Source organism: Falsiroseomonas tokyonensis (assembly GCF_019024325.1).
GTDB classification, from domain to species: domain Bacteria; phylum Pseudomonadota; class Alphaproteobacteria; order Acetobacterales; family Acetobacteraceae; genus Falsiroseomonas; species Falsiroseomonas tokyonensis.
In genome coordinates this window covers 1-56037 of the sequence record NZ_JAFNJS010000012.1, presented here as the reverse complement: position 1 = coordinate 56037, position 56037 = coordinate 1, and the positions used below count along the sequence as shown (strand labels likewise).

55 protein-coding genes, 1 tRNA gene and 1 pseudogene (1 of these 57 only partly in view) are annotated in these 56037 nt (G+C 68.9%); 19 read left to right on the top strand and 38 right to left on the bottom strand.

Translation table 11 applies throughout. The annotated features are described in order from the left end of the window. Positions 1–78, top strand: partial view of a GNAT family N-acetyltransferase gene (locus J3S20_RS31205; protein WP_216840005.1) — the final stretch only. The gene continues 582 nt to the left of window position 1, outside the view; only the last 78 of its 660 coding nucleotides appear in the window; its start codon lies off the left edge, out of view; the stop codon is at positions 76–78. A 51-nt stretch (positions 79–129) separates the two neighbouring features. Next, positions 130–1143, top strand: coding sequence for a GNAT family N-acetyltransferase (locus J3S20_RS26805; RefSeq protein WP_216840004.1), 1014 nt, complete (start codon positions 130–132; stop codon positions 1141–1143). Between the two features lie 3 nt (positions 1144–1146). Here J3S20_RS26805 and J3S20_RS31390 read toward each other — a convergent pair whose 3' ends face one another. The 3 genes and pseudogenes from J3S20_RS31390 to J3S20_RS26790 all read right to left on the bottom strand — a co-directional run bounded on the left by J3S20_RS31390 (position 1147) and on the right by J3S20_RS26790 (position 3143). Then, on the bottom strand, positions 1147–1707 hold the full coding sequence (locus tag J3S20_RS31390; RefSeq protein ID WP_456305711.1) for a phage head spike fiber domain-containing protein: 561 nt from the start codon (positions 1705–1707) through the stop codon (positions 1147–1149). A gap of 71 nt (positions 1708–1778) precedes the next feature. Further along, positions 1779–2066: pseudogene (locus tag J3S20_RS31385) on the bottom strand (Ig-like domain-containing protein); the annotation flags it as partial. A 222-nt stretch (positions 2067–2288) separates the two neighbouring features. Further along, positions 2289–3143 carry a LuxR C-terminal-related transcriptional regulator gene (locus tag J3S20_RS26790; protein WP_216840001.1) on the bottom strand — a complete coding sequence of 285 codons (855 nt, stop codon included), beginning with the start codon at positions 3141–3143 and terminating at the stop codon, positions 2289–2291. 627 nt (positions 3144–3770) lie between these two features. On the opposite strand from J3S20_RS26790, the gene J3S20_RS26785 reads away from it, so the two are divergent. Next, a complete protein-coding gene (locus tag J3S20_RS26785) occupies positions 3771–5126 on the top strand; it encodes an outer membrane beta-barrel protein (protein ID WP_216840000.1) in 1356 nt (451 codons plus the stop codon). Positions 5127–5280: 154 nt separating this feature from the next. Further along, on the top strand, positions 5281–5853 hold the full coding sequence (locus tag J3S20_RS26780; protein ID WP_246603307.1) for a polysaccharide biosynthesis/export family protein: 573 nt from the start codon (positions 5281–5283) through the stop codon (positions 5851–5853). Positions 5854–6112: 259 nt separating this feature from the next. Here the strand turns inward: J3S20_RS26780 and J3S20_RS26775 are convergent, their stop codons facing one another. Beyond that, entirely contained in the window at positions 6113–8392 is a 2280-nt protein-coding gene (locus J3S20_RS26775) for a GumC family protein (protein WP_216839998.1), read from the bottom strand. A 290-nt stretch (positions 8393–8682) separates the two neighbouring features. On the opposite strand from J3S20_RS26775, the gene J3S20_RS26770 reads away from it, so the two are divergent. The 5 genes from J3S20_RS26770 to J3S20_RS26750 all read left to right on the top strand — a co-directional run bounded on the left by J3S20_RS26770 (position 8683) and on the right by J3S20_RS26750 (position 13882). After that, positions 8683–9486, top strand: a complete 804-nt coding sequence (locus J3S20_RS26770; RefSeq protein ID WP_216839997.1) for a WecB/TagA/CpsF family glycosyltransferase — start codon at positions 8683–8685, stop codon at positions 9484–9486. Between the two features lie 101 nt (positions 9487–9587). Beyond that, positions 9588–9800 carry a hypothetical protein gene (locus J3S20_RS26765; protein WP_216839996.1) on the top strand — a complete coding sequence of 71 codons (213 nt, stop codon included), beginning with the start codon at positions 9588–9590 and terminating at the stop codon, positions 9798–9800. Positions 9801–9805: 5 nt separating this feature from the next. Then, positions 9806–11263, top strand: a complete 1458-nt coding sequence (locus J3S20_RS26760) for an exopolysaccharide biosynthesis polyprenyl glycosylphosphotransferase (RefSeq protein WP_216839995.1) — start codon at positions 9806–9808, stop codon at positions 11261–11263. Positions 11264–11336: 73 nt separating this feature from the next. Next, on the top strand, positions 11337–12320 hold the full coding sequence (locus tag J3S20_RS26755) for a UDP-glucuronic acid decarboxylase family protein (RefSeq protein ID WP_216839994.1): 984 nt from the start codon (positions 11337–11339) through the stop codon (positions 12318–12320). A 26-nt stretch (positions 12321–12346) separates the two neighbouring features. Further along, positions 12347–13882 carry a mannose-1-phosphate guanylyltransferase/mannose-6-phosphate isomerase gene (locus J3S20_RS26750; protein ID WP_216839993.1) on the top strand — a complete coding sequence of 512 codons (1536 nt, stop codon included), beginning with the start codon at positions 12347–12349 and terminating at the stop codon, positions 13880–13882. Here J3S20_RS26750 and J3S20_RS26745 read toward each other — a convergent pair. Beyond that, positions 13828–14367: an LOG family protein gene (locus J3S20_RS26745; protein ID WP_216839992.1), complete on the bottom strand. Its 540-nt coding sequence runs from the start codon at positions 14365–14367 to the stop codon at positions 13828–13830. The genes J3S20_RS26750 and J3S20_RS26745 overlap by 55 nt on opposite strands. A 381-nt stretch (positions 14368–14748) precedes the next feature. Between J3S20_RS26745 and J3S20_RS31005 the strand changes: the two genes are divergently transcribed. Continuing rightward, entirely contained in the window at positions 14749–16347 is a 1599-nt protein-coding gene (locus J3S20_RS31005; RefSeq protein ID WP_216839991.1) for an MBL fold metallo-hydrolase RNA specificity domain-containing protein, read from the top strand. A 577-nt stretch (positions 16348–16924) separates the two neighbouring features. On the opposite strand, the gene J3S20_RS26735 is transcribed toward J3S20_RS31005, so the two are convergent. Both J3S20_RS26735 and J3S20_RS26730 read right to left on the bottom strand, forming a co-directional pair. Then, positions 16925–17383 carry a host attachment protein gene (locus J3S20_RS26735; protein WP_216839990.1) on the bottom strand — a complete coding sequence of 153 codons (459 nt, stop codon included), beginning with the start codon at positions 17381–17383 and terminating at the stop codon, positions 16925–16927. A gap of 56 nt (positions 17384–17439) precedes the next feature. After that, the gene (locus J3S20_RS26730) at positions 17440–18423 is read right to left on the bottom strand and encodes a zinc-dependent alcohol dehydrogenase family protein (protein ID WP_216839989.1); all 984 of its coding nucleotides are present in this window, start codon (positions 18421–18423) and stop codon (positions 17440–17442) included. A 269-nt stretch (positions 18424–18692) separates the two neighbouring features. On the opposite strand from J3S20_RS26730, the gene J3S20_RS26725 reads away from it, so the two are divergent. Both J3S20_RS26725 and J3S20_RS26720 read left to right on the top strand, forming a co-directional pair. Further along, positions 18693–18953 carry a hypothetical protein gene (locus tag J3S20_RS26725; RefSeq protein ID WP_216839988.1) on the top strand — a complete coding sequence of 87 codons (261 nt, stop codon included), beginning with the start codon at positions 18693–18695 and terminating at the stop codon, positions 18951–18953. A 156-nt stretch (positions 18954–19109) separates the two neighbouring features. Further along, positions 19110–19343, top strand: coding sequence for a hypothetical protein (locus tag J3S20_RS26720; RefSeq protein WP_216839987.1), 234 nt, complete (start codon positions 19110–19112; stop codon positions 19341–19343). A 179-nt stretch (positions 19344–19522) separates the two neighbouring features. Here J3S20_RS26720 and J3S20_RS26715 read toward each other — a convergent pair whose 3' ends face one another. Both J3S20_RS26715 and J3S20_RS26710 read right to left on the bottom strand, forming a co-directional pair. Further along, positions 19523–19918, bottom strand: a complete 396-nt coding sequence (locus J3S20_RS26715) for a hypothetical protein (RefSeq protein WP_216839986.1) — start codon at positions 19916–19918, stop codon at positions 19523–19525. Positions 19919–20066: 148 nt separating this feature from the next. Beyond that, a complete protein-coding gene (locus J3S20_RS26710; protein WP_216839985.1) occupies positions 20067–20792 on the bottom strand; it encodes a helix-turn-helix domain-containing protein in 726 nt (241 codons plus the stop codon). Between the two features lie 355 nt (positions 20793–21147). Here J3S20_RS26710 and J3S20_RS26705 point away from each other — a divergent pair, with 355 nt between their 5' ends. Next, positions 21148–21528 carry a response regulator transcription factor gene (locus J3S20_RS26705; RefSeq protein ID WP_216839984.1) on the top strand — a complete coding sequence of 127 codons (381 nt, stop codon included), beginning with the start codon at positions 21148–21150 and terminating at the stop codon, positions 21526–21528. 102 nt (positions 21529–21630) lie between these two features. On the opposite strand, the gene J3S20_RS30570 is transcribed toward J3S20_RS26705, so the two are convergent. The 5 genes from J3S20_RS30570 to J3S20_RS26680 all read right to left on the bottom strand — a co-directional run bounded on the left by J3S20_RS30570 (position 21631) and on the right by J3S20_RS26680 (position 27979). After that, a complete protein-coding gene (locus J3S20_RS30570) occupies positions 21631–24357 on the bottom strand; it encodes a PAS domain S-box protein (RefSeq protein WP_246603305.1) in 2727 nt (908 codons plus the stop codon). A 497-nt stretch (positions 24358–24854) separates the two neighbouring features. Then, complete coding sequence (locus J3S20_RS26695) at positions 24855–25577, bottom strand: histidine kinase dimerization/phosphoacceptor domain -containing protein (RefSeq protein WP_216839983.1); 723 nt, start codon at positions 25575–25577, stop codon at positions 24855–24857. Positions 25578–26071: 494 nt separating this feature from the next. Then, positions 26072–26758 carry a response regulator transcription factor gene (locus J3S20_RS26690; protein WP_216839982.1) on the bottom strand — a complete coding sequence of 229 codons (687 nt, stop codon included), beginning with the start codon at positions 26756–26758 and terminating at the stop codon, positions 26072–26074. Between the two features lie 243 nt (positions 26759–27001). Beyond that, positions 27002–27472: a hypothetical protein gene (locus tag J3S20_RS26685; protein WP_216839981.1), complete on the bottom strand. Its 471-nt coding sequence runs from the start codon at positions 27470–27472 to the stop codon at positions 27002–27004. Between the two features lie 330 nt (positions 27473–27802). Beyond that, a complete protein-coding gene (locus J3S20_RS26680; RefSeq protein WP_343215312.1) occupies positions 27803–27979 on the bottom strand; it encodes an IS3 family transposase in 177 nt (58 codons plus the stop codon). A gap of 14 nt (positions 27980–27993) precedes the next feature. On the opposite strand from J3S20_RS26680, the gene J3S20_RS26675 reads away from it, so the two are divergent. Beyond that, a complete protein-coding gene (locus tag J3S20_RS26675) occupies positions 27994–28167 on the top strand; it encodes a hypothetical protein (protein WP_216839979.1) in 174 nt (57 codons plus the stop codon). On the opposite strand, the gene J3S20_RS26670 is transcribed toward J3S20_RS26675, so the two are convergent. From J3S20_RS26670 to J3S20_RS26660, 3 genes are read right to left on the bottom strand one after another with little or no spacing between them, the layout of a single operon-like run. Then, positions 28157–30703, bottom strand: a complete 2547-nt coding sequence (locus tag J3S20_RS26670) for a cation-translocating P-type ATPase (RefSeq protein ID WP_216839978.1) — start codon at positions 30701–30703, stop codon at positions 28157–28159. The genes J3S20_RS26675 and J3S20_RS26670 overlap by 11 nt on opposite strands. Beyond that, complete coding sequence (locus J3S20_RS26665) at positions 30700–31143, bottom strand: hypothetical protein (RefSeq protein ID WP_216839977.1); 444 nt, start codon at positions 31141–31143, stop codon at positions 30700–30702. The genes J3S20_RS26670 and J3S20_RS26665 overlap by 4 nt, the downstream gene beginning before the upstream one ends. A 21-nt stretch (positions 31144–31164) precedes the next feature. Next, entirely contained in the window at positions 31165–31446 is a 282-nt protein-coding gene (locus J3S20_RS26660; protein WP_216839976.1) for a hypothetical protein, read from the bottom strand. A gap of 874 nt (positions 31447–32320) precedes the next feature. Here J3S20_RS26660 and J3S20_RS26655 point away from each other — a divergent pair. From J3S20_RS26655 to J3S20_RS26645, 3 genes are all read left to right on the top strand, one after another. Then, the gene (locus tag J3S20_RS26655) at positions 32321–32500 is read left to right on the top strand and encodes a hypothetical protein (RefSeq protein ID WP_216839975.1); all 180 of its coding nucleotides are present in this window, start codon (positions 32321–32323) and stop codon (positions 32498–32500) included. Between the two features lie 33 nt (positions 32501–32533). After that, positions 32534–32968 (top strand): hypothetical protein, encoded by a 435-nt coding sequence (locus J3S20_RS26650; protein WP_216839974.1) that lies wholly within the window; start codon positions 32534–32536, stop codon positions 32966–32968. 78 nt (positions 32969–33046) lie between these two features. After that, positions 33047–33709: a DUF6064 family protein gene (locus J3S20_RS26645; protein WP_216839973.1), complete on the top strand. Its 663-nt coding sequence runs from the start codon at positions 33047–33049 to the stop codon at positions 33707–33709. Between the two features lie 277 nt (positions 33710–33986). On the opposite strand, the gene J3S20_RS26640 is transcribed toward J3S20_RS26645, so the two are convergent. The 15 genes from J3S20_RS26640 to J3S20_RS26570 all read right to left on the bottom strand — a co-directional run bounded on the left by J3S20_RS26640 (position 33987) and on the right by J3S20_RS26570 (position 49857). Next, positions 33987–34154, bottom strand: coding sequence for a hypothetical protein (locus tag J3S20_RS26640; protein WP_216839972.1), 168 nt, complete (start codon positions 34152–34154; stop codon positions 33987–33989). 196 nt (positions 34155–34350) lie between these two features. Continuing rightward, positions 34351–35547, bottom strand: a complete 1197-nt coding sequence (locus J3S20_RS26635; protein ID WP_216839971.1) for an efflux RND transporter periplasmic adaptor subunit — start codon at positions 35545–35547, stop codon at positions 34351–34353. A 2-nt stretch (positions 35548–35549) separates the two neighbouring features. Next, positions 35550–37904, bottom strand: coding sequence for an ABC transporter permease (locus J3S20_RS26630; RefSeq protein ID WP_246603321.1), 2355 nt, complete (start codon positions 37902–37904; stop codon positions 35550–35552). Positions 37905–37906: 2 nt separating this feature from the next. Continuing rightward, a complete protein-coding gene (locus J3S20_RS26625; RefSeq protein WP_246603304.1) occupies positions 37907–38668 on the bottom strand; it encodes an ABC transporter ATP-binding protein in 762 nt (253 codons plus the stop codon). Between the two features lie 489 nt (positions 38669–39157). Then, the gene (locus tag J3S20_RS26620) at positions 39158–39403 is read right to left on the bottom strand and encodes an acyl carrier protein (RefSeq protein WP_216839969.1); all 246 of its coding nucleotides are present in this window, start codon (positions 39401–39403) and stop codon (positions 39158–39160) included. Then, positions 39400–40551 (bottom strand): dihydrolipoamide acetyltransferase family protein, encoded by a 1152-nt coding sequence (locus J3S20_RS26615; protein WP_216839968.1) that lies wholly within the window; start codon positions 40549–40551, stop codon positions 39400–39402. Before J3S20_RS26615 ends, J3S20_RS26620 begins: the two co-directional genes overlap by 4 nt. Further along, positions 40548–41546: an alpha-ketoacid dehydrogenase subunit beta gene (locus J3S20_RS26610; RefSeq protein ID WP_216839967.1), complete on the bottom strand. Its 999-nt coding sequence runs from the start codon at positions 41544–41546 to the stop codon at positions 40548–40550. Before J3S20_RS26610 ends, J3S20_RS26615 begins: the two co-directional genes overlap by 4 nt. Further along, positions 41543–42529 carry a pyruvate dehydrogenase (acetyl-transferring) E1 component subunit alpha gene (pdhA, locus tag J3S20_RS26605; protein ID WP_216839966.1) on the bottom strand — a complete coding sequence of 329 codons (987 nt, stop codon included), beginning with the start codon at positions 42527–42529 and terminating at the stop codon, positions 41543–41545. Before pdhA ends, J3S20_RS26610 begins: the two co-directional genes overlap by 4 nt. Continuing rightward, positions 42526–44337: an acetate--CoA ligase gene (gene acsA, locus J3S20_RS26600; protein WP_216839965.1), complete on the bottom strand. Its 1812-nt coding sequence runs from the start codon at positions 44335–44337 to the stop codon at positions 42526–42528. The genes pdhA and acsA overlap by 4 nt, the downstream gene beginning before the upstream one ends. Before the next feature lie 40 nt (positions 44338–44377). Beyond that, complete coding sequence (locus J3S20_RS26595) at positions 44378–44581, bottom strand: hypothetical protein (protein ID WP_216839964.1); 204 nt, start codon at positions 44579–44581, stop codon at positions 44378–44380. A gap of 456 nt (positions 44582–45037) precedes the next feature. Beyond that, positions 45038–46657 carry a chaperonin GroEL gene (gene groL, locus J3S20_RS26590; protein WP_216839963.1) on the bottom strand — a complete coding sequence of 540 codons (1620 nt, stop codon included), beginning with the start codon at positions 46655–46657 and terminating at the stop codon, positions 45038–45040. A 43-nt stretch (positions 46658–46700) separates the two neighbouring features. Continuing rightward, positions 46701–47252 carry an Hsp20/alpha crystallin family protein gene (locus J3S20_RS26585; RefSeq protein ID WP_216839962.1) on the bottom strand — a complete coding sequence of 184 codons (552 nt, stop codon included), beginning with the start codon at positions 47250–47252 and terminating at the stop codon, positions 46701–46703. Between the two features lie 372 nt (positions 47253–47624). Further along, complete coding sequence (locus tag J3S20_RS26580; RefSeq protein WP_216839961.1) at positions 47625–48329, bottom strand: phosphoribosyltransferase; 705 nt, start codon at positions 48327–48329, stop codon at positions 47625–47627. A gap of 34 nt (positions 48330–48363) precedes the next feature. Then, on the bottom strand, positions 48364–49209 hold the full coding sequence (locus tag J3S20_RS26575) for a universal stress protein (protein WP_216839960.1): 846 nt from the start codon (positions 49207–49209) through the stop codon (positions 48364–48366). Positions 49210–49419: 210 nt separating this feature from the next. Beyond that, entirely contained in the window at positions 49420–49857 is a 438-nt protein-coding gene (locus tag J3S20_RS26570; protein ID WP_216839959.1) for a DUF2267 domain-containing protein, read from the bottom strand. Between the two features lie 143 nt (positions 49858–50000). On the opposite strand from J3S20_RS26570, the gene ald reads away from it, so the two are divergent. Beyond that, entirely contained in the window at positions 50001–51119 is a 1119-nt protein-coding gene (gene ald / locus J3S20_RS26565; protein ID WP_216839958.1) for an alanine dehydrogenase, read from the top strand. Between the two features lie 148 nt (positions 51120–51267). On the opposite strand, the gene J3S20_RS31315 is transcribed toward ald, so the two are convergent. The 5 genes from J3S20_RS31315 to J3S20_RS26540 all read right to left on the bottom strand — a co-directional run bounded on the left by J3S20_RS31315 (position 51268) and on the right by J3S20_RS26540 (position 54348). Then, positions 51268–51564 carry a host attachment protein gene (locus tag J3S20_RS31315; RefSeq protein ID WP_216839957.1) on the bottom strand — a complete coding sequence of 99 codons (297 nt, stop codon included), beginning with the start codon at positions 51562–51564 and terminating at the stop codon, positions 51268–51270. Beyond that, positions 51564–52922: a ferredoxin reductase family protein gene (locus J3S20_RS26555; protein ID WP_216839956.1), complete on the bottom strand. Its 1359-nt coding sequence runs from the start codon at positions 52920–52922 to the stop codon at positions 51564–51566. The genes J3S20_RS31315 and J3S20_RS26555 overlap by 1 nt, the downstream gene beginning before the upstream one ends. Before the next feature lie 135 nt (positions 52923–53057). After that, entirely contained in the window at positions 53058–53237 is a 180-nt protein-coding gene (locus tag J3S20_RS26550; RefSeq protein ID WP_216839955.1) for a hypothetical protein, read from the bottom strand. Between the two features lie 3 nt (positions 53238–53240). Beyond that, positions 53241–53942 (bottom strand): CBS domain-containing protein, encoded by a 702-nt coding sequence (locus J3S20_RS26545; protein ID WP_216839954.1) that lies wholly within the window; start codon positions 53940–53942, stop codon positions 53241–53243. A gap of 76 nt (positions 53943–54018) precedes the next feature. Then, positions 54019–54348, bottom strand: coding sequence for a DUF2267 domain-containing protein (locus tag J3S20_RS26540; protein ID WP_216839953.1), 330 nt, complete (start codon positions 54346–54348; stop codon positions 54019–54021). A gap of 175 nt (positions 54349–54523) precedes the next feature. On the opposite strand from J3S20_RS26540, the gene J3S20_RS26535 reads away from it, so the two are divergent. Next, positions 54524–55369, top strand: a complete 846-nt coding sequence (locus tag J3S20_RS26535; RefSeq protein ID WP_216839952.1) for a universal stress protein — start codon at positions 54524–54526, stop codon at positions 55367–55369. A gap of 596 nt (positions 55370–55965) precedes the next feature. Here J3S20_RS26535 and J3S20_RS26530 read toward each other — a convergent pair. Continuing rightward, positions 55966–56037 (bottom strand) — tRNA-Met (locus J3S20_RS26530).

Genomic DNA, 56037 nt, shown 5'->3' with positions numbered 1-56037 from the left:
TACCTGGTGCGGACCGAGAACCGGTTCCTCCTCAACCTTGTGAAGCGCAGGCGCTTCGAGGAATTCAGGGAAGGCTGAACGAGGCCAGGCAGCACCTGCTGCCAGGATCGCCCGCAAAGGACCTGCCGGATGAACCACATGTCAGGGTCTGCGGCCCTGGAGTTGCGCCGGGAGGACCTGGCACCGGCCGTGACGGTCCGGCGGGTTCGGCTCGCCAGCAGCTCGGTGCGCGACTGGGAGGATTTCGCCGGCCGCTGCGGCGCCTCGCATCACTGCGCGATGGGGCACATCCGCTTCTGGCGGATCTTCTGCCGCGTCGAGCTCTTCGAGGTATTCCGGTCCGGTGATTCGTGGTGCAGCAAGATCGGGCAATGCGCCGTTGCCATCGGCCCCAGGTCCCGCCGGTTTCTCGACAGTCTGCAACTGCTGCCGGGCCACCAGGACTGCTGGACAGGCGCCATGGCGGCGGTGCTCCGCGCGCTCGGACCGGGGACCTACCGATACGGATCGACGTGGAGCCTTGAGCGCAGCCGCGACCAGGACCTGCGGGACCTGGCTGGCGTGTCGATCGACCATGTCGCGTGCCTGGCGGTGCAGGCGGTCGATTTCGCGCGCTGGGCCAGCTGGGACCAGTACCTGTCCGCCGTCAGCAACAACGCGCGCCGAAACGCAAAGAAGGCGGCGCAGTGCCATCCGGACATCGTGCTGACCATCCACGAAGGCCTCGACATGCTGGGCAAGGTCCAGCTGCTGACCCGGCTGCGCGGTGCGATGTGCCGTCGCAAGAAGTTACGGTTCAACATGCCGAGGCAATGGATGCGCGCCTTCCTGCGCGCGCTGATCTGGCGGCGCCAGGCCTTCATCGCCACGGTCGGGGTGTGTGGCCAGACACTGGCCATGTTCTCGGGCATTCATTTCGGTGGCAATACCTACTACCTGGAAGGCGCCGCGCCAGCCGACAACGAGGGCGCGTCCTGGTACCTGATGCTGGCCATGCTGCGGCAGAGCCATGAGCAGAACCCCGAGGGCCGCTTCGTGATGGGTGTTGCCGACCCTGATGCCAACCTCAGCCGATCGCGCGACCAGTGCCGCGTCTCGGAACATCCGGCCAGCGTGATCGCCTTCCGCTACGGTCGCGGGTAGCGTTCAGCCCTCGTCGTGCATCGCGCTTCGGCGTGCCGGCGCCAGACGTCGCGATGCACAGGCGGCGAGGTCCAGCAGGGTGCTGTCGCTGTTGCCCTGGATGGAGATGGTCCGTGTGGAAGCGATGGTGAGCTCGGTTGGTGCGGGGTCGGTGATGGTGGCGGGCGCGCCGCTGGTGGGCAGGTCGTCCTGCGCGGCGGGACCGGCGTTCAGCTGTGCGCCCCAGATCTCGAAAACGCCCGTCGCGGCCTGATTGAAGTCGTGCACCAGGGCAACGTTGCCGGCGAGGGTCCCGGTGAAGCGCTGCCATTCGCCGGTGGCGGTGGTGGATCGCAGGGCCTTGGCGACGCCGTCGTAGTAGTTGAAGCTGAACGCGCCGCTGCCACTGACCAGGCGCATCCAGACGCTGAAGCTGTGCTGCCCGGTGACGGCCGCGTGTAGTAGATGCCTGAGGCGATGCCGGCGAGCGCCAGCCGGTCGGCGCCGAGATTGGTGCCGAAGGGATCCGCAGCGACATGGGCGGCGACGGCGGGCAGCGTTCCGGGCACGGAAAAGCGGCTCCACGCAGCGTTGTCGAAGGCCTGCGACTGGCTGATCAGGTTCTGCCAGGGCGAAGGGCGCGGCACGAAGTGCGGCTGGCCGTCGGACAGGGTATAGCGGAACGTCTCGGTGACGGTCTGCCCCGCGGCCAGCGCCCGGACGTTCGCCTGGTCATTGGCCAGCGTGTAGCTGTACTGGCCGTCGGCGCCGAGCAGCAGCGTGCCGTAGATGCCGAGGATGGTGGCGCCGACGCCGGCGGCCTGGCCGTTGACGGCGGTGACGCTGAGCGTATCGCCATCGGCGTCGCTGTCATTCCATAGCACATTGCCGTTCGCCACCAGGCTCGCATCCTCGACCACCGATGCCACATCGGCGACCGAAATCGGTGCGCTGCTCTTTTGCCAATCCTTGCTTCGACACGAGTCAGCGCTTTTGGAACGCCAGCGGGAAGAGGCTAGGTGGCGAGAGGCGTTGCAGCTTGGACTATGAAGGGTTCCGAGCCAGCCCCCATGGGCTACCCCGGATGGTCCGGCGCAGGATCATCCGGGCGCGGACAAATGACTGCCGGTGCGGTCCGGCCTCGCCTTCGGCCGAGCCTGCCAGACCTACTCCCTGACCAGCACCCCTTCCTCGACCGGCAGTGAGCCGCCGACCAGGCTGCCATTCGCAGGCAGCATGTGCAGCGGCGGCATAGCAAAATCCGGCTGCGCCTTCACGCGACAGGGCTCCGGCGCGTGAACGTCGTTGATCTGGAAATTGTGGGTGATCGCCCAGATCGCGGCCTGCGTCCTGTTGGTCATGTGGGTCTTGCGCAGCAGCGCCTTCACATGCGCCTTCACCGTCGCCTCGGTGAGCCGGAGGTCGCGGGCGATTTCCTTGTTGGAGCGCCCGTCCATCAGGCACTGCAGGATCTGGCACTCGCGCGGCGTCAGGGACGCCGCCCGGCTGAGGTCCGAGGCTGCGACGGCAGGCTCCTGCTGCGCTGTCCTGGAGGTCGGCCTGCAGGCAGGGTCCCGCAGAAGCTGGACCAGTTCCGCCGGCATCACGCGTTGGCCAAGTTGCACCAACTCCAGCGCTCTCTGGAGCACATCGCTCGAGATATCCCGCGAGAGCAGCGCCTCGACACCGGCCTGGAGCGAGCCGAGAAGGATGTTGTGCTGTTGCAGGTCGGCCAGGACGACCAGCTTCAATCCCGGGTGAAACCGGCGAAGCTCGGCGGCGCGAGGAAGATCGCGCAGCGCGTCCGCTTCGGACAGGAAGCTGCAGATGGCGAGGTGGAGCGATGTGTTGGTCGGGATCGACCGAAGCGCCTCCTCGACATCACGACCCTCGCCGACAACGTCGACGGACGATGCCTCCAGCAGGCGCCGCAGGGCATCCCGGAAAAGCCGCTGGGTGTCGATAATAATCGTGTGGATCGAACCGGACGCATCCAGCCCATCACCTTCTCGACGGCTCATGAGACGAATCCTTTCTCTGGCTGCGGCTTCAACGGAAATCAGGAAACATTTGTGGGTTGATTATCTTGCGCGACACATTAATTCAGAAGCCGCCGACCTTCCCTCTAAGACATGGTTGCCGCATCGATATTAGTTGTGGCAAAAAAAATGACAACGAGAATTTTCTGGATAGATTTTTAAATACATTGAATCGGGATAAGCATAAGAGAAAAAACAACGAAATTTCCGATAGCCCACTTCAATCGCGTGCATCTTTCCCGGCCTCTCGACGGGTTTGGGACCCGCGCTCCCGGCGGCCTCCCTCACAATTTCCAGGCGCTACCCGATGGGGACGGCTGGATGCCCCGGAAGAGTTGGACGGCTCGGCCGATGTGGAGCCGGTCCAGGCTCCCGCATCGGGCACTTGGCGCACATCCCCGCGCCTCGGCGCGCAGAACAGGCCAGGGAGCTGCCCCGGCCGCGTCGGAACGGGAAAGTAACGGGTTCTTGTTCCAAAACCGCATCGGCAAGCGCTGCCGACGGTCTAGCATCTTGCATTAACATTGCGCCGTCGACACGGCGCCGTGCAGGATCCTGACCTCGACCGCCGTGGTGCAGGACCATTGAGGCGCTCACGGGAGCTCGCGCATGACCGCAACGCAGCCACCGCCGGACTTCCGCCCGCCACCCCGCCTCGCCGACCGGCCCGGAAACCGCGCCACTGGACCTGTGGGGGCCGTGCCTCTGCGGGGTGCCTGCGTGGCCCTGCTCTCTGCGGGGGCCGTGCTGTCGGGTGCGGGGCCTGCCGCGGCGCAGCCAAGCAACCCGGCGGAACTGGCCCGGGGCGTCACCGTGCTCACCCGCCCCCGCCCGGCCTATGATCCGCTCGGCGTTCGGCTGCCCGGCTTCCGCCTGGATGCGGCCATCGACCTCGGCGGCGGCTACGACGACAACACGGCGCCCAACAGCGGCAGCGACAAGTCCAGTGCGTTCCTCGAGGAACAGATCACCCTGAACCTCACCAGCACCCAGACCCGGCACGCCTTCGGCCTGAACGCCTCACAGGCCACGCGCCGCTACTTCGGCGATGACGACTACGGCTGGAACGACTACAGCCTGGATGCCTTCGCCCGCTACGACATAGGGCGGGCCTCCTCGGTCGGCGTCGCATACGGCCGGTCGCGCAACCACATCGAAATCACCAGCTTCGAGGTGCAGCAGGGCGCGCTGACCAGACCGCTCCGCTACGACGTGGAGACGTTCCGCGCGAACGGCGTGGCAGCGCTCAATCGCGTCAGCCTGACCGGCGCACTGGAAAGCAGCAGCTTCAGCTTCCAGGAACAGAGTGACCCCGGCTTCCGCGGCGGCAGCGCCGCAGCGAACGACTACACCAGGCTGACCGGTGAGGCAGGGGCCTCCTATGCTTTCCTGCCCGGCCGCAGCGTGATGCTGACGACGCGGCTGAGCGAGATCACCTACGATCGGGCCGACCAGCGGGGCCGTGACTCATTCACCTGGGAAGTGCTCGCCGGTGCGCGCTACGACATCACCTCGCTGGTCTATGCCAGCTTCGGCATCGGCTATCGGCGGCGCGAATTCGACGATCCCGCGCTCCGCAACATCTCCGGCCCCGCCTTCGAGGGGCAGCTTGTTCTACTGCCGTCGCAGCTTCTCAGTCTGACGATCGGCGCGCAGCGCACGATCGAGGAATCGCTGCGCAGCAGCAATGTGAGCTACGTGCTCACCTCCGGTCGGTTCCAGGCGGATTACGAGCTGCGGCGCAACGTCATTCTCAGCGGCGAGCTGCGCGCGGAACAGCTCGAATACAAGGAACCAGATGCGACCGCGCGGCAAGGCGTCGCCACCGTCACCATGCGCTGGCTATTGAACCGAAACGCCTCCGTCATCGCAAGTTACCGCCATGTGCGCAGCCTGGATGCGCCGGCGGGATTTCAGGAATTTGATCGAAACCTGTTCCACCTTCGCCTCCGGCTCGCCATCTAAGATTGCTTTTCGACGGCCCATAAACCATTATTAGACCGTAAGGGAGGTCGGCTGGATATTTCAGTCCTGCCTAATACCCCGCAGCGCCCAAATTTATCAGGAGGCTGTCCTGGCAATGACATATACTCCACAAATAGATATCCGAAACCAGGCCATGCCTGGACGCCGGCATGTCTTGCTGGCGGCGCCGGTTCTGGCGGGCCTGCTCTCGGCGTGCACCTCTCCGGGTGCCAACCTGCCGATCCTGTCCGAACATACGGGCGGCGCCTACCGGCTCGGGCCGGGCGATCAGCTGCGCGTCATCGTGGCCAATGATCCGGAGCTGACCCGCGAGTTCCGGGTGAGCGACACGGGGGCCATCGCCATGCCGATGGTCGGCTCCATCCCGATCGCGGGCCGCACGACCGAACAGGCGGCCACCGCCATCGAACAGGCGATGATCCAGCGCGAGCTGTACAACGAGCCTTCCGTCGCGGTCGAGGTCGTCACCTACCGTCCGATCTTCGTCCTCGGCATGGTCGAACGCGGCGGGCAGACGCCGTACCAGCCGGGGATGACCGTGCTCTCCGCGGTCGCGGTGGTCGGCGGCTTCAACTACCGCGCGGTGACCGACTACGTCGGGATCTCCCGGATCACGGAGGATGGCCGCGCGCGCGAATTTCGCGGCACCCGCCAGTCCCTGCTGCTGCCCGGCGATGTCGTGAACGTCTTCGAGCGCACTCTCTGACCGGCGACGGCAACCGGTCCGTCCGCCCGGCGGAAAAGCCCTGACCGTCCCCGGCCAGGGCTTTCTGCTGTCCGGCGTCATGCGAGCTTTGCCGGTTCAGGGCAGTCTAACGCACCGCCCCTTGCACCCATGGCCCTGTCGCGTGACCGCCCTGGGCCGCCCTCAATGCAGGGCGGAACCATCCGCCTTCCTCGGCCCCGTCGCATAGGCGCCGGGCGGTACTCACGCCCTGGATCGGTCGGCGGACCGGTCCATGGAACTAGATCGCGCGCGCCCTGCGGGACGCCCGGCCATTGCCTGCCAGGCGATCATAGAACCGCCTTTCCTTCACATAGAAGGAACACTGATCCATGAAACGCAGCGCCGCGTGACGGCGCAGGTTCACCCGCGTCACCACGATGCCGTCCACGGCCACGCCGTGGTCGCGCATGCGCTCCAGCGACGCGCTCAGGATCGCTTTCTTCGTGTCGGCCCAGCGCACGACCTGGATGACCGTATCCACCAGACGCCCGAGGACGAGCGAGTCGGCGACGAGCATCACGGGCGCGCCTTCGATGATGATGACATCGAACTGCTTGCTGGCTTCTTCGATCAGCGCGCGAAACCGGTCGGTGCCGAACACGTCGGCGCCCGCGCGCAGGCTGGCGCGCCGGCGGATGACGACCATGGTGTTCTGTGCCGCACTGTCGGTCTGGCTACCGGGCACCACCTGGTTTCCGTCGCCGAACTCCGCGGGCTCCACCGGCTGAACGTCGCGCCGCCCCGGAACACCGTCGATCAGCATCACGCGCCGTCCGGAGGCCGCAAGCGCACAGGCCAGCGCGGCGCAGACGGTGGACTTCCCCTCGCCCGGCATCGCGGACGTCACCAGCACCAGCCGGCAACCCCTCGCCGCGTCGAACAGCCCGACGCTGGCGCCGACCGAACGGATGGCCTCCTGGAAGATCGGCATATCGGAGACCTTGTGCTCCGCCTCTTTCGCCATGGCCGCGACGTCGCGCGACGGCAGCGAGGGCACCATGCCCAGGCAGCGCGGTCCGCCGGCCTCCTCGATGTCGCCACTCGTGCGGACACCCAGATCGCGACGCTCCAGCAGCAGGCCGAGGCCGATGCCAAGGATCCCGCCGCCGGCCAGGCCGATCAGCATGACGATCATCGGGCGCGGCGAAGCGGCGGCGCGCATAGGCTCCGCAGGCATGACCAGGAAGGCGCTGGCTGGCGCTATGGCGGCATCGGCCAGTGTCTGCTGCCGGCTGCGGATCAGCGCTGCCAGGCGCTCCTGCGTCTCCTGCGCGCCGGTCTGCAGGGACTGCAGCGCGACCTCGTCCGGCTTCGCCTCGATCATCCCGCGTTGCAGGGTCTGCAGCGCCGCGGTGAGCTCGGCCTCCGTCCGCCGGGCGGCGGTGAGATCGGCGCGGGCGATGTCGATGGCGCGGCGGGATTCGGCCGCGAGGCGGCCGCGAACCTCCGCCAGGCCAGCCGCCGCTTCCGCCACGCGCGGATGCTGGCTGCCGAGACGGGTCTGCATCTGCCCGAGGTCGCGCCGCGCCACCAGTTCGCGCTCGAGCAGCGCGGAGATCAGCGGCTGGCCCTGCACGTCGGATGCCGAGGGCGTTCCGCCAGCGGACACAATCTCCTGCACTCGCGACAGCCGGCGCTCCTCGTTCATGCGCGCGAGGATCGCCGCGTTGAGCTGCGACGTGAGGGTCCGCAACTGCTGCTGTGCGACGTTCTCCGCATCCCCGGCGGCACCACCGCGGCCAGGTTCCAGGATGTTGGTGCGCTGGCGGAACTGCGTGATCTCGGCCCGTACCTTTTCGAGGTCCGCCGATGTCTGCTGGATCTGGTCGTCGATCCACGCCGTCCTGCGCTCCGCCGACTCCCGCCGCTCTTCCACCTCCCGGCGGAGATAGGCTGCGGCCACGGCATTGGCGACCCTGGCTGCCAGCTCGGGATCATTCGCACGATAGCCGATGGACACCAGGTAGGAGCGGTTGTCGGTCGTCACCGAGAGGCGGGAGAGGATGTCACGCATGGCCTGGTCGCGCCGCAGCTCCGCGGCTTCCATCGCAGCCGGGCTGGGCTGCAGGCGCTCGCCCAGCTGCCTGACCCGGTCTGCCACATGCGCCGGAAGGAAGTTGAGCAGGGCGGCCAGGCGGTTTGGCGCGGCAGCCTGCTCGGCAAGCCCGAGTTCCTCGACCACGGTGCGCATGAGCGGGCGACCCCGCAGGATCCGCGCCTCGTTCTGGACCAGGGCGGCTGGCTCCAGCACGACGGCCGGCGCGCCGGCGCTCGCCGGCCGCGCGCTGGTGCGGTGCGCCAACTCCAGCTGGATCACCGCCTCGCTGGAATAGACCCGCGGCATCAGCATCAGCGCGGCAGCCGCCGCGCCGAGCGCGAGCAGGACCACCAGGACGATGATGTAGCGACGCCGCCAGATGGACATGAAGGTGTTCGCGGCGACCCGCTCGCGATGGCCCGCGAGCGAGACGTCGGGCCGCTTGTGGTCAAGCAGCATCGCGTAGGGGGCGCTGTCCACAGGGGGGGCTTCTCCAATTCGGGTGGCCGGAGGATCGCCCCGCGATGCAGTACCCGGTGCAGCACCTGATGCAGCACCTGATGCAGCATCGACCAGCTTCCTCGCGATGCACAGCGTCATCATGCGGCGGCCGCACGCCACGCCGAAGAACCATTGAGGAGTAGTCCATCTGGCCGCAGGACGCGTTCGCCTGGAAGCTGGCCGGTCCAAGGTGGCTAGGGACTTCGCGCTGCCACGGCACCACGCCCTCGGCTAAGACGCGCAGGTAAACAGCAGCGGAATTGCCTGTCATGAACAAGCTTTCGGAATCGGGACGCCTCAGCATCCTTGGGGTCCACGTCAGCATCCTGACGATGCAGCGCGCAACGGCGACGATGGAAAACTGGATCCGTAACGGAGAACGTCACTACGTCTGCATCACCGGCGTACATGGCGTGATGGAAAGTCAGCGCGACCCCGAGCTGATGGCCATCCACAATGCGGCCGGACTGGTGACTCCGGACGGCGTGCCCATGGTCTGGATGTCGCACTGGCTGGGGCATCCGGAGGTCGAGCGTGTCTATGGGCCGGACCTGCTGCAGGAGATGTGCCGGATCTCGGCCCTGAAGGGCTACCGGCACTTCTTCTATGGCAGCACACCGGAAACGCTCGGCAAGCTCACGGCCGCGCTCACGCGCCGCCACCCCGGGCTGCAGGTGGTGGGGAGCTTCGCCCCGCCCTTTCGCCCGTTGACACCCGAGGAGGATGAGGCAGTGATCGCACAGATCAATGCATCCGGTGCGCAGATCGTCTGGGTCGGCCTCAGCACGCCGAAGCAGGAGCGCTGGATGGCAAGCCATGTCGACCGGCTGAATGCATCCGTGCTCGTCGGCGTCGGGGCCGCCTTCGATTTCGCGGCTGGCGAGAAGCAGCAGGCACCGCGCTGGATGCAGCGCAACGGCCTTGAATGGGCGTTCCGCTTGGCGAGCGAACCGCGTCGGCTCGCGGGGCGGTACTTCCGCAACAATCCCGCCTTCATGCTGCGCGCATTGGCGCAGCTGCTGCGCCATCATGGGATGTCGCGGACGCGCCGTGCGGACAGGATGGCTCCGTAGGGCATACTCCCATTGCCCCGGCCGCGGCACCACGGCCTTCACCTATACCTTCTGCCTTGCAGGCCGATCACGGATGACCGGCCAGGGACAGGGGCGGTGGCATGGCCGAAGGGCGCTTCGCATTGTCGTGCCACATCAAGGCCGACGGCGTGGCGGTGAAGCGTGACGCGGCAGGGCATTGCGCCGCGCGCTCCGCAGGCCGCTCTACGGGCCGCTCCGCGATGCCGTTTCACGTTTTCCTCACTGCGATGTCGTCATCGCCGCAGTCGCCACTCGCCATGCCCATCCACAGGTCGCTGGAGCAGATCGCATGAGTGACATGGTCCCGGATGCCCTTGCTGGCTTTGCACCGAGGCAGGGCGGCTTGGGTAGCGGTCAGCGGCTGCGGAGTGCGTGGCGATGGACGCTGCATTCGTTGGCCCTCCCGGCGCTGGACATCCTGGCGGCGCAGATCGGCATCCTGTTTGCTCTCACGGCGCTGCCCGCGCTGCACGATGCGGGCGAAGCACCGCTGAACTGGGACCTGCCGCTGGCCTCCGCGCTCGGTGCCGCGATGCTCGCATGCCACCGGATTCTCGGGCTCTATGACACGGCGGGCCACGGCGCGCTCGAGCGGCTCAGGCTGCGCGTCATCGGGGCCGTCGTCGCGCCCTGCGTCACGGTCACGATCCTCGCCGCCTTCTCTGTTGCTGCGACGCCCGCGCTGCCGGTCATCATTCTGGCCTGTGCGACGGCCGGTGCGGTCGGCCTGCTGCTCGAGGCCCTGGTCTGTCCGGTGCTGATCCGGCACGGCGCCTGGGGCTCGCCGGCACTGGTCGTGGGCTCAGGACCGGCGGCGGCCGGCCTGGCGGAACGACTGCTGCGGCAGCCCGAACTCGGCCTTCGTCCCATCGGCTTTGCAGCAGACCGCATCTCGGGCGAAGTCGCCATGCCGCTCGCGAACCTGGGCACGGTGGCGGAAGCGGCGCGCCTGCACGGCAGCAAGGCTGTCGCCGTCGTCGCGATGTCGGGCGAGGTGGCCAGCGGCGAGATCGCGCGCCTGCCCTTTCACCGCGTCATCGCCGTGCCGGAATCCGGCAATCTTCCGACGCTCCGCGTGAACTTTCGCAGCCTCGGCGGCGATCTGGGGCTGGAGGTTTCCAACCTCTCTCAGGCGGTACTGCAGCGGCGCCTGAAGCGCGTACTGGAGTTGCTGATCACCATCCCTGTCTTCATGGTCGCACTGCCCGTGATCGGCGTGCTGGTCGTGCTGATCAAGATGATCAGCCCCGGCCCCGCCATCTATGTCCAACGCCGCGTGGGGCTGCATGGCAGGCCGGTGGCGGTGCTGAAGCTGCGCACCATGCATACCGACGCGGAACGCCTGCTGGCGGATCTGCTGGCGCGCGATCCGGCCGCCCGCGAGGAGTGGGACCGCTACATGAAGCTGGCGCGGGATCCGCGCGTGCTGCCGGGCATCGGGGACTTCCTCCGCCGCAGCAGCCTGGACGAGCTGCCGCAGCTCTGGAACGTGCTGCGCGGCGATCTCAGCCTGATCGGCCCGCGTCCCTTCCCGGACTACCACGTCGCGCGCTTCGGCAGCGAGTTCCAGCAGCTGCGCATGAGCGTGAAGCCGGGCGTCACGGGCCTGTGGCAGATCGCGGAACGCAGCAACGCGGACCTTCGCCGGCAGGAAGCGCTCGACACATTCTACATCCAGAACTGGTCCCTCTGGCTCGACCTCTACATCGTGCTCAAGACGCTTCCCGCCGTGCTCTGCGCGCGCGGCGCACGCTGAGACGCGCACGTCGCCTGATCGCGAAACGCTCACCTCAGAAACGACATTCTACAACTCCATCCGAGGGCTCGTGATGCCAAAGAACCGCAAGCGGATCCTTGTCACCGGCGGCGCCGGCTTCCTGGGCTCGCATCTTTGCGACCGGCTCGTGGGACAGGGCCACGACGTTCTCTGCGTCGACAACTACTTTACCGGGCGCAAGGAGAACATCCTGCATCTGATGAACCGGCCCAACTTCGAGGTGATGCGCCACGACATCACCTTCCCGCTCTATGTCGAAGTTGATGAGATCTACAACCTGGCCTGCCCTGCCTCTCCGGTGCATTACCAGTTCGACCCGGTGCAGACGACCAAGGTCAGCGTATTGGGCAGCATCAACATGCTCGGCCTGGCCAAGCGTGTCGGCGCGCGGATCCTGCAGGCCTCGACCAGCGAGATCTATGGCGATCCGTCGGTTCATCCGCAGACGGAGGACTATTGCGGCAACGTCAATCCGCTCGGTCCGCGCGCCTGCTACGATGAAGGCAAGCGGTGCGCGGAGACGCTGTTCTTCGACTACTCCCGCCGGCACAACGTCCAGATCCGCGTCATCCGCATCTTCAACACCTACGGTCCGCGTCTGCATGACAGCGACGGCCGCGTGGTTTCCAACTTCATTGTCCAGGCGCTGCGCGGCGAGGACATCACCATCTATGGCGACGGCAGCCAGACGCGCGCCTTCTGCTACGTCGACGACCTGATCGACGGGATGGTGGCAATGATGGGTGCCGACGAGGATGTCCCCGGCCCCATCAACATCGGCAATCCGCACGAGATCTCGGTGCTCACCCTGGCCAGCAGGATCATCGCCCTGACCGGCGCCAGGTCGCGCCTGGTCCGCAAGCCGCTGCCGCAGAACGATCCGACGCAGCGCTGCCCGGACATCTCGCGAGCCCGGCAGTTGCTGAACTGGGAGCCGAGGGTGTCGCTGGATGAAGGGCTGCGCCGGACCATTGCCTACTTCGCCGACCGGATGGCCCAGCCTGCCTCCGCCGGCATCAGCGATTCCGTCGGCTAAGCGCATCGATCAGAAGGATCATCCAGATGGACCTGAACGTCCTCCACCCGGGGCTGTCCGTGGATGCCACCGCTTCGGAGCTGGCCGGCGCCCCCGGCGTTGCGCCGCTGGCCAGGACGGCAGCGCCCTCGCGTATCGTGCCGGTGATCCTGTCGGGGGGCAGCGGCAGCAGGCTCTGGCCGCTGTCGCGGGAGAGCCTGCCGAAGCAGTTCCTGGCGCTGACCTCCCAGCGGACCATGCTGCAGGAGACGGTATTGCGGGCGCAGGGCTGCGGGCCGGAGGGGCCGGACTTCGCCGCACCGATCATCGTCTGTAACCAGGAACACCGCTTCCTGGCCGCCGCGCAGCTCTCCGAGCTCGGCATCGCCGATCGCCGCATCCTGCTCGAGCCGATTGGCCGGAGCAGCGCGCCGGCGATCTGCGCGGCGGCGCTGCTCGTGGCGGAGGAGGATCCCGATGCGCTGATCTGGATGAAGGCCGCGGATGCACTGGTCGAGGATACGCCGGCGCTGCACCGGCTGCTGCGGACCGGCGCCGAGGCGGCCCGCGATGGCCGCATCGTCACCTTCGGCATCCGTCCGACATCGGCGGAGGCGGGCTATGGCTATATCGAGGTCGGCCCGCCGCTGGACGCCGCGGCCGGCGCCCACGCCATCACCCGCTTCGTGGAGAAGCCGAAGGCGGATGTCGCGGCCGGCTTCGTGGCTTCGGGCCGGTATCTCTGGAATTCCGGGATGTACCTGTTCACCGCGCGCGGCCTGCTGCGCGAGATGGCGCTGCATGCCCCGGAACTGCTGGCTCATGCGACGGAGGCGATTCGCCTGCGGCGGCAGGATCCCGATTTCATCCGCCTGGATGAGGTCAGCTTCACCGCCTGCCCCAGTCTGAGCCTGGACCATGCCGTGGCCGAGCACACTGCGCTCGGCGCCGTGGTTCCGGCCGAACTGCGTTGGAGCGATGTCGGCAGCTGGGATGCGCTCTGGCAGGTCGGGCGCAAGGATGCCGCGGGCAATGCCGCATCGGGCGATGCGCTACTGGTCGGCTCGCGCGACTGCTATGTTCGCAGCGAGGACGGCGTGGTGACCGCGGTCGTCGGGCTTGAGGATGTGGTGGTGGTGGCGACTGGCGATGCAGTGCTCGCCGTGCATCGCGACCAGGCGCAGGACGTCAGGCGGGTTGTGAAGCGCCTGAAGGAAATGGGCCGGAAGCAGGCATCGCAGCACAGCCGCTGCCACCGGCCTTGGGGCTATTACGAGACGCTCAGCATCGAGGGCCGTTTCCAGGTCAAGCACATCGTGGTCCAGCCGGGGCAGAAGCTGAGCCTGCAGAAGCACTTTCATCGTGCGGAGCATTGGGTGGTGGTGCAGGGATCTGCCCTGGTCACGCGCGATGCCGAGGAGATCCTGTTGACCGAGAACCAGGCGATCCACCTGCCGCTGGGCTGCGTGCACCGGCTTTCGAACCCCGGGAGGATTCCGCTGGCGATCATCGAGGTCCAGCTGGGGGCCTATCTCGGGGAAGACGACATCGTCCGGCTCGAGGATATGTTTGGCCGCTGCTGAACCGCCTTGGGCGAGGCACGCCTAGGTGATCCGGCCCGGGCCCGCCCCCTTTGGCAGGGTCCCGGCATCCTCCGCACGGCGGCGAAGGTCAGCCGGTCCAAATCAGCCGGCTCTACCATGCCCGACTCCACCAGCACGTCCCAGCGGATCAGGCCGCGCCAGAAGGCTTCGTCCACCAGCAGGATCGGCAGCCCGCCGACGCGGCCGGTCTGGCGCAGGGCCAGCAGTTCGAACAATTCGTCCAGCGTGCCGAAGCCGCCGGGGAATACCCCGGGCGCCCGCGCGCGCATCGCCTTGTGCAGCTTGCCGATCGCGAAGTAGTGGAACTGGACGGTCAGCTCCGGCGTGGTGCAGGGGTTGGGCTGTTGCTCCCGTGGCAGGCAGAGGTTGAAGCCGATGCAAGGTGCGCCGGCCTCCCAGGCCCCGCGACAGGCCGCTTCCACGATCCCGGGCCCACCGCCCGTCGCGATCACGTTGTCCCGCACGCCCGCCACGGGCCGCAGCGCCCCGCCTCGCTCGGAGCGATACGGCCAAAGCGCCGCGCCTCCTCGTACCAGACGGTCTGGCGGCCCGGCCCATGCTCCCGCACCCGCAAGCTGCCGAAGACCGCAAGGGTGGAGCGTACGACCCAAGCGCGCAGCGCCTCAGCTGCCTTGGTGGATTCCACCCGCAGCCGCACGCCCCGCATGGTGGGGCTCAGCAGGAAGTCGCGATCGAACCGCGCCAGCCGACAGGCCGGCGACGTCGCCGGGTCCCGTGCGGGGCGACGATGGCGGCTCCTGACGCTCCTCCTGTCGGCGCGGTGAAGACCGGCGCCCGCGCCCACGCCTATACTGGCACCGGATGGGAAGCTGCGGGAGGGTGTCTTGGCAATCGGCCTGAAGGTCTGTGGCGCGGCCCGCACGGTGACCGGGCTCTGCCTGCTGTTCGAGGCGCCGGGGGCGCGCATCCTGGTGGATTGCGGCATGTTCCAGGGACCCAAGACGCTGAAGGCCCTGAACTATGAGCCCTTCCCCTTCGAACCTGGAGCCATTGATGCCGTACTGCTGACGCACGCGCATATCGACCACAGCGGCCTGCTGCCGCGCCTGGTCAAGACAGGCTTCCGCGGCCGCATCCACTGCACGGAGGCGACGCGGGACCTCTGCTCCTGCCTCTTGCCCGATGCCGGCCACATCCAGGAGATGGAGGTTGAGCAGCTTAACCGCCGCAACCGCCGTCGCGGGCGCGAGCCGGTCGCACCGATCTACACCGCGCAGGACGCGGAGCGTGCACTGCGGTCATTCGACCCGGTGAGCTATGGCGAGTGGATCAACCCGGCAGAGGGCATTCGCGCGCGGTTCTGGAACGCGGGGCACATGCTTGGCTCGGCGTCCATCGAACTGGAGTTCGACAACGGGGACGGCCCTGTGCGCGTGCTCGTCTCCGGCGACATCGGCCCCGACCTCGGACCCATGCAGCGCGATCCGGAGGGACCCACGGGCGGCATCGACCACCTCATCGTCGAGAGCACCTATGGCGACGAAGACCGCCCCGCCATCGCGCCGGCGGAGCGCCGGGCTGCGCTGGGGGAGTTGGCGCGCAGCGCGGCGCGGCAGGGCGGGACGATGCTGGTTCCCGTGTTCGCGGTGGAGCGGGCGCAGGAGGTGATGCTGGACCTCGTCACGTTGATGCGGACCGGCCAGGTGCCGAAGGCGGATATCCACCTCGACAGTCCGCTGTCCAACCGCGCCACGCGTGTCTTCGCACAGCATGCGGCGATGCTGGAGAACGGGGCCGCGCTGCTCGCAGCGCTCGCCGACCCGCGGCTGCACGAGGTGGAGGACGCGCAGCAGAGCATGCGGCTCGCGCGGCAGGAGGGGTTCCGGATTGTGCTCGCCGGCAGCGGCATGTGCGAGGCGGGGCGCATCCGAGCGCACCTTCAGGCGAAGCTCTGGGATCCGCGGACCGTGGTTGCGCTGGTCGGCTTTCAGGCCATGGGCACGCTGGGGCGGCTGCTGCAGGACGGCGCCGCCCAGGTCCGGATCCGGGGCGAGATGGTGAAGGTCGCCGCACGTATTGCGATGGTGGAGGGCTATTCTGGCCACGCCGACGGACCGGAACTCGGCCGCTGGATCGTCGCCCGCGGACCAGTGCGCGGCGGCGTCTTTCTGGTTCATGGGGAGGAAACTGCGATCGAGGGCTTGGCGAAGCGCGTACTCGGCCGCGGCATCGTACCGGAGGCCGGTCTGGTAAAGCCCGTGCTGGACGAGGCCTTCCGTCTTTCGCCCGGCCGCGCACCCGAGCGCGATGCCGGGGCTTCCGGCCGTCGCCGCGAGCAACCCGAGCGCGTCGGGCGCCCGGACTGGCACAATGAGCGCGCGGCGCTGTTGCTCGGAATTGAGGAGGCGATCGAGCAAGCGCGGGACGACCGCTCCCGCGCCGCGCTCTTGCAACGTCTCCGGCGCGCGCTGGAGGACCGCTGAGTGCCACGGCTGAGCCTTCGCGCACAGTGGCCGGCGTTGTCCACCAGCACTCTGCCAAGCAGGAGGATTCGCGCTGCCGCCGCTCAGGCTGCTGGCCCGGGCCCTGCACCTTTGTCCGCGACACGCGCGTGGCAACAGACCCATCCTCGCAGGCGGCGCCAGCACTGAGAAAGAAAACCAATGGCGCGCATCCACCTGAACCCGGTACGCCATTTGGTCTCGCGCATCGGATCGCTACGAGAGGCGGTGCTGGGGCCAACGATGGCATTGTCGATCCGCTTCGCGCAGCATCCGCCTAGCGGATACGAACATCTCCTTCCCCGAACGACAAGCGGCAGAGGCGTCCCGACGCGGCGCTCCCCGAGATGGTAGTTCTCCGAATTCCTCCTCGGCTCCGATCTCGTGCCGAGCTGCAGCCAAGGGCTGCCAGAGCGTCTAAATCCGGTGAGCCTGCGGCCGTCTAAAGCCTGGCGCGGCGCGTCCGGCTTCCCGTTGGTCTTCATCAAGGGCGGCCAGCCTGGGGACCACCACCCCCCCTGTCTACGGAATGCTGTCTGTCTCGGGCCGCCCGGAAGCCTCACTCCGCGCGAGCCTCCCCCAGGCGTTCCGCCAGTTCAGCGAGCGGCAGCTGGGTGAGGTCCTTGTCCAGCGTCCCGTGCAGCTTGCCGCGCGCCGCATGCCCCAGCGACGCACGCAGATTGCCCAGAAAGGTCGGCGGCGCGACCAGCAGAAGGCGTTGATAGGAGGCCGCCGCCGTATCAAGCCAGGTCCCGAGGCGTGCGGCGAAATCGACCTTCGCGGCCCGATGCGGGTCGGTGCGTGGCTCGATCGCGTGGCGTGCCGTGGTGGCACTCTCGTGCACGCGCCCGGGCCGGTCCGTGCCGCGTTCCCGCGCTGGCGGGTTCTCGGCTTCGACCGCGTCCTCGACACGTTCCCGCCACGGGCCGGCGGGGATGCGGCGCTCGAACAACCGGGCGCGGCCTGCATTGGCCACAAGTGCCCATTCGATGCCTGGCGGCATGACGGTCTCCTCCATCGCCGCCGATCGGTTGCCCGGAGTGCCGGACGCCGCGGCGCGCGTCCGGCCTCCCATCAGGGCACGAGAACAAGGGCGCCGCGCACCTCCCCGGTGCGCAGGCGGTCCAGGGCTTCGTTGGCGCGTTCGGGTGCGAGTGTGTGCACCTCGGTCTTGACCGGGACCCGCGGGGCCAGCGCAAGGAAGGCCTCGCCATCGGCACGGGTGAGGTTGGCGACGGAGCGGAGCATCCGCTCGCCCCAGAGAAGCGCATAGGGAAATGACGGAATATCGCTCATGTGGATGCCCGCACAGACAACCGTGCCGCCGGCTTCGACCGCGCGCAACGCCGCCGGCACCAGCGCGCCAACCGGCGCGAACAGGATGGCTGCCTCCAGCGGCTCCGGCGGAACCTCGTCCGATGAGCCCGCCCAGGCGGCACCGAGTTCGCGCGCGAAATCCTGCGCCGCCATGTCGCCGGGCCTGGTGAAGGCGAAGACCTGCCGCCCCTCATGCCGGGCGATCTGCGCAACGATATGGGCAGCCGCGCCGAAGCCATAGAGACCGATGCGCCGCGCATCCCGCGTCATTCGCAAGGCGCGGTGCCCGATCAGCCAGGCGCAGAGCAGCGGGGCAGCCTCGGCGTCCGTATAGGCATCCGGAATGGGAAAGCAGAATCGCGCATCCGCGACGGCGAACTCCGCATAGCCGCCATCGATCTGGTAGCCGGTGAAGCGCGCTTTCGGGCACAGATTCTCGCGTCCCGTCCGGCAGAAGCGGCAGGCGCCACAGGCGAATCCAAGCCACGGAACGCCGAGCCGATCGTCGGCGCGGAAGCGCGTCACGCCGGTGCCGGCTGCGACGACGCGGCCGATGGCCTCATGGCCCGGAACAAGATCCGGCTTGGCGTTCGGCAGTTCACCATCCACGACGTGCAGGTCGGTCCGGCATACCGCACAGGCGTGGATGCGGAGCAGAACCTCACCCTCATCGGGGTGAGGCTCCGGCACCGTCGTGCAGACAAGGCGCCTGGACGCCCGGTTCAGGACCATCGCACGCATCGTGGAATGCTATCACGGAGCTACGGGCACGGTCGCCACGTCGGCGTGATCTGCTGGATCGATCTAGCGCCAGGCAACTCGTCGCGCAGCGTCTGAAACTGACGCCAGTCTGGGCGCTCCAGCAGGAAACCGCCACGGCGCGTCGAGGCATGTTGTCTGCTCTGGACTGCCGGCCGCTCGGCGAGAGAGGCGTGGCGGCGGGGCACGCGTGCTGGCAGTCCCGTGCGGGCACCGCAGAGTACGGCCTTCACCGCGCTGTGCCAGACCAGATGGACCTCGGCATCGCAAGGTTCCGTGCGTCCGTGCTGCGGCTTCTGCGGCAGGATGTGCCTGCCATCGGCCCAGCTTGGCATCGCGCGACAGGGCGCCATGCCGAGGTCGACGACGTGCCTGCGTGTCAGGACGGGTTTGAGTGGGGACGCCGGCCGAAAGGCGCGCAGCGAGGCCGGGCCGAGACATTGTCGCGGCTGAGCATGAACCGCTGGCTGCGCCGCGTCGAAGGGCGAACGCTGACATTGATCAGCATGTGACGGCCACCTCGGACCGCGGTTCGCGGATCGCACGCGCCCGCACGGTTTAGACGCCGTGGGAGGACGCGATCATGGACACCGACACGATCCTGCCAGATGACGCAGTGGAGACGACCGTCCGCGCACACCTGCTGAGAGCCAGGCTGGCAGGGGCCGATGAGCCTCAATCGCGAGACCCTGGCCCTCGCCTCCTTGGCCATCGCCGCCGCGCTGCGTCTCGAATGGCGGCTGATGCAACATGTCGCGGAAGCCGAGGCCGCGGGAGCCGCGCGCAACGAGGGCGAGGGAGCGGTTCTGGCAGGGCTGACCCATGCAGGCCTTCCCCTGCTGTCCATGGTCCCGCTTGCAACGCAAGCGTTCGATGAACGCCACCACCGAGGCCTGGACTGAGCCGCGGCGGACCGGGCTTCATGCCTGCGCGGAGCAGCGCCTCGGCGGTGGCGGCACCAATCCCCTCGGTGCCGCCGGCTTTCAGCGCAACGCGGACCATGCCGGCGGTCCTCCCTGGCCACCCTGGGAGCGAGCCACGTGTCGTCGCACGGACGGTGTCATGGAATCGCCGGCGGCGATCAGGGCATCGGTTGAGCGCGCTTGTCGGGCCCGTCTTCGGTGCCAAGGCGTGCCATGTCCTCTATCAGTCCCTCCGCGGCACCAAACAGTCCGGCGGCCAGGTCGTCGCTGATCTGGCGCCCCTGCCGCGTCACGGAACCGAACTGGTATTTGATATCCTTCAGCCACTGCCGGGCGGCCAGGTGCGGCGGAACGGGATTCAGCGTGCGCTGCCAGTCCGTCGGGCCATAGGCGCAGAGCGAACGCATCAGCTCCATCTGCGCCATGCTGGCCGACATAAGGCTGTGCGTAACACGCGCATAGGCCTGGGACAGGCTGGTCAGCCCGATCTGCGCATGTGACAGCGCCACCTCGGGACGCAGCGCCGGAAATGGAAATTCGACGGAATCAGCCATGTCACATCTCCTCAGTCTTCAACGGAGCATCACGCAACCCAGGCGCTTCGTGGCGCATTGAGCCAGGTCAACGGCACGCCACTTCCTGCAACCCGGCTAGCCATCAGCCATGCGGTGGCGTGTCCTGCAGGGCAGACTGGCCGTTCGCTCAGACGGGTCGTAGGCAGGCGCAGTCGGTCGCAGGCGTCTCGATACCGGAGGCCGCATCTTCCAGCGCATCGCGATCCAGAACTTCGACGCGGTGCGGGCCCCGGTCTGCAAGGATGCCGCGCTTGCGAAAGCAGGTGAGAGACCGGCTGACGGTCTCGGTGCTCAACCCCAGATAGTCCCCGATATCGTAGCGGGACATCGGCAGGTCGATCAGGTGCGGATGGCCCTCGCTGCGGTCCGCCAGGTCCAGAAGAAAACACGCGACGCGCTCGCTGGCCGTCTTGCGTCCGAGCAGCACGCAGCGATCCTGCTCGGAGATCAGCTTCTCCAGCGCGAACATCTGGAAGCATTTGGCTGCGAGCGGATCACGCTCAACACAAGCCTCGATCTCCTTCCGCGCAAAAGCGATCATCACCGCATCCGTCACGGCCTCCGCCGCGCAACGATGCGTTCCGATGCCGTCCAGGCCGAAGAGTTCTCCCGGCAGCGCGAAGGAGGCGATTAGCCGGCGTCCGTCCGACAGGGTCCGGTAGGTGCGGATGCTGCCCGAGACGACCTTGTACAGATCCTGCACGCTATCCCCCTCGGCATAGATCAACGTCCCCCGTGCGCAGCGCATCGGCCGCCCGGAAAGCTGTGCTGGCGAGGTGGTGTGTCCCGACCGGCTGGCGACGGGGAACGGGAAGCCGATAGCAGGGCTGCGGGCCAGCGACACCGTTTGCATGGTCGATGCTCCTCAAGGCACCAACATGGTTAGCAATGACTGACTGCGCGCCCTATTCCGGGAATTTCCTGCTCGTAGAACTACGTAGTCCTCCCCGCGCTCAGCGATGTGCGCCGCGCTGCTGATCTGAATCAAGATGCCTTTTGGCAGCATGCGCGAGGCTCCTCCGGCGCCGTGCGCCAGCACGGCAGTACGGCATCGCCTGACGCCGGAGGAGGCCCTCGTCATGGATCTGCTGACGGTAACCAGCGTCCACGCCGCCGCGCCGCACGCATCCATCGGTATGAGCGCGGAGGGCAGGCCAGCATTTGCCAAATGCTGCGCCCGAGTCTTCCGCCAACCTTGCTGAAGACCGATGGGCCCCGCGAAACCGCAGGTTTCGATCATCAGCGCGGATGTGGCAGTCCGCCAAGCACTGCTGCTGCTGATGGAATCGGAAGGCATTACGTCGCGCGCCTTCACGTCGGTATGGGAGTTTCCGGCCGCGACCGGGACGGTCTTGCGCGGCCAGCCGCATTGCGTGCTGCTCGACCCGACGCACCGCGACCAAGCCAGTTATGCACGGCTGACGGAGCATCTGGTACAGGGCGACGGACCCGTGACGGTCGTGGTCCTCGCGGCCGAGGCGCACCGGCCCCGTCGGCGCGCGGAGCAGTCATCGCTGACCCTGGTTCAGGTCGACCCGTTCCGGGTCGATGAGATCCTGGCTGCCATCAGAACGGCTTTGCTCGCCTAGGTCGCGTGGCCAGAGCTCATCAATGGCTGGATTGAGGAAAGCGGGCAGCCAGTGCCCGTATCGGATGCGGTCGACCAACGTGTCACGCAGTCTGCCACGATCTCAGGCAAGCCCGGTTATGCGATCGACATTGGCGCATGTCTCGGGCGGCATGGTCGGCAATGTAAAGCGAAATACCGTACCGCCATCCGGGTTGGGCATGGCCCAGATGCGGCCGCCATGGGCTTCGACGATCGTCCGGCAGATCGACAGGCCCACCCCCATCCCGCCCGCCTTGGTCGATACGAAGGCGGTGAACAGCTTCGTGGCCACTTCGGGCGCGAGGCCGGGGCCCCGGTCTGCCACGCTGACTTCCACCCAGCCTTCTTCCGGCGTCCGAGTGCCGACCCGGACCTCGTTTCTCATGGGGCTCAGCGCCCCACCCTCGTCCATGGACTCCGCGGCGTTCCGGGTAAGGTTCAGGATCACCTGCTGGATCTGGATCCTGTCGATCAGGACCGGCTTCAGCCCCGGTTCAAGATGGAAGGAGACCTGCACCCGGCCGGACCGAACGCCGGCCAGAATCAGCGGCCGAGTTTCCTCGATCAGGCGGCCGATGTCTTCGGGCAGGTGCTCTGACTCGCCCTTGGCAACGAATTCACGAAGGCGCCGAATGATCTGGCCGCCGCGCAGCGACTGCGCCGCGGCCCGCTCCAGGGCCTCAAGAACCTTCCGTTGAACAGGCCCGTCCTCGCCGCTGCCGAAGGACGTGCCGGCCAACAGCCGCTTGGCCGCACCGATGGATGTCGCAATGGCAGTCAGTGGCTGATGCAGTTCATGCGCAAGCGTCGAGGCCATCTCGCCAGCCGCGCTCAGGCGCGAGACATGCAGAAGCTCATCCTGGACCGTCTGCAACTGGCGCTGAGCCCCTTCGCGCTCCGTCTGGTCCTGGATGAATCCCGTGAAGAGCCGGCGCCCGGAAACTTCGACCTCGCCGACTGAAAGCTCCATCGGAAACTCCGAGCCGTCCAGCCTTCGTCCCATCAGGGTTCGCACGGTGCCGATGATGTGGCGTTTGCCGGTTTCGCGGTAGCGGGCGAGATACGAGTCGTGCCTCGTCCGGTCCGGCTCGGGCATGAGCATCGAGATGTTTCGGCCGACCGCATACGCCGCCGTGCAGCCGAACATGCGCTCCGCCGTGACGCTGAAGGATTCAATGGTGCCTTGGTCGTCGATGATGATCATGGCGGAGGGTACCGTCGCCAGGATGGAGCGCAGCCGCGCTTCGCTCTCCCGTAGCGCCTGGTTCGCCCTGTTCCGCTCGGTCACCACCTCGGAGAAAAGCACCGCCCCCCCGATCGATCCGTCTGGATGGTGCCAGGGCGTCATTTCCCAGCGGACGCTGTCGACGCGGCCATCGGCACGTGGAAACCGGTCCTCGGCGGCGTCCAGCGTCTCGCCCGCCAGGACGCGCCGATGGATGGCCCGCCAGTGTTCCGGGATATCCGGAAATACCTCGTAATGGCTGCGTCCCAGCAGAGCCTCTGGCCCCGCCACCGCGATATCGTAGTCAAGCAAGTAGCGCTGGCTTGCCGCGAGATACGACATCTGATTGTCGAACATGGCGATGGCCGCCGGCGCCCGGGCGATAAAGAGACGCAACTGTGCCTCGCTCTCGATCGCGGCGGTAACCGCCTCGACGAGCGCCCGGCGTGCCGCGGCAACTTCCTGGACAACCGGTTCGTCCCGCACCGGAACCGGCTTGCGCAAAACAAGCAGCGCGGCGTCCTGGCCGAGCGCCTCGATCTCGCGGCCCAGGCGACGGCCCAGCCAGAGCGCCGCACCGACGGCAAGGACCAAGGCGAGCGCCGCACCTGTACCGGCCAGCCACGTTACGCGCAAAAGCGGCGCGTCGACGACGGATTTTGCCTCTCCGAAGCCCACGGTGAAACCGGCCAAGTTGAGCCGGCGGAAGGACGCGTAGAATGGGGTACCTTCCCATGAGGCAACCGCGACCGTCCCCGATCGCGCCTGCGGATCTGACAGGCGCGCGACGGTCTCGGCGCTGGCGGCTTTGCCGACGAAGCGGTCCTCATCGTGGCTCCGCGCCACGATCACGCCGCCGCGGTCCACGAGCACGGCGATGCCTGGCCCGTCGGGCAATTGTCGGCTCATCGCCAGCCCCAATGCGGCAGGCTTCAGGCCGGCGCCCAGCACCGCCGCCACGCGCCCTGCGCGGCGCACCGGCACACTCACGATGACGGCGAACCCATCACCGGGTCCTTGCACGAGATCACCGATGTAGGGTTCGCCGGTCGCCAGCACCTGGCGGTAGGCGATGTCGGGCGCCGGGGGCTCCCCGATGGGCCGCGCCGGAAAGTGTAGATCCGCCAGGGGCGGAGGCACCGCTGTCGCCGGCAGAAGGGTGTTGACGACAGGCCGCGCCCCCTGTGCCGGCAGCAGCCAGACTACGAAGGGTACCCCATGGCCGTTGGTCACCATCGCCGTCGCCTGCTCGTGGAAGGCCAAGGTCCCCGGCGCTCCGGGTCCAGCCGCCAGAGCGTCGTCGACAGATGGCGAGGTCGCGAGCGCTTCGAGCGTCGCGATCATCAGGGCAAATTCTCGATTCACCGCGACATGCAGGACACGTGACGTCTCGCTCAGGCGTCGTAGCGCGTCGTTGCGCTGGCCAACCGCCATCATCACGCCAAGCCCGGCAGAAAGCACGATCAGCGGCAGGAATATGGCGATGAGCAGATGCGCGAGGCGTGTGCGAAAGCGACGGAGGATCGGTAATTCCGCCTTCCCAGGCCCGGATACCCCGTGAGCGCCGTCCGTCAAACCAGCCAAGGTGCATTCCTGTAAGGGTGGCGGTTCTGGACTAGCCTACGATCCCCTGAGCGGTCATGCGAGTAGGTACAACGTGTCCTCAGTAAGCCCGCTGAGCCCTGCTGCGCGGCTTCGGCCGATTGGTGCGACGGCAAGGCGCGGAACGCCCCGTGCCCTTGCAGGGCGCGCAGGTGCGCGACTGGCGTATCCCGGGCTGGCTGACCCGGACACCGCGAAACAAGACGCCAGACGGATTGGTCTGTCGACGCACGTCCGGTTGATCCGCCGCAGAATGGTGAATGCAGCCTTGGCCTTCTCTAGGACGCGCAGGGGCAAAGTCCGCGATTGACTGTCACATGGTTCACTCAAAGCGAAACCCGCTGCCGCAGGGCGAGCCTTCCCAGATCGCTCGCCGCCACTGATCCACCGTTGGCTCGCGGACATGCGACGCGTCGCGAGCCGATAGGGTTCGAGACGCAGCCAGCGCGTAGGTCATCCAGACGTGCGATATGCGACATTCAAAGTATGGCACTGAACTCAAGGTCGCGTTCGCCGAGGCGGCGGTGGCCGGTCGCGATCGAGAGGGAGCGGACCAGGGACAGGCCGAGGCCGCCCATGCGCGGTGTCGGGTTTGCATCCGACAAAATCTCGCTGGCCACGGACAGGCGCGCGTGCCGCCCCGCCGCGCGAACCTCCACCCGGATCGCGCCGACGCCATGCTTCAGCGCATTGGTGAGGAACTCGGTGGTGACGAGACCAAGACTCAACAGACGCGGCGCAATCATCCGAAGCCCTGGCTCGACGTCTATCTGCACCGGCCGCGTGCCGGCCGCCGTAGTGGCCAGGCTGATATTCGCGACGAGGCTGCGCAGATACGGCTCGGGATCGGACATGTCCGGCACATCCGTATCCTGAAGCAGCTTGTGGATCTCCGCGATCGCATGAACACGTTGCGCTGCGAGCAACAACTGGGCCCGGCCATCGCCAATGGCCACCTCCGATCTGGCTTGCAGCAGCAGGGCCGAGGCAACGATCTGCAGCTGATTCTTGATCCGGTGATTGGCTTCCTGTCGCCGCACCACCGCCTCGATCGCATTGCTGTCCCGCAGGCGGAGCTCGCTGCGAAGGGCACAGCAGATGTCTTCGACCTGCAGACGGTCGGCCAGGAGTCTCGCCGCGGAGATGAGCCTGCTGCGGCCAGCTATGGAATCCGCCATGCCGGCCGGGCGGGTCACGACCATCAACCCCCACATTTCGCCGTTACTGCATTCCAACCGCACCGCGGCGCAGGAAATGAGGGGACTACCATTCCCCCGCAGGGGCAGCGACAGAAGTGTCGGGGCCCAGCCGGCGTGCTGAAGCAGCCTGGCGCGCCGCACGGCATTGCGAACCAGCTCGGGCGTCCGATGGGCGGCAGCGCATGGGGGACCGCGTGAGGCGGCCTGAGGGCTTAGCCAGAGAGTAACCAAGCCGCCGGCTAGGGAGGAACAGCATTCGAGCACATGCTCAAAGGCGGCTGACGCGCCGTCGGGCGATGCACAGCATGTGTCCTGCAGGGTGCAAGCTTGGCCATCCGGGGCCGATACGACGTCGGACGACATGTCAGACTGCTTGCCCTGCTGATCAACTGCCAAGATGGGCCTCCGCGCTTCAGACCAGCGCGCATGATGCGGGGCAAAGACACGGCTGCATTGCGCTGGATCAGCAGAGCGTGGGAATCCCGGCAGAACCGCGATCAGCCTTCACGCTCTTGATCAGGCGGCGATATGCGGCTGGCCGCTCCGCCGTCACCAAGTTCGGCCAGGACGGACAACCGCACGGCCTCTGCAAGGCTTCCGACACCCAGCCGGGCCATGAGCCGCAGGCGGTGCACCTCGACCGTGCGTGGGCTGATGTTCAGCTCATGCGCAATGACTTTGCTGGGCATGCCTGTCATCGCGAGGTCTAACACCTCGCGTTCGCGCGGCGACAGCAAGGCGATCCGCCTTGCCGCATCCACGATGTCATGTCGTGGAGGCGGGCGCACAGTGCCCGCCAAGGCGAAAGCCTCGGCAATGGCCGTAAGAAGGGCATTCTCCTCGAACGGCTTCTCGATGAAATCGAAGGCCCCTGCCTTCATGGCACGAACAGCCAGAGCAATGTCACTTTGACCCGTCGCGAGCAGGACGGGCCGTGCAAATCGCAATTGAGTGAGTCGACGCAACAGATCCAGCCCATCCATCTCGGGCATCCGCACATCGGTCAGTACGCAACCGATCTGAGCCTGGTTTATTTCAGGTAGGGCATTCAGAAACGATGCTGCGTCGGGCCAGCTTTGCGTCTTGAAGCCGGCTGAGGAGAGAAGCGTCTCGATACCCCAGCGAACGTCGGCATCGTCGTCGATCAAATGAACGATGAGCGGGCAGGCTGTCCGGTCAACCATCTGTCTCCCCTCTCAGGGCGCGTCGTGGCCGATATCGGGATCTCCACAGAAGCCAAACCATATCCGAATACAATCGACTCTGTAATATTCTAATGGATTGGCTATGATCTTGCGATCTTCGTCATCATATTATCGGCAGATTCGAAATGAAGGGTTTGATCGCTACATTTGGGTGTGGCAGCTGATGCCATGTGACACCTGCCAGACATCATTATAAATTCGATCCTGCGCGGTCAGCCGGAATCACGCCCGACGAATACTTGTCGAGCCTGAAGCGGCATGGATCAACACACAGGTCGTCAGCGCGCGCCAGCCAATCATAATGGATGCGGTGGGGCAACTGTTCTTGCCTGGCTTGATTGATCGGTCTGGCCCGAGCACACTCGGCCAGAGCTTCCGATGAAGTGCGTCCGTTGCACGACCATGACCTAAGACCAAGCGCCACGGCACAACCACGCTGTTCGCCGCCCTCGAAGTAAAGGCGAACAGGGTGATCAGCCAGCGCATGCTTCGCCACCGCGCCGCCGAGTTCATCCGATCGCTGCGGCTGATCCACAGGCAGACCCGGCCGAGTTTGACCTGCACCTGATCCGCGACAACGACGCTGTCCACAAGCGCCAGATGGTGGAGTCGGTCCGACCAGGCCGAACCCCCGAGGAGCTTGCCGGGGAGTTCGAGCCGACGGCGCAGCGGATCTGGAAATGGCTCCGCCAAGCCGAGCGCGATGGCGGCGCGCGCAAGGACGGTGGCGTGCCCCCAAGCCGACCGAGCCAGCCGCGCAACACCTTCGCCGCGGACACCGGCCTGTTGTCACGGCGGATAGGCCCAGGCGGACCCCGCCCGATGAACAGATCTACCGCACCTGCAGCGCGTCGTCGGAAGTCAGCCGCAGCTCCACCACGATCGCCAGGCACTCCCGCGTGTACGCGTCGATCACCGTCAGCATGCGGAACCGCCTGCCGCCATGCGTCCGGTCCTGGACGAAGTCATACGCCCAGCCATGTCCCGTCCAGCATGGCCACAGACGCACGCAACAGCCATCGTTCAGCCACGGCCGCCCGGCTTCGGCTGCCGCCGCGGCGCCTTGGGCCCCTCGCGCTGCCAGATGCGATCCAAACGCTTGGCGCTCACCCGCCAGCGCTCGGCCCGCAGCAACGCGGTGATGCGGCGATGGCCGTAGCGGCCATGCTTCGCCGCCAGCGACACCAAGGCCTCGCTCAGTGCGACATCGTCAGGTGCTGAAGCGCATCACTGTCCGGGGTTCCATCGCCGGCACGCGGCGCGATCTCGCCGGGGCGATTGCTTCCGCCGCGGAAGGCAAGGTCCGGGCCACGACGACGACCGGCCCGTTGTCGTGCGTCAACGACGTTCTAGAACGTCTCGAGGCCGGGCGCGTGATCAATGCGTGAGGGCGCGCGAAGCGATCGCCGGCTTCAGCGCCTCGAGCGTGAGCAATACGGCGAGGGCCGCACCGATCGCCATGGCCAGGTCAGCAGGGTGCAGCGGGCCGAAGCGGAACAGGGCTGACAGTGGGGTCAGCAGCGCGCCGGCGAGTATGGCGGCCGCCCCGAACAGCACCGCGACAAGGGTGGGGTTCGGGCGGCGCAACCCCGCCAGCGGTGAGGCTGAGAACGTCCTGTTCACCAGCGTCAGCGCCACCGCGGTCAGCACCAGCGTCGCGAAGACAAGCGAGCGCAATTCGTCCTGCGGCATGCCCTGCCAGGCGAAAGCGACATAGACGCCGCCCGGTGCGGCCAAGGCCACGAGGCCCTGCACGACGCTCCAGGCCAGCAGGCGGCCGGAGAGCAAGGGCGAGGACGGATCGCGCGGCGGCCGGGCCATCGCCTCCGCCTCCTGGGGCTCGGCCTCGAAGGCCAGCGAGCAGACCGGGTCGATCACCAGTTCGAGGAAAGCGATGTGGACCGGCCCGAGCAGCGGCGGCAGGCCAAGCAGCAGTGGCAGGAAGGCCAGGCCCGCGGTCGGCAGGTGGACCGCCAGAACGAAGCTCATGGCCTTGCGCAGGTTGTCGAAGATTCGCCGCCCCGCGCCGACCGTCCGCACGATATCGCCGAAATCGTCATCGAGCAGGACCACCGCGGCCGCCTCGCGCGCCACATCCGTGCCGCGCTGGCCCATCGCCACGCCGATGTGGGCCGCCTTCAGGGCCGGCGCGTCATTCACCCCGTCGCCGGTCATCGCCACGATCTCGCCTGCCGCCTTCAGCGCCTCGACGATGCGCAGCTTCTGCTCGGGCCGGATCCGCGCGAAGACCGCAATGTCCCGCACGCGGGCGGCGAAGGCGGCATCGTCGAGGGCGGCGATCTCCGGCCCCGTGGCCAGCGGCGCCGCGTCCAGCCCGGCCGCGCCGGCGATGGCAGCCGCGGTGGCAGGGTGGTCGCCGGTGATCATCACGATGCGGATGCCGGCACTGCGGCATAGCCGCACGGCCTCCGGCACCGAAGGCCGCAGTGGGTCCGCCAGAGCGACGAGGCCGCGGAATGTGAGCGCTGCCTCCTCCAGCTTCATGGGCGGGGGCTCGCCGGGCGCGAGCCGCGCCTCGGCGAGGGCCAACACGCGCAGCCCCTGGCCCGCCATCTCCGCCGCCGCGGCCATTGCCGCGCCGGCTGCCGTGGGTGGGAGGCGGCACAGGCGCACGACCGCCTCCGGCGCCCCCTTCACGGCCAGGACCGTCCCGCCCTCCCCCCTTTCCGAGAGCCACAGACGCCCCATCGCCGGCCGGCCCGTCTCAAGCGGGTACTCCCGCAAGGCGATACCAGCGCCCCCCGTCGCGATGCCCGCCGTGGCCAGGTCGTGCAGGGCACGCTCCATCGGGTCGAATGCCGCATCCCCGCTCGCCCGTGCGGCCAGCGTCGCGAGTGATGCGGTCCAGGCGGGCAGACTGCTCCCGGTCGCCCCCGCCTCGAGCCGCAGCGCCGCGCCGCCGGCCTCCCGTATCTCGGCCACTGCCATGCGGTTCTGCGTCAGCGTACCCGTCTTGTCGGTGCAGAGCACCGTCGTTGCACCAAGCGTCTCGATCGCGGCCGCGCTGCGCGTGAGAACGCCCACCCGCGCGATGCGCCGCGCGCCCATGACGGTGAACACGGTGAGCACCAGCGGGAACTCCTCCGGCAGCATCGCCATTGCCAGAGCGATACCGCCGAGTGCCGCCTCCACCCAGTCGCCAAGCACCAGGCCGTAGAGCAGCGCCGCCAGCAGGCTGATCGCGATGCCGAGGGCGGCGACGATGCGCACGAGCCGCGTCGTTTCCACGCGCAGCCGCGGCGGTTCGCGCTCGATGCCGCCGAGCGCCCGACCGATCCGGCCAAGCTCGCTCGCGGCCCCGGTCGCGGCCACCCGGGCCAGCCCCTCGCCACGCACGATCACCGTGCCGGAATGCACCAGATGGGCATTGTCGTCAGGCGGCGGTGCGCCTGCCGGGACAGGCGCCTTGCGGGTGGGCAGGGATTCGCCGGTAAGGAGGGATTCGTCCGCCTCCAGCGCCGTCGCCCGCAGCAGCATCGCATCGGCGGCCACGCGGTCGCCCTCGGCGAGCAAGAGCAGGTCGCCGACGACGACCTCGCGGCCCGGGATGCGGCGGCGTTCGCCATCGCGCAGCACCAGGGCGCGCGGGCTGGACAGGTCGCGCAACGCGTCGAGCGCGCGCTCGGCCCGGGCTTCCTGCACCACGGCGATGGTGACGGAGAGACCGGCAAAGCCGATCAGCAGCGCTGCCTCGGCCGGCTCACCCAGCATCGCGTAGAGCACGCCCGCGCCGAGCAGCAGCGCGAACATCGGCTCGCGCGCCGTGTCGAGCACGATGCGCAGCACCGATCGCCGCCCACCGTGCGGCAACTCGTTGGGCCCGTCGCGGATCAGGCGCGCCCTCGCCTCCACGCTGCTCAGCCCGTTCAGGGGGGGCGCTGGCTCCACAACGTCGCCGTTCATCGCGCTCGCCGCAGCAGGGCCTGGCCGAGCGGCAGCAGCGCGAAGCGCCGCAGCAGGGCCTGGCCGAGCGGCAGTAGCGCGAAGCCAAGCTGGGCAGCCAGCCCAAGCTGCGCCGCGGCATTGCGGTAGGTGGCGACATGCTCCGCCGCGGAGCGGCCGAAGGCGAAGATCGACACGCCGAGCTCGGCCAGCATCAGCAGCGCGAAGGCGATGCTGCCCATGGCGAGGCGTGGACCCGGGCGGGCCGGCACCGCGAAGCGGCGAACAAGCCACCGGCACGCGACCCAGGAGACCGCCAGCATTGCGGGCAGCTCGAGCGCCACGGACGCAACCTCGCCAAGCGTGGGCGCGATGGCGAGAACCCGGAGGGTGCCGAGCACGAAGCCGACCGCGAAGGCCACAGCGAAGTAGCAGAAGCCGGCCTGCAGCGCCGCGGTCACGAAAGGCGCGCCCCGGCGGCGTCATGCCAGGACCTGTCTGACGGGCCGGCGGAGCGAGGGCGGCAGCGCCGGTCCCTGGCCGATGAGCGCCCGGCTGGGGCGGCGGCCGCCGGTGCCCCAACGCCGGCAGGCGCGGCCGGCCTCCACCCAGTGGGCGGGGTCGTCGGCCCGCGGCACAAACACCGCCACGCCGCCGGAGGAGCGGATAGGCGCGGCCAGCCTTGCGCTCTCACGCCGCGCCGCGACGACGAGGTCGAGGGCGAAGCGCCCGAGCGAGTCAGGCAGGGTGGGGTTGCCGGACAAGGCCGCGAACAGTCCGCCGCGAGGCGCGACAGCCGCGTACTCGGAGAAGCGGATCCGGCGTTCATCTCGCGCATGAACGCCGGATCCGTCATCTGCGCGATGTTGCCCGCCAGGACGTGTTCCACGGCGCGCTCGATGCGCTGGCGTTCGGTCAGCAGCGACATTGCCATGGTATCGTCGGCCACGGTCGCCTCGAGCGCGGCGCGCCGTTGAATTGGGTGCGCGTGCTCTGGCACCCGGGAATGGCCCGGAACAAGGGCGAGACCCGTGTCGGTCGGCGCGCGATGACGCTCCACACCCTACCGCCGGCCGTCGGAGCGCGGGGTCGCGTGCAGGTCGAAGGCCGGTGCGGCCTGGACCGCGAGACAAGGCCCGCGACGACGGCGGGTTGGATGAAACGCCCGCGGTGCGGCATCACGCACTCCCTGGCTGCCCGGCCGGCAGCATCATACGCCGCCCGTTTCGGGTTGCGACATCGAATGTGCAGCGGGCGGCTTCGGCATCAAGGCAGGTGCGGCCGGGTGTGCCGGCCTTCCGCTATGGTGGAGCGGCTGGCAAGCTGACATGCGGATGCTCGCCCCTAGGTGCAGCAGCATGGCAGGGCCGCGGTGGCAGTGAGACAGGCGGATGCACCTCCAGCTCTTGGTCTTTCCCCGGCAACGCAAGGGCCGCGGCAGACCTGGAACGGGCCGACGTGGAATGGGCAGACTCGGAATAGCCGGGCGAAGCCGGATGGCCGCCGCATGACCCGGCCGCGGCGGCAACGGAGGCGGCAGGCGCAGGAAGGTACCATTCTGACGTTTCTGGGCGGCGTCGGAACGGTCACGGGATCGAAGTACCTACCCCATACGCCGGCTGCGCGCATCCTGCTGGCATGGCGGAGACCGTGCTGCGGCTGCGCCAGGCCGGGGCCGCGTTGCGGGAGAGCGGCGAAGCCAGGGCCGTGACGAGCAACACCATCCGGCACCCGACGAACGGCTACGACATCGCGGACCTGCCGGCCGAGGCTGTTCGAGGGCTGTCGGACGATGAAGCCGTGATCGGTGGGACATGAGGCGCTGCACGGTGATCTGCGCCAGAAAACGGCGTGTCACGCGGCCTGGAACGAGTCCGCGCAGCCGGGAATAACCATGGCCGCCATTACGCTCATGCCAGCGCCGCCGTGCGCGGCCTTGTTCAGCAGGACGGCACTTCAGCCATGCTGGCGCGCCGTCTCACGATCGAAACACCAAGCCACCACTTACGGAGGCCGGAAATTCGGAAAGGCGGGCGCCCGGACCTTCCGCTCCGTGGTTGCCTTGCCGTCAGACCCGCCGCGACGATCGGGCTCGGGCCCGCTTTTCTGGTGATGACTTCGCTGGCAATGGCGGAGTTCGGCGCGATGGCGGCACTCTGGTCGCGGTATGACCCGGCGGGCGTGGACCACGATCATGTCGGCGTCGCGCCGAAGCACCCACATCCCGCGACCGGCCGCCGTCATGCCGAGGTCATTGACGATCGATATCCGCAGTGGCCGTGCTGATCCCTTGACGCAGATCATGCCCAGGGTCGGGCAATCGGCGCAGCCTCCGGCTTCTTGGCCCCGAGGGTGTGCTCCGGCATGGTGCCCTTCACCACTGTGCAGTTCTTCGGGCTTTTCGCGTCCTACAACGCTGGCATCTGGCCGGCGCAACTCGCCGCATACGCACTCGGCATCGGTTCGCTGGTGTTCGCGCTGCGCGGTGGAGCACTGGCCGGCCAAGTGGTTGCGGCGGTGCTGGCTGCGATGTGGCTTTGGACGGGCGTGGCATACCACCTGCTGCACTTCACCGCGATCAACCGGGCGGCGTGGCTGTTCGGAGTGGCCTTCCTCGTGCAGGGCACCGCCTTCGTTGCCGCCTCGGCGCGGGGCCGTGACTTGGTATTCGCACCGTGCGTGGCCGGCATTCAGCGTTTCTTCGGCCTGCTCCTGATCATCTGTTCGGCCGTGCTCTATCCGCTACTCGGCCGCTTCATCGGGCATCCCTGGGCGGAGATCCCGGCCTTCGGCGTCACGCCCTGCCCGTTGACGATCTTCACCTTCGGAATGCTCTTGCTGACGTCCGCACCCGTTCCGTGGTGGCTGCTGGTGATCCCGGCGCTGTGGGCGGTCATCGGTGGCTCGGCGGCCGTGCTGCTGGCGGTACCGCAGGATTGGCTGCTGCTCTTGGGCGGGCTCCCTGCAACGGCCTTCCTGGTCCTCGGCAGGCGGCAGATGCTGGTCAGGGCAAGCGCCTCTTCGTGACCTGCACCCGGAGCGGCACGGAAGCGAGGTCCATCTTCGCGGCGCTGACGATGCGCGCTGTGACGCGCATGCGGTTGTTCGGACAGACCGCTGGGCGGAGGAGACCGGCGTTGGCCAGGCCGGCGTACCGAAACCCTGGCCGCTCGACAGCGGGAGACCGTTGCGCTCTGCCAGGCTGCGGCCGAGCAGGCGAGACGGATCGAACCGCCGGCGGGGCGCATGCGCGGCGCGGACCCGATGGCGGCTCGGATGCGGGCGCGGCGATCCGCATCGCGCGTCATGATGCATCCGTCGTCCCCATGCGCGGTATTGCGGCATCGCATTCGGCTTCGCGCCCGCGCACCACGCGCCGCCCGCGCATCGCGCCGCGCGTCTCGGTCACGACAGTGCGGCGGCCTTCGGGCCTATCCTCGCGGTGGAAGTAGATGACGATCCAGTCCTCCACCTTGCCCCGGCCGGTGGGCGAGCGCGGTGTTGGAGCGCAGCGCGGTGAGGTGCCAGTCGCCTCAGCGCGTGTGCAATACGGGCAGCGAGGCCGCGCCGGAGGGATTGAAGCCCTTCGGCGCGATGCGCCGCAGTTCGTCGCGTCCGGCACGCTCGCGGTGCGCCCGGTCGATCTCGAGCAGCAGCGCGAACGCGGCCTATTGCGCCCGGGCGATGCGCGTCCCCTCACGCAACGAGCTCGGCGGAAACAGCACCACGCTCTCCCCGGCTGCGAGGCCGGCGGCGATCATGGCACTGCGGGCGCCGCGCCTGGCGACCTCGACCGGGCGCTCGCGCGCCCTCCCATCCTGCACGACGAAGACGGCCCAGCCCTCGCCGCGCCGGAACAGCGCGCTCACCGGTGCCAGCAGAGCGTCGTCCACCGCTTCCACCGTGATCCGCGCATCCACGCGGAACCCGTCGCCGAGCGCGGCCCGGCGCTCTTGCGGGTCCAGCAGGTCGATCACCACCCACACCCGCTGCTCCTCGACGCCAAGGGCGGAGACCCGGGTGAAGGCTCCCGGCTCGACCAGCCGGACGCGGCCCTCCAGGGGCTCCGGCCCACCCCAGCGCTCGATGATCACCCGGGCGCCCGGGGCGATGCCGACCGCCTCGATGGTCAGAACGTCCACCACAACCTCCAGCTCCGCCGGGTCGCCGAGTTCGAGCAGCGGCGTGCCAGTGGCGACCACCGCCTCGCTCTCCTGGAGCACGCGCAGCACGCGCCCGGCCACCGGCGCGCGCACCTCGTGGCGCTCTGGGAAATCCGGCGGCACATCGGCGGAGGCGAGCAGGGCGCGCGCCTGGTCCAGCTCGTGCTCGGCCGCGTGGCGGCTGCGTTCGGCCGCCAGCATGTCCCGCGCGGCCGTTCGCTCCGCCAGTTCGGCGCGCTCAAGCTGCTGCAACGGCGCCGCGCCGCGTGCCTGCAGGGCGCGCATCCTTGCGGCGTCCGCCTCGGCCTGGACCTGCTGGGCGGCGGCCCGCTCCACCAGGATGCTGGCCTGCTGCAGCATGGCCTCCGCCACGCCGACGCGCTCCTCCGCCTCGCGTCGCGCGCGGGGGGCGAGCAGTGCCGAGGGCGCGGCCAGAATCTCCGCCACCAGGCTGTCCCGCGCCACCGTGTCGCCGGCGCGCAGGCCGAGCCGCATGACCCGCCCGGCGACGGGAGCCGACAGGATGTAGCGTGCGCGGACCCGGGTGCGTCCATCCTCCTCCACCACGGCCTCGAAGCGGCCGCGCGTGACCGTCTCCGTCTCGACAGGCACCGGCACCGGGCGGAAGGCCAGGAACAGGCCGCCGCCCGCGGCGAGCAGCAGGAACAGCGCGAGCAGCGCGCGGCGGAGCAGTTTCCGCATCCTCACTCCCTCGCCTTCAGGGCGGCGACGAGGTCGAGCCGGTCGATCCTCCGCCGCACGACAATGGCGCTGGCCGCCGCGGCGCCCAGCACCACTAGGGCCGCCGTGGCGAAGGTCGCCGGGCTGATCGTCGCCGGGATGTCGAAGCTCTCATTGTTGCGTGCGCCGAGTATCAGCGCGACGAAGCCCTGCGCCAGCGCCAGGCCGAGCGGCACCGCGATCAGGACCGCGACCGCCAGTTCGCCCAGCAGGAGGCGCGCCACCTCCTGCCGCGTGAAGCCGAGGACCCTCAGGCTCGCCATCTCCCAGCCCCGCTCCTGCAGCGCCACGCGGGCGCTGTTGTACACCACGCCGACCGCGATGATGATCCCGAAGCCGGTCAGGATTACCGCGCTGGTCAGCACCATGCGGGCGATCACCTCGTCGAACACCCGCAGCCACACCGCCTTCACGCTGGTGGCCGCGACGCGCGGCCGCTCCGCCAGAAGCTGCCACAGCGCCTGCGCCGCGAGGGGGTCCACGCGCAGCGCGACATGCGAGATCAGATCATCCTCGCGCAGCAGCCGGTTGAGCGCGCCGATCTCCATCAGGGCGGTGAGTCCGATGATGTCCTCGACCAGCGCCACCACGGGCAGGTCGTGGCTGCGGCGCGCGCCTTCCAGCACCTCGACCTGCACCCGGTCGCCCTCCCGCACGCCGAGCCGCTCGGCCAGCCGGCGGCTGAGCGCCACCCCCTCCCGCGGGATCTGCACCGGGCGGAGGTCGGCGTCGCGCGGCACCCGCAGCGTGGCCCCCTCCGGCAGGCCGCTCAGGGCGAGCAGGTGGCTGCGCTGCGCCGCGCGCAGCCGCACCGGCACGATGCGCTGGCCCTCGACGGCGAGCACGCCGGGCAGGCGCGCCATCTCCCGCACGGCGCGGGCGGGCCGCGGGTCGGTCAGCGCCACGAAGGCGTCGCCGCGCTCGATCCGGTCGAATTGCAGCGCGACCATGCTGTCCAGCGCGTCCCACCAGAACAGGCCGAGCACCACCATCGGCACCGCCAGCGCGATGCCAAGCATGGTGAGACCGGTGCGGATCGGGCGGCCGAGCAGGCCGCGCAGCGGGATCTTCGCCCGGGCGCTGAGCCTGCCGCCGACGCTGCCGAGCGCCCCGGCGCCGAGCGCGGCCGGGCGCGGCGGGCGCAACCCCTCGGCGGCGGGCAGGCGCAGGATCCGCCGCAGCGCCGCCAGCACGCCGAGCAGCGCGAAGGCGAAGCTTGCCGCCGCCGCCAGCAGCGGCAGCCAGGCCGGCAGCAGATAGGGCATCTCGGGGAAGCGGAAGAAGGGGCGGTAGTTGCCGAGCATCCCCTCGCCCATCCAGGCGCCAGCCGCGACGCCAAGCGCCGCGCCGAGCCCGCAGACCACGGCGACGAACTTCGCGTAATGCGCCGCGATCGGGAACGATGGATAGCCGAGCGCCTTCAGCGCAGCCACCTGCTCGCGCTGCGCCTCCACCATCCGGCCGAGCACCACGTTGAGCAGGAAGGCGGCGATGCCGAAGAAGATCAGCGGCACGGTCACCGCCAAGGTGCGCTGCTCGGCCAGTTCATCCTCGAGGAAGCGGTGGGAGGGCTGGTCGCGCCGGCCATGGGCGCCGCGGCCGCCCCAGGGCTGCAGCAGCCGGTCCAGCTCGGCGATCACCGCGGGTTCCGAGGCACCTGGGGCCAGCGTCAGCACCAGCTCGCTGAAGGCACCCTGCATGTCGAAGGCGCGTGCCACCGCAGTCTCGTTGACGAACAGCAGCACATAGCCGCGGTCGTCCGGCAGCGGGCTGCCGGGGCGGGAGGTGAAGACGAATTCCGGCGAATGGGCGATGCCGACAATGCGGAAGCTCTGGCGCCTTCCGTTCAGGATCACGGCGATCTCCTCCCCCGGACGCACGCGCCGGGCTTCCGCGAAGGCGGCGTGGATCACCGCCTCCTCGTGCCGTGTCGGCTCCGGCAGGCGTCCGACCAGCAGCCGCAGCCTGTTCAACGCCGGTTGCCCGCCGGCCAAGGGCAGGGAGACAATGCGGCCGGCGACCGGCACCTCAGCACCCGGCCAGTCCACGCGCGCCTCGCCGGTCACGCGCCCCTCGACGATAGCCACGCCCGGGATCTCGGCGATCTGCGGCAGCAGCGTGCGTGGTGCCCGCTTCACCTCGGCAAACACCTCGGCGAAGTGGCTCTGCGCATAGAAGGTCTGCTGCGCCCCACGCAGTGAGAGGAAGGTGCCGACCGACATCACCAGCACCGCGACGCCGGCGCCGATGAGCAGCGCGATGGTGAGGACCTGGCCGCGCAGCGCCAGGACGTCGCGCAGCATCTTGCGGTCCAGCATGCTCACCAGACCAGCTCCTCGGGCGATAGGCGCCGGCGGTTGGCCTCGATCGCCACGATGCGCCCGCCCCCCATGTGCAGCACACGGTCGGCCATACCCGCGATCGCCGCATTGTGGGTGATGACCACCGTCGTCGCGCCCACCTCGCGGTTGGCCCGCGAGATGGCCGAGAGCACGAGCTTGCCGGTCTCGACGTCGAGCGCGCCGGTCGGTTCGTCGCAGAGCAGCGCGTCCGGACGCTTCACGATGGCGCGCGCAACCGCGACACGCTGCTGCTCGCCACCCGAGAGCTGGCCGGGGAAATGCCCGAGCCGGTGCGAAAGGCCGACCAGCGCCAGCGCCTCCTCGGCGCGCATCGGGTCACGCGCGATCTCGGCCACCAGCTCGACATTCTCGCGCGCGGTCAGGCTCGGGATCAGGTTGTAGGATTGGAAGACGAAGCCGACATGCTCGCGGCGATAGGCGGTCAGCGCCGCCTCGTCCGCCCCGGCCAGCTCATGGTCGCGCCAGGCCGCGCGGCCGGAACTCGGCGTGTCGAGCCCGCCGAGGATGTTCAGCAGGGTCGACTTGCCGGATCCGGAGGGGCCGATCAGGACCACGAACTCGCCCTGCAGGATGTCGAGGTCGAGGTCGCGCAGCGCATGCACGGCGGCCTCGCCGCTGCCATAGCTCTTGCAGAGCGCGCGCGCGACGAAGATCGGCGGCGCGCCGCCGGTTGCAGGGGGATCGCCGGCCGAGGGCACTGCGCCATCCATCCTCGTCATCGGGGCGGCGGCAGCTTGCCACGCTTTACTGACGCGCGGCGAGAATTCCCGTCGGATGTGCGGCGGCTACCGCGCAGTCGCGTCGGCGTGGCCATCGTCAGATCCAGCCATGGTTCAGGCCGAAGGCGCGCCTGGTCTTCGAACCGCGAGATGCGGGACGAGCCCGACGAGCGGATTGGAGCCAGCTGCGGCGGGCGCGGGCGGGGCGACGGGGACCATGTCGGCGGGGCCGCGGGGCCTTGATACCGGCGGGCACGACGGCGTCGCGGTGTGACGCTGAAGCATTGCAGGATTTCGGCTGGGCCGGCGTCGCGCCTTGCTGGCTCGCGGACCAGACGAACTCGGCCAGGTCTGCCAGGATGAAGGCGCCCGGCAGGTAGAGTGCCGGACATGGCTGCCGCAGGCCTCCCGCGGCCGGCTCGGGGCGGCCGCGTGTCGAAGCCCTCATGCGACCGCGCAGTCCGGTGCATGGGCATGGCACGCTCCGCGTCAGGGCCCGGCAGTCTGGAAGTAGGCGACCACGCCATTCAGGGTCACCAGCCGCGGCGTGTCCGCCTCGGGAATGGGGCGTCGGGTTCGCTCGTGCAAGGCGGCGACGAAGTTCAGGATGTCCATGGAATCCAGGTCCAGCGCATCGCGCAGGTCCGCATCGCCCGGAACCGTCGCGATATCGGCTTCCGGTGCGATGCCGCCCAGGATGTCGGCGACCAGCGCCAGAATTTCGTCCCGCGTCATAATGCCTCCGGCTTCTGCAGCAGCGCCTCGATACGGGCCAGCAGCAGCCCGCCGCGATGGCCGTCCGAGGCGCGGTGGTCGCCGGCCAAGGTGATCTGCACGATCCGGCGCGGCACCACCGCCCCATCCACCACCCAGGGGCGCTCGGCCACCCGGCCGAAACCCAGGATCGCTACCTGCGGCGGGTGGATGATCGGCAGCACGCTCTCGGCGCCACGGTCGCCGAGGCTTGTGATGGTGATGGTCGCGTCCGTCAGTTCCGAGCCGCGCAGCCCACCGCTGCGCGCGCGCGTCACGAGGTCGCGCATCGCGGCCATTAGCGCATCGAGCGGCAGCCGGTCGGCATGGTGGATCGCCGGCGCGACCAACCCGCCGCCGCGCAACGCCACCGCCCAGCCGACATGCACTCCCTCGCCTGGACGAAAGCCCTCCTCCTTCCAGAAGCCGTTCAGCTCGGGGCTCCCGGCCACCGCAAGCGCCGCGGCGCGCAGCATCAGGACCGCCGGCAGGAGCCGCTGGGACGGCCCTCGCCCGGCATTGAGCCGTTCGAGCCAATCCAGCGTCGGCGAGAGGTCCACGCTCTGGCCCAGGTAGTAGTGCGGGATCTCGCGCTTGGAGCGGCCCATGGCGGCGGCGATCGCCCTGCGCATCCCGAGCGGCTCGAACCCACCAGCCCGGAGCGGCCGCGCCTGCGGCAGGTCCGCGAGGCAGATCGCGCCCGCCACGCCGGTGCCGTGCAGCCCTTCCAGCGTCAGGCCGAGCTCGGCGGCGCGGCGGCGCGCGGCCGGCGTCACGCGCGGGCGCGCGGGCGGCTCCAGGCTTGCAGGGGCCATGGAAGCGGGCGGCGCGGGCGCCGGCGGCGGGGTGGGCGCGGGCGCGGGCGCGGGCGCGGGCGCGGCGTCCGTCGCCTCCGCCTGCCCCTCCAGCCTTGCGAGCAGCGCGCCGACCGGCACGAGGCTGCCCGGCGCGACGGCAAGTTCCCGCACCACGCCGTCCTCGAAGATCTCGATCTCGATCGCGCCCTTCTGCGTCTCCACAACGGCGACGATGTCGCCCCGGCGGACCCGGTCGCCGGGCGCGACCTTCCACTCGACAAGCGTGCCGGCCTCCATGTCCGCGCCGAGCGAGGGCATGCGGAAGTCGTTCATGCTGACGGCCTCACCAGCCCGCGCGCCGCGGCGGCGATCGTCTCCGGCTGCGGCAGGGCCGCCTGTTCCAGATGGGCGGCGTAGGGGATCGGGACCTCTCGCGAGCAGACGCGGCGGATCGGCGCGTCCAGCTCGAAGAAGGCTTCCTCCATGATGCGCATCGCCACCTCGGCAGCAAGCGAGCCGGCGCGCCAGCCCTCATCCACGATCACCACCCGGCGGGTGCGGCCGACACTCTCGATGATGGTCGCGGTGTCCAGCGGACGGAGCACGCGCAGGTCTATCACCTCCGCCTCGATGCCTTCCGCGGCCAGCGTCTCGGCGGCCGCCATCGTCTTGAATAGGCTGCCGCCATAAGTGACCAGCGTAACGTCGTGGCCGGGCCGGCGCAGCCGCGCCTTCGCGATGTCCACGCCCTGCACGGCGGGATCGAGCTCGCCCTCCATGTTGTACAGCATGATGTGCTCGAAGATCAGAACGGGGTTGGGGTCGTCCAGCGCGGCGGCCAGCATGTGGCGCGCATCCTCAATGGTCGCTGGCGCCAGGATGCGCAGGCCGGGGATGTGCGCGTACCAGCCCTCCAGGCTGTGCGAGTGCTGCGCCGCCAGTTGGCGGCCGGCACCGGTCGCCATGCGGATCACCAGCGGCACGGCGAACTGGCCGCCCGACATGTGCGGGATGGTCGCGGCGTTGTTCATGATCTGGTCGAGCGCGAGCAGGCTGAAATTGCAGGTCATGACCTCGACGATCGGGCGCATCCCGGCGATCGCCGCGCCGATGCCCGCGCCGACGAAGGCGCTTTCGGAAAGCGGAGTATCGCGGATCCGTGCCTCGCCCAGCTCCTCCAGCAGGCCCTTGGTCACCGCGTAGCAGCCGCCGTAGCGGCCGACATCCTCGCCCATCAGGAAGACGCGCGGATCGGCGAGGATGGCCGCGCGGATCGCCTGGCGGCAGGCCTCGCGATAGGTGGTGCGCGGCGGCGCGGTGGTGCTCATTGCGGCACCTCCTCCATGGTCACGAAGCGCTCAAGATCCTCGACCGGCTCCAGGGTGCCGGCCTCGGCGAAGGCGACGGCGGCGGCGACCTCCGCCTCCACCTCCGTCTCCAGGCGCGCCATATCGCCGGAATGCAGGTGGCCGGCGCGCTCCAGCCAGTCGCGGAAGCGCAGGATCGGATCCTTCGCGCGCCAGGCCTCGATCTCCTCCTTGGTGCGGTAGAGCTGCGCGTCGAACATCGAATGCGCGCGGAAGCGGTAGGTGCGGCATTCCAGCAGGTAGGGCGCGCACTCGGCGCGGATGCGTTCAACCGCGCGGCGGGCGGCGACCTCCACCGCCACCGGGTCCATGCCGTCCACCGCCTCACCCGCCATGCGGTAGGCGGCGGCCTTGTGCCAGATGGCAGTTTCCGCCTCCGCGATCCCAACCGGCGTGCCCATCGAGTAGAGGTTGTTCTCGCAGACGAAGAGCACCGGCAGGCGCCAGAGGGCGGCGAGGTTCATGCTCTCGTGGAACTCGCCCTCATCGGCCGCGCCCTCGCCGAAGAAGCAGGCGCTCACCGCAGGGCGGTCCTGCATTCGATCGGCCAGCGCGACGCCAAGCGCGAGCGGAATCGCCCCGCCGACAATGGCGTTGCCGCCGAGGAAGCGCCGCGCCCGATCGAAGATGTGCATCGAGCCGCCGCGTCCGCGGCAGCAGCCTTCCAGCTTGCCGAACATCTCGGCCAACAGCGGGCCCATCGGCACGCCGCGGGCGAGCGCCTGGCCATGCTCGCGATATGTGCCGACGATCGCGTCCGCCGGGCCGAGCGCCTGCATCACGCCGACCGAGACGGCTTCCTGCCCGTCATAGAGATGCAGGAAGCCGCGGATCTTCTGCGCCTGGTAGAGCTCAGCGCACTTCGCCTCGAAGCGGCGTATCCGCAGCATCTGGTGCAGCAGAAGCAGACCGTGCGCACGGTCGAGATGGACCTTCGTGCTCATCGCTCGTCGCTTTCGAGGGTGGAGATGTCGCCCTCGGGCAGGCCAAGCTCGCGGGCCTTCAGCAGCCGGCGCATGATCTTGCCGCTGCGTGTCCTGGGCAGGTTGGCGCGGAAGTCGATTTCCTTCGGCGCCACGGCGGCGCCGAGCCGCGTGCGCGCATGGCCGAGCAATTGGCGGCGCATCGCCTCGTTCGCCTCATGGCCCGGCTTCAGCGCGACGAAGGCCTTGACGATCTCGCCGGCGATCGGATCGGGCTTGCCGATCACGGCGGCCTCCGCCACCGCCGGATGCTCCATGAGGGCGCTCTCGACCTCGAAGGGGCCGATCAGGTGGCCAGAGGATTTGATGACATCGTCGGCGCGCCCGATGAACCAGAAATAGCCATCCTCGTCTCGCATCGCGAGGTCGCCGGTGAGGTACCATTCGCCCGCGAAGCATTTGCGGTAGCGCGCCTCCTCCCGGAGGTAGCCGCGCATCATCGAGGGCCAACCGGCCTTCAGCGCCAGCTCGCCCTCGATCATCGGCCGCGTTACCTCGTCGACCCCGCCGGCTTCGTCGCGGCGCAGGATGGCGGCTGTGATGCCGGGCAGCGGCCGGCCCATCGAGCCGGGCTTCACATCCATCGCCGCGTAATTGGCGATCATGATGCCGCCTGTCTCGGTCTGCCACCAATTGTCGTGGAAAGGCATGCCGAAAGCCTCGACGCCCCAGAGCACCGCCTCGGGGTTCAGCGGCTCGCCGACGCTCGCCATGAAGCGCAGTGCCGAGAGGTCGCGGCCAGCCAGCGCCGCGCGACCGAGCTTCATCATCATGCGGATTGCAGTCGGCGCCGTGTACCAGACGCTGACGCGCTCGCGCTCCAGCACCTCGTACCAGGTCTCGGCGTCGAACTCGGCCTCCACCACCAGATTGGTCACGCCGTTGGTCAGCGGCGCGATGATCCCGTAGCTGGTGCCGGTGACCCAGCCGGGATCGGCGGTGCACCAGAAGATGTCGTCAGGGTGGAGGTCCAGCGCGTAGCGGCCGGTGACATGGTGCATCACCACCGCCTGATGCGCATGAACGGCGCCCTTGGGCCGGCCGGTCGTGCCGCTGGTGAAGTGCAGAAGCGCCATGTCCTCGGGGTCGGTGGGCGGGATGGTGAACGCCGTGCCCGCTGCCTGCATCAGGCGCTGCCAGTCGAGCGTGCCGGGCAGCTCGGTCGTGGCGCCCGCCTCCCCGACCAGCACCACATGCCGCAGCCGCGGCAGCCGGTGGCGCAGCGCCTCCACCTTGCGGCGGTAGAGTGCCTCGGTGGTGATCAGCAGGTCGGCCTCGCCGATCTCGAGCCGCATGGCGATCGGCTCCGGTCCGAAGGCGGAGAAGAGCGGGCAGACCACGCAGCGCGCCTTCAGCGCGCCCAATACCGCGAGGTAGAGTTCCGGGATCCGCCCAGCCAGCACGAAGACCCGCGCGCCGTGTTCGAGCCCGAGCACCTGCAGCATGTTGGCGACGCGATTGGTCTCGTCACGCAACTCACGCCAGGTGAAGACGCGATGCCGCCCACGCCCGATCCAGCGCAGCGCAGCGCGGTCGGCGCGCGGGCCCGCGGCATGGCGGTCAACCGCCTCATGCGCGATGTTGAGGCCGCGCCCGCCCGGCAGCCCGTCCAGCAGGGCGCGGGCGGCCGGCCAATTGAAGTCACGACAGGTGGCGGCATAGTCGGCGAGGTTCGGCGGAACCCGCCCCCCCGCGACGGGCTTCACGATCCGGGCATGCCCGCCAAGCGGTGCCGCATTGCCGGACGGGGAAGGCACGGGCGGGTTCATGGCTGCTGGCTCCCCCCTCGGTTCGTGCAGCTTCACAGCGTCAGCGCGTCGCTGCCATGATGCAGATCAAGCGTGCGCCGGCTGGTCGGGCCACCGCTTCGGCATCGGGCAGCGTCACGCGGGAGGCAGTTCGCAGCAGCGCGGCGACCGGGTCGAGCTGGCGCGCCGCCGCCATCACCCGCCACACATCCGCCTCTGGCGCCGCATTGGCCTTGGCGACGAGGACGATATCGGCGCTGCGCATCCACCTCTGCCAGGCTGGCGGATCACTGCACGGCCTGGCGCGCGAGGTCGTCAAAGGGCAGCGGGTGCCGACCACGCCGAGGCGCAAGCCGTGCGCGCGCCGCCGTTCCGCGATCCAGCGCATGGTCTGCGACTTGCCTCGGTCGCTTCGCCCCGCGCAGACCGCGATCACGGGCAGGCGCGCGGGCGGCATGGTGCGCCGCGACCCGAGCAGCGCGAAATGCGCCCGGCGGTCAGCGCCACCGCGGGGCGTCGCATGACATGCGCCTGCGAGACGTCGCTGCAGGCGAACACCACCTGGTCCACGCCGTGCTGGAGCAACGCGGGCAGCGATGGCCGAGGCTCTGCGCGGCGGTGAAGGCCACGACCGCCACGGCCGGATCGTCGCGATAGAGCAGGTTGAAGTCCTGGGGGTCGCGCCCCGCCGCGCCGAGGATCAGCACGCGGCGGCGTGCGGTCACAGCGGCAGGTCGGGCTGCTCGCGGCGCACCTTGGGCGGCTCGGGCAACTCGGTCATCGTGGCCTCGGTCAGCAGCAGCACGCTCGCGACGGAGACGGCATTCTCAAGCGCCACCCGCACCACCTTGGTCGGGTCAATGATGCCGGCCTCGACCAGATCCACATATTCCTTGCGCGCTGCGTCGAAGCCGCGGTTGCCGGCGCCCTCCAGCATGCGGGCCACCACCACACCGCCGTCGGCCGCGGAGTTCTCGGCGATCTGGCGCGCCGGCGCCTCCAGCGCGCGGCGCAGGATCTGCACGCCAGTGCGCTCGTCCCCCTGGCATTCGGCTTCCACCGGTGCCAGCGCCTCGATGCAGCGCAGCAGGGCCAGCCCACCGCCGGGGACGATGCCTTCTGCCACCGCCGCCTTGGTGGCGCTGATCGCGTCGTCCAGCGCCTCCTTTGCCTTCATCTCGGGCTCCGCCGGCGCGCCGACGCGGATCACCGCTACGCCGCCCGCCAGCTTTGCGAGGCGCTCATGCAGCTTCTCGCGGTCGTAGTCGCTGGTCGCCTTCTCGATCTCGCGGCGAATCTCCTTCGTGCGGGCCTCGATCGCTGCGCGGTCGCCGGCGCCGCCGATGATGGTCGTGTTTTCCTTGTCCACCACGATGCGCTTCGCGCGGCCGAGTTGCGGCAGGCGCACGGCGTCCAGCTTCAGGCCGATCTCCTCGGCAATCACCATGCCGCCGGTCAGCACTGCGATGTCCTGCAGCATCGCCTTGCGGCGGTCCCCGAAGCCGGGCGACTTCACGGCGCAGCTCTTCAGCCCGCCGCGCAGCTGGTTGACGATCAGCGTCGCCAGCGCCTCGGCCTCCACATCCTCCGCCACCACGAGCAACGGGCGGGCCGCCTTCACCACCTGGTCCAGCACCGGCAGCAGGTCGGTCAGGGTGCGGATCTTCTGGTCGGCGAGCAGCACGAACGCGTCTTCGAGCTCAGCCTCCATGCGCTCGGCATTGCTGACGAAGTAGGGCGAGACGAAGCCACGGTCGAACTGCATGCCCTCCACGACTTCGAGCGTCGTCTCCGTCGTCTTCGACTCCTCGACGGTGATGACGCCCTCATTGCCGACCCGCTCCATCGCATCGGCCACCAGCTCGCCGATCGCCGGGTCGTTATGGGCGGAGATGGTGGCGACCTGTGCCTTCTCGCGGCGGGTCTTGACGGGACGAGACAGGCTCTGAAGCGCTTCGACTGCCGCGCGTGTCGCTCGATCCAGTCCGCGCTTCAACTCCACGGCGCTAGCCCCGGCGACGACGTTGCGGATGCCGTCGGCCAGGATGGCATGGGCCAGCACGGTCGCAGTGCTCGTCCCGTCGCCCACCGCATCGCCGGTCCTCTCGGCGGCCTGCCGGAGCATCTGCGCGCCGAGATTCTCCTCGGCGTCCTTCAGCTCGAACTCCTTGGCGATGGTCACACCATCGTTGCAGATGATGGGTGAGCCCCAGTGCTTCTGGATCAGCACGGATTTCGACCGCGGCCCGAGCGTCACCCGGATGGCATCGGCCAGCGCCCCCGCGCCATGCAGGATTTTCTCCCGCGCCGCGGAGCGGAACAGAACCTGCTTGGCTGGCACGACCACCTCCGTTCGAATGTTGTTCCTGCCTGGTGGCCGGTGATCACGGACCTTGCTTGATGTCGATCCTGCGCTGCTGCGCGGCTGCGTCCGCCGTCTTGGGCAGCGTCACCGTCAGCACGCCCTTGTCGAAGCTCGCCGCGACGCGCGCGTGGTCGATGCCACGAGGAAGCTGGAAGGAACGACGGAAGGAACCGAAGCGGCGCTCTGCGAAACGATAGTTCTCGGTCTTCTCCTCGTGCTCGTCCTTCTTTTCTCCCTTGATCGTCAGCACGCCGTCCGAAAGCGCGAGTTCCACGTCGTTGGCATCCATTCCCGGCAACTCCGCCTTGATACGGAATTCCTTCTCCGCCTCCAGCACGTCGATGGCCGGAACCGCGAGGCCGAAGCCGCTTTCGAATCCCCAGAGCGGCTGCGGATCGGCCTCGGCGCGGCGTGCCGCGCCGCCCGCCCCGATCCCGCGCCAGAAGCTGTCGAACAGCCGATCCATCTCGCTCCGCAGCGCCGCGAATGGCTGCAAGAGGCTCTCCGCTCGGACAGCGCCCACTTGCGCCGGCTTCTGTTCCGAATTCGTTACGCTCTGGGGTTCGCGCATGACGCAGATCTCCTCTGGCTAGCGTCCAAGACATGCCCGTGAGGCGGCCTGCCCGAAGCGTAATCGCGGAGTGGCCACATCCGCGTTGACGCAGGTCAAGCATGTAGCCGCCGCGGCATCACGGAACGCTGATCGCGCCGCGTCGCCGGCTAGCGGCCTCAACGCAAGCGCGGTTGCTGCTCGCGGCGAGCGCCAAGTCGGTTCAGCCGTCTCGCGCAATTCAGTATTTCGGATGTCGGCGAGGATCACCTGAGAGCAGACCTTTCCCACCTCCCGTTCCGACACATGCTCGCAGGTTGACGCGGCTTGGGAACCGCCCGCCCGAGCGGCGCGCGGCGTCGTCGGCTCCTGCACCAAATAGCGCGCCCCGCTTCACCCGGTACGGCCGCCGGGCCGGGGCACGCGCCGGCCCTGGGCCGGGGGCTCTGGACTGGCCAGCGCGGCGATGACCTCCGCGTCGCTCAGTTGGTGGAAGTCACGGTAGAAGGCCCCGATGCCCGAGAACAGCTTGGTCTTCACCAGGCACACCATCTCATCCGCTTCACCCTGCATCGCAGCCAGCGCTTCGGCCGCGGCCACCGGCACGGCGAGCACGATCCGCGCGGCGCCGCGCCGGCGAAGCGCATGCAGCGCGGCACGGGCGGTGGCGCCGGTGGCCAGCCCGTCATCGATCACCACCGCCGTGCGCCCCTTCGGATCGACCGCCGCGCGTCCGGACATGTAGCGTGCGCGCCGCCGCGCGATCTCGGCCATCTCGCGATCGCGGGCCGCGGCGATGTAGGCCTCGCTCGCGCCGGTCGCCGCGACGATTTCGGCGTTCAGCACCGGCTCGGTCCCTACCCCCTCCGCCACGGCGCCGATCGCCAGTTCCGGCTGGCCCGGCGCGCCGAGCTTGCGCACCAGCACAAGGTCCAGCGGAGCGCCGAGTGCGGCCGCGACCTCGACGGCCACCGGCACGCCGCCGCGCGGCAGCGCATAGACGACCGGATCGCGGAGCCCGAGCGCCTGCACGGGCCGTGCAAGCAAACGGCCGGCCTCGGTGCGGTTGGCGAAGAGGGGGGGCTCTCTGCGGAACACGGGTTGCTTCCGGGACAGGTCGAGCGGGGCGGACTCAATGGGACATCAGGACCGGCACAGTCATCTGGCGCAGCAGCGTGCGCGTCACGCCGCCCAGCACCAACTCGCGGATGCGCGCATGGCCATAGGCGCCGACCACGATCAGGTCTGTGCCGAGGTCGGCCGCGCGGTTGAGCAGGATGTCGCCGACGCCGATCTCCGCCGCATCGCAGCGCTCCACCGTGACCGGAAGCCCATGGCGCGCGAGGTGCCGCGCAATGTCCGCGCCCGGCTCCTCGCCATGCCTGCCGATGCCGGTGCGCGGATTCACGGCCAGCACCGTCACGCTCTCGGCCCCGGCCATCAGCGGCAGCGCGTCGTGCACGGCGCGCGCAGCCTCCCGGCCGGCATTCCAACCGATCAGCACCCGCCGCCCGATGGTGTCGAAACGACCCGAATGCGGCATGATCAGCACCGGACGGCCAGAGGAAAAGAGCGCGGCCGCGATGACCGCGCCGTCATTGGTCGCCGCGCCCTCGCCATCCTCCTGGCCCACCACCAGCAGATCGGCGTAGCGCCCGTGCAGCGCGACCTGCTCGGGCGCGGCGCCCTCGACGAGTCGCCACTCGCCCGCCAATGCGTCCTGCCGCAGCCTTTCGCGGAACGCCGCCTCGACCTCGGTTGCCGCTGCCAGCGCGTCCTGGCGCATGCGTTCCATGATTTCACCAAGCAATGCAGCGCTGCCGCCGGCATCGCCGACGACAAGCGGCATCAGTATGTCGTAGACGTGCAGACCGGTCAGATGCGCTTGGTGACGCCGCGCGAGATCGGCAGCAAGCCGCAACCGTTGTCGTCCTTGCGCCGTCGCGTCGAGGTGCACGAGGATGTCAGTGATATGCATGGCTACCCCCGTTCGCCAAACCTGCGCGCGCTTCGGCACCCACGGGCGCGGGAAGCCACTGCTGCGCCTCGGCCTTGAGCGCCGCGTCGGACCGCAAGACACGGCTCATGGCCCCCTGCGGCATCACGATCCGGTGCCGGTCGTCGCGACAGGCTGGCACCCTGCATGGCCGCGTTCCGTTCGTCGCAGGGCGCCGATCGATCGACTTCATCAGAGGGCCGTGGCGTCGCGCAACGGGCGACGGATGCCCTCTGGAAGGGCGGAGAGCACCTTGGCCACTTGCCCCGGATCGACATGGCGCGCCAGCGTCGCGAACACCGCCGCCGTCGCCTCTGCCGGGGCGACCGAACGCGTGTCGCCAAGACTGGCGGCGACCCTGCCGAGGAACTCCTCCATGCCGCGCCCCGTCGGATGCTCGCCGCCGACGTGCCACTGCTCGTAGTAGGCACCACGCACCAGAAGCGGCAACTGCGCCCCGAGATGCACGGCGATTTCGATCGGCAGGCGATCGCGCAGCGTTCGCAGCACGGCGCCCAGCACGTGCCAGGCGAATTGCCGGTCCGGGCCGATCGCGTCCATGATCTCATCAAGCCAGATATTGGTGGTCTGAACGGTCTTGTCCCAGACCTGGAGGCCGGTGGTGGCCATGGCTGGTCTCCCCGCATCAGCGCGCCATGCGCTGTTTCCGAAGCTTGGACCGACCGGGCGCGGTCGGTCCTTGCGCTGGATCAAGCTGGGGTCGCTTTGCACATGCTTTGCTGCCGCCGGTTCTTCGCAGGAAGGCGGCGACGATGCGCATCGGTGTTCCGCGTGAGGTGAAGGTGCATGAGTATCGCGTGGGCCTGGTGCCTGGCGCGGTGCGCGAGCTTGTGGCGCACGGCCACGGCGTGCTCGTCGAGGCGGGCGCGGGTGCCAGCATCGGCTTCGGCGACGATGCCTACCGCGCCGCAGGGGCAGACATCACCGCGGACGCGGCCGAGATTTTCGCCATCGCCGACCTCGTCGTGAAGGTGAAGGAGCCGCAGCCCCCCGAACTGGCCCGGCTCCGCCCAGGCCAATTGCTGTTCACCTACCTTCACCTCGCGCCCGATCCGGCCCTGGCCAGGGCGTTGATGGCGAGCGGCGCCACCGCCATCGCCTACGAGACCGTGACGGATGCGCGCGGCGGCCTGCCCCTGCTCGCGCCGATGAGCGAAGTGGCTGGCCGCATGGCCATCCAGGTGGGCGCCCGCTGCCTGGAGAAGGAGATGGGCGGCGCCGGCATTCTGCTCAGCGGCGTGCCCGGCGTGCCGGGCGCGCAGGTCGTCATCCTCGGCGGCGGGGTGGTCGGCGCCAACGCGGCGCGCATCGCGCACGGCATGCGCGCGCGCGTCACCGTCCTCGACCGGGCGGCGCCGGCGCTGCTCGCGCTCGACGTGGAGTTCAAAGGCATGGTGGAGACGCTGTTCGCCACGCGCGCCTCGATCGAGCGCGCGGTGCTGGAGGCGGACCTCGTGATCGGCGCGGTGCTGGTGCCTGGCGGCGCGGCGCCGCGCCTCGTCACGCGCGACATGCTGCGCCGCATGCGCCCCGGCAGCGTGGTGGTTGACGTCGCCATCGATCAGGGCGGCTGCTTGGAGACATCGCGCCCCACGACGCACGCGGATCCCACCTACCTGGAGGAGGGCGTGGTACATTACTGTGTCACGAACATGCCGGGTGCCGTGGCCCGCACCGCGGCGGTCGCGCTCAACAACGCGACGCTCCCCTTTGTCCTTTCGCTCGCCAACAGGGGGTGGCGCCGCGCAGCGGTGGAGGACCCTCACCTCGCGCATGGCATCAACGTGCATGCCGGTCGCATCGTTCATCCCGCCGTGGCGGCAAGTCTCGGGCAGGCCGCATCGCCGCTGGAGCAGGCGCTCGCCCGATGAGTCGCCACGGCTGTCGGCGCGCCCGGCACGTTCCTCCTCCTCCGGCAGCGCCGGGCTCGGCCGCGGCGATGCACCTTCAGCTCACTCGGTCCGGATGAGTTCGAGATGTTCCACCATCTTGGCCAGCAGGATGCGCGTGAGGTCCTTGTCACGGCTCCCCACCTCGCGCGCGGTCGAGCAGGGCTGCGCGCAGCTCACCGGGGAAGGACGCGGGCGCGACCAGAATGAGGCGCCCGGAGCTGCCCTCTGTCGCCGCCTTCGCCAGGCCCTCCGCCAATTGGCCAGCGAAGGCACGTTTGGCCTCTTGGTGCGGATCCGTGCGCGGCTCGATCGGTAGGGGGCCCCGGTCGCTCTCTTCGGTACAGGGCCACCGGATAACACGGACGCCGTGCCATCCAGTTTCGCACCACGATTCAATGGCTTTCAGAACGCGATCCGCACGCATTATCCATAGGTGAAACGCTCCTCGAGGATGCGCTTTCGCGACACACCGAGCGCCCTCAGCGTTCTGCGCGCCTCGCGCAGCATCGGAGGCGGGCCGCAGAGCACGAAGAGCCAGCCCTCCCTGGCAGCCACTTCGCAGTGCCGCGCAATCACCGCGGTGTCCAGCTGACCGGTCTCACCGATCCAGTCCGGCGAGGGCTCGCCGATCACATGCACGACCTCGAGCCGGCTGGCGGCACATAGCCTTTCCAGCTCCTCACGTGCGAGGATCTGACCGGCGAGCCGGTTGCCATAGACCAGCAGCATCGGGCGCGGGTTCGGTCGCCGCGCCTCCTCGCATAGGATCGCCAGTGCTGGCGCGACGCCCACGCCGCCGCAAAGGAAGGCGAGCCCGGGCTCGGGGCGGTCATCCACCACGAGATGGCCGTGCGGACCGTCGACGAAGGCGCGCGCACCGGGTGGCAGCGCGCCGATGCTGCGTGTGAAGTCGCCGGCCTCCTTGATCAGGAAGCGCAGGCGCCCGGCCTCGGATGGCGGCGATGCGATCGAGAAGGGGTGCTCGCGTCGTGCGAAAGGGGCGCGGTCGAGCTTCAGCCAGGCGAATTGCCCGGCCTGGAACCGAAGGCCGTCATGACCCACAGGCTCCAGCACCAGCTCCCAGGTCCGCAGCGCCGCGGGGCGAAGGCTTGCGATGCGCCAGGGCCGTCGGGCAAGGCCGATCGGGCGGATCAGCCAGACCCAGAGCAAGGTTGCGGCCGCCATGTCGGCCAGCAAGAGCCATGTCCCTGCCACCACGGGTGATGCGCTGTAGCGCCCCGCCGACAGCGCATGATGCAACCCGAGCAGCACGACGGAGATGGCGAGCGCGCCATGGCCGGCTCGCCAGGCCTCATAGCGAAAGGGAAGCTGATCGCGTCCGATTGCCGTTAGCGTAAGCAGCCCAAGCAGCAGCCAGGCGAGTACCCCGGTCACGATGGATGCGCCGCCCAGGCCCAGCACATGAGCGTGCGTCAGGTCGTCGGGGCGCATGAACGCTGGCCCGTCGGGCAGGGTGTAGAGGAAGGGATGGCCCAGTAGCAGAAGAAGCGACACCGCAAGTCCGGTGGCCTGGTGCCAGCGCATGGTGCGGTCCATGCCGACCACGTCCGTTATGGCGCGAAACCGGCCCGAAAGCACGAAGCTCCAGAGCAGGGCCGCGAAGCCAATCAGCGCGGCTGCGCCGGCGATCTCGTCGGTCCAGGGCCGAATGGGGCCGACGAGGAGCCAACCCAACATGAGAGGGAGGATGACGCCGACTGCCAGCAGGCCTATGGCGGCCTGCCTCTTGATCTTCCTGAGGACAGGATGCATCGCTGCCATTGTGCCCTTCCCGCGGCTGCAGCCAGGGTGAACGACATCACTCACCGAGGCGCAGCGGTCGATCATGTTCCGCGAAAGGCATGCCTCGCAGCGTGGCGGTCACAGTTCCCGTCCCGAGGTTCTGCACGTGGCCGGTCATCTGGCGCGATCGGGCCAGAGCCACAGCAGCAGGAGCGCCGCCACGGCGATCCACAGGACGAGGTGGAACCTGACTGAACGCCAGCCCCAGCGCTGCCAATGCGAGCGTTGATCGGCGTCCTGGCCGTCGCCGTTCCGGTGTCCCTCACCCATCTGCGGGACCATGCTGCCCGGCATGCCCTAGATGCCCGGAAACATGGCGCCGGTCGGGGGCACTCCGACCTTGAGTTGGTCCTCCACCCTCTGCACGCCTTCGACACGCTCGGCCAGCACGCGCAGGGCACGGCGCGCCTCGTCCGAACGGCAGTACCCCTCAAATGACACCACGCCGCCTGTCACCATCACCGCCGTCAACTCCGTGTCGGCCCAAGGCTGGCGGCGCATCTCCGTGACAATGGCCCGGTGAATCCGTGCATCGTCGGTCTCGGTGGCGAGGCGATCGGGCTTCGCTGCCACGGCCTTCAGGAGGTCGGCGCGCGAAACCACGCCGACCAGGCGGCCCCCGCGCATCACCGCGACACGCCGGATGCGCCGCTCGCGCATCAGCTGCGCGGCTTCGGCTGCCGGCGCGTCCTCCTCCACCGATACGAGTGTCGGGCTCATCACGTCGCGCGCGCACCGGCCATGGGCGCGCGCGTAGTCGCTGGCGGCACGGTCGGCGTTCACGACGAGGCGGGCGAGCCAATTGTGGCCTTCCTCATCCTCTGGCGCGAGGCGCCGCACGAGATCGGCTTCGGTGACCACGCCGAGTGGCGCGCCCACCGCATCCACCACGAAGACGCCGGACAGGTGCCGGTCGGCGAGCAGCCGCACCAGCGCCTCCACCCGCATGTCGGGTGGTACGACGACAGGATCGGGGGTCATCAGCTCCTTGATCCTCATAAGCCAACTCCCATCGCGCGAGGGGTTGAAGTGGGACGGGCTAGACGGTGCGAGGGGGCGGGGGGCCCGTCCAAGATCAGGCCGTGATGGCGTCGGGCCCGATCGGGTGGGCCCGACCAAGCCGCAGAGCCACGTTCTCGAGGCACTCTTCCATCATTCGGCTTGGCAGGCGCTCGCCGCCGATGTGCCACTGCTCGTCGTAGGTGCCACCCACGAGCAGCGGCAGCTGAGCGCCGAGATGCACGGCGAGCTCGACCGGCAGACGGGCCCGCAATCTGCGCAGCACGGCTCTGGGCGGCTGCAAAGCGTCCTGCCGAGCGGGGCCGATCCTCTCCATGATCTCGTCGAGCCAGACGTTGGTGGTCTGGATGGTCCTGTCCCAGACCTCGAGGCTGGTGGCAGCCATGGCGCTCCTCCGCTTCGGCGGGTGCGACGCGATGCTACGCCCGCATTGAGGCTGGGCGACACGCGTTTCGTTCTACCGGCGTGGGAAGCTTTGCATCATTCTCTCGTGACCGGGCCATTTCAGAGCACGACCGTATTAGTGTGGCAGGTGGCGATGCTCGAAGCGGGAGAGTGCGATGGCCATCAAAGACATCCTCGTCCATCTCGACGCAGCACCCGCAAGTGCTGCGCGGCTGGACTTCGCAGCTGATCTGGCCCTGCGGCACGCCGCACATCTCGTCGGCTTGCACGTCATCGACATCCTGCTGCCCGTTTTCGCAGGGGCCGAGATTGGCGGCGGCGCTGTCATGGCCGAGATGATCACGCAGATGGAGGCCGACGCGGTCGTGGCGGCGCGGCCTGTCGAGGCTGCCTTCCGCGAGCGGTTGCGCCGGGACGAACTGTCTGGCGAGTGGCGTCAGGTGTCGGGCAGCCTGCCGTCCCAGCTCGCGCTGCATGGACGCTACGCGGACCTCGTCGTCATGGGGCAGGCCGAACCTGACTCCCCGAGCCCGGCAGGAAGCGCCGCCGTTCAGGCGGCGCTATTCGAGAGCGGGCGGCCCGTGCTGCTGCTGCCGCATTCAGGCGCACCGCACCGGCTCGGACGCCGCGCGCTTGTGGCTTGGAATGCGCGACGCGAAGCGGCGCGCGCCGTGCACGACGCTCTGCCGCTTTTCGCAGGGATGAGGGAGGTGATCGTACTGACGGTCGCGCCGGAGCTGGGTATGAACGGCCATGGCGAGCAGCCGGGCGCCGACATCGCTGCGCATCTGGCTCGGCACGGGCTGAAGGTTACCGTGCGCTTGGCCCCGGGCAGCGATGTGGCCGCGGGTGAGGTGCTACTGAACGAGGCGGCAGACCTCGGCGCCGACCTGCTGGTGATGGGTGGCTATGGGCACTCCCGCTTCCGCGAATTCGTGCTGGGCGGCGTCACGCGGACGGTGCTGAAGCAGATGACCCTGCCGGTGCTGATGTCACACTGAGCACGAAGCGGCCCATGGGACCGTCCGGTACCGGAGCGGAGCTGTTCCGACGCAATTCGCTGGGTTCTGGCCTGGCGCTGAGCGGGGCGATGTGAACGGGCGCGACGGACAGGGATGGGCCGTACGCGCCGGTGCGCAAGTTGCTGTCTCCAGCGGGTCGGCGGTTCAGGTCAAGGGCCTGGCGTTGTCGCGTCGGTTCGCTCCCGCCGCAGACTGCCGCCGCGGAGCTGGATGCGGTGGGCGCGGCGGACCAGGCGATCCGGGCTGGCATCCGCCGGTTTCGGGTTGCCGATGAGGTCGTGCCCGCGGTCCGCCGGCACTTGGCTGATGTTCAGCTTGGTGCCGTCGGGTCAAGGATCCCGGCCATGGGCGTCGCCTGGCACGTCAGAATGCAGCGTGAAGCGAGGTCAGCCGGTCGGACGCCTTAAGGGCGGAAGTCGAGCGGATAGAGGCTTGCGCCGACCGGCGACGGTTGTGCGAGCAGCGACGGCCGCAGCATCTCCTGACAGGCAAGGTCATGTTCGGCCGGGGCGGGCGTAAACGCCGAAAGCCCATCGGCAGATATGCCGATGGGCTTTCGGGTGTTGTGTTTGGGATGCGGGGACAGGATTTGAACCTGTGACCTTCAGGTTATGAGCCTGACGAGCTACCGGGCTGCTCCACCCCGC

Coding starts and splice junctions, on each gene's coding strand:
- J3S20_RS26785 (WP_216840000.1), top strand. CDS start 3,771: ATGACCGCAACGCAGCCACCGCCGGACTTCCGCCCGCCACCCCGCCTC.
- J3S20_RS26770 (WP_216839997.1), top strand. CDS start 8,683: ATGAACAAGCTTTCGGAATCGGGACGCCTCAGCATCCTTGGGGTCCAC.
- J3S20_RS26780 (WP_246603307.1), top strand. CDS start 5,281: ATGCCTGGACGCCGGCATGTCTTGCTGGCGGCGCCGGTTCTGGCGGGC.
- J3S20_RS26790 (WP_216840001.1), bottom strand. CDS start 3,143: ATGAGCCGTCGAGAAGGTGATGGGCTGGATGCGTCCGGTTCGATCCAC.
- J3S20_RS26630 (WP_246603321.1), bottom strand. CDS start 37,904: ATGCTGGACCGCAAGATGCTGCGCGACGTCCTGGCGCTGCGCGGCCAG.
- J3S20_RS26620 (WP_216839969.1), bottom strand. CDS start 39,403: ATGACGCGGGACGAAATTCTGGCGCTGGTCGCCGACATCCTGGGCGGC.
- J3S20_RS26765 (WP_216839996.1), top strand. CDS start 9,588: ATGGCCGAAGGGCGCTTCGCATTGTCGTGCCACATCAAGGCCGACGGC.
- J3S20_RS26635 (WP_216839971.1), bottom strand. CDS start 35,547: ATGCGGAAACTGCTCCGCCGCGCGCTGCTCGCGCTGTTCCTGCTGCTC.
- J3S20_RS26705 (WP_216839984.1), top strand. CDS start 21,148: ATGGGCCCCGCGAAACCGCAGGTTTCGATCATCAGCGCGGATGTGGCA.
- J3S20_RS26645 (WP_216839973.1), top strand. CDS start 33,047: ATGGTGCCCTTCACCACTGTGCAGTTCTTCGGGCTTTTCGCGTCCTAC.
- J3S20_RS26725 (WP_216839988.1), top strand. CDS start 18,693: ATGGACCTCGGCATCGCAAGGTTCCGTGCGTCCGTGCTGCGGCTTCTG.
- J3S20_RS26755 (WP_216839994.1), top strand. CDS start 11,337: ATGCCAAAGAACCGCAAGCGGATCCTTGTCACCGGCGGCGCCGGCTTC.
- J3S20_RS26715 (WP_216839986.1), bottom strand. CDS start 19,918: ATGGCTGATTCCGTCGAATTTCCATTTCCGGCGCTGCGTCCCGAGGTG.
- ald (WP_216839958.1), top strand. CDS start 50,001: ATGCGCATCGGTGTTCCGCGTGAGGTGAAGGTGCATGAGTATCGCGTG.
- J3S20_RS26595 (WP_216839964.1), bottom strand. CDS start 44,581: ATGCGCAGCGCCGATATCGTCCTCGTCGCCAAGGCCAATGCGGCGCCA.
- J3S20_RS26805 (WP_216840004.1), top strand. CDS start 130: ATGAACCACATGTCAGGGTCTGCGGCCCTGGAGTTGCGCCGGGAGGAC.
- J3S20_RS26670 (WP_216839978.1), bottom strand. CDS start 30,703: ATGAACGGCGACGTTGTGGAGCCAGCGCCCCCCCTGAACGGGCTGAGC.
- pdhA (WP_216839966.1), bottom strand. CDS start 42,529: ATGAGCACGAAGGTCCATCTCGACCGTGCGCACGGTCTGCTTCTGCTG.
- J3S20_RS26625 (WP_246603304.1), bottom strand. CDS start 38,668: ATGACGAGGATGGATGGCGCAGTGCCCTCGGCCGGCGATCCCCCTGCA.
- J3S20_RS26545 (WP_216839954.1), bottom strand. CDS start 53,942: ATGAGGATCAAGGAGCTGATGACCCCCGATCCTGTCGTCGTACCACCC.
- J3S20_RS26540 (WP_216839953.1), bottom strand. CDS start 54,348: ATGGCTGCCACCAGCCTCGAGGTCTGGGACAGGACCATCCAGACCACC.
- J3S20_RS26585 (WP_216839962.1), bottom strand. CDS start 47,252: ATGCGCGAACCCCAGAGCGTAACGAATTCGGAACAGAAGCCGGCGCAA.
- J3S20_RS26710 (WP_216839985.1), bottom strand. CDS start 20,792: ATGCAAACGGTGTCGCTGGCCCGCAGCCCTGCTATCGGCTTCCCGTTC.
- J3S20_RS26615 (WP_216839968.1), bottom strand. CDS start 40,551: ATGAACGACTTCCGCATGCCCTCGCTCGGCGCGGACATGGAGGCCGGC.
- J3S20_RS26695 (WP_216839983.1), bottom strand. CDS start 25,577: ATGGTCGTGACCCGCCCGGCCGGCATGGCGGATTCCATAGCTGGCCGC.
- J3S20_RS26730 (WP_216839989.1), bottom strand. CDS start 18,423: ATGCGTGCGATGGTCCTGAACCGGGCGTCCAGGCGCCTTGTCTGCACG.
- J3S20_RS26570 (WP_216839959.1), bottom strand. CDS start 49,857: ATGGCCACCACCGGCCTCCAGGTCTGGGACAAGACCGTTCAGACCACC.
- J3S20_RS26555 (WP_216839956.1), bottom strand. CDS start 52,922: ATGGCAGCGATGCATCCTGTCCTCAGGAAGATCAAGAGGCAGGCCGCC.
- J3S20_RS31315 (WP_216839957.1), bottom strand. CDS start 51,564: ATGCGTGCGGATCGCGTTCTGAAAGCCATTGAATCGTGGTGCGAAACT.
- acsA (WP_216839965.1), bottom strand. CDS start 44,337: ATGAACCCGCCCGTGCCTTCCCCGTCCGGCAATGCGGCACCGCTTGGC.
- J3S20_RS26750 (WP_216839993.1), top strand. CDS start 12,347: ATGGACCTGAACGTCCTCCACCCGGGGCTGTCCGTGGATGCCACCGCT.
- J3S20_RS26735 (WP_216839990.1), bottom strand. CDS start 17,383: ATGGAGGAGACCGTCATGCCGCCAGGCATCGAATGGGCACTTGTGGCC.
- J3S20_RS26550 (WP_216839955.1), bottom strand. CDS start 53,237: ATGCCGGGCAGCATGGTCCCGCAGATGGGTGAGGGACACCGGAACGGC.
- J3S20_RS26720 (WP_216839987.1), top strand. CDS start 19,110: ATGAGCCTCAATCGCGAGACCCTGGCCCTCGCCTCCTTGGCCATCGCC.
- J3S20_RS26760 (WP_216839995.1), top strand. CDS start 9,806: ATGGTCCCGGATGCCCTTGCTGGCTTTGCACCGAGGCAGGGCGGCTTG.
- J3S20_RS26575 (WP_216839960.1), bottom strand. CDS start 49,209: ATGCATATCACTGACATCCTCGTGCACCTCGACGCGACGGCGCAAGGA.
- J3S20_RS26690 (WP_216839982.1), bottom strand. CDS start 26,758: ATGGTTGACCGGACAGCCTGCCCGCTCATCGTTCATTTGATCGACGAC.
- J3S20_RS26610 (WP_216839967.1), bottom strand. CDS start 41,546: ATGAGCACCACCGCGCCGCCGCGCACCACCTATCGCGAGGCCTGCCGC.
- J3S20_RS26535 (WP_216839952.1), top strand. CDS start 54,524: ATGGCCATCAAAGACATCCTCGTCCATCTCGACGCAGCACCCGCAAGT.
- J3S20_RS26655 (WP_216839975.1), top strand. CDS start 32,321: ATGGCGGAGACCGTGCTGCGGCTGCGCCAGGCCGGGGCCGCGTTGCGG.